Here is a 57,671-nt window from a genome sequence, read left to right as displayed (position 1 = left end):
ATACTAAAGACCCCTGTTTATTACTTTATCCATTGCCTGAATGGGAAGAGGTTGCGGAGCAATTGCAACGTTTATCCAACCAGAATCCACAAGAATTACGCTTTAAACGCTTATTGATAGGCCATGCGTCAGATTGTGATATGGATAAAAGCGGCCGCATTTTATTGCCTGCGCCACTCAGAAGCCATGCCAGCCTGACAAAAAACATCCGCTTAGTCGGACAACTTAATAAATTTGAGATCTGGGACGAAGACACCTGGAATAAGCGTGTTGCTGAAGATATGGCAATTGAACGCGATATGGCCGTCGACGCTGAGATCTCTGAACGGCTGCAGGATTTTGTACTCTAATGGATCAAAGCGCCCATATCTCCGTACTATTGGCTGAAACCATAGACGGATTAGCCATCAAACCCGACGGGATTTATCTCGACGGTACCTTTGGCCGCGGTGGCCACAGTAGAGTGATCCTGTCTAAACTAGGCGAACAAGGCCGTTTATACGGTATTGATCGCGACCCGGCAGCTATTGCCGCGGCAGAGCCTTTGTTGGCCGACCCACGTTTTTCTATTACCCACAGTCCTTTTGCCGCTTTAGCTCAAATCGCTGAAGACCACGGCATTACCGGAAAAGTCGACGGTATATTGCTGGATTTAGGTGTGTCCTCGCCGCAACTTGATGACGCAGAACGTGGTTTTAGCTTTATGCGTGATGGCCCGCTGGATATGCGGATGGACCCAACATCAGGTATTTCCGCTGCCGACTGGCTGGCTAAAGCCGATGTCGAAGACATTACTTTTGTGTTACGTGAATACGGCGAAGAAAAATCGGCATGGCGTATAGCCAATGCCATAGTTGATAGTCGCAGTGAGCAACCACTGACCCGCACTGCTCAACTGGCTAGTTTAATCAGCACTGTAGTACCAAAAAGTCATAAAGAGAAAAAACATCCTGCAACTCGTAGCTTCCAGGGTATCCGTATTTATATCAACAGCGAACTGGATCAGATTAAAACTGCGCTGGACGCTGCTGTGCATGTGTTAAAACCTGGTGGTCGTTTAACTGTGATCAGTTTCCATTCGTTGGAAGACCGTATGGTGAAACAGTTTATGCGGTTAAAAAGCAAAGGTGCAGCTATTCCTAAAGGTTTACCTCTGACACAAGACCAGCTGAACCTGTACACCCCATTAAAACTGATTGGCAAAGCTATTATGCCGTCTGATGCTGAACTGGAAAACAACGTCCGTGCCCGCAGCGCTGTGTTACGTATAGCTGAGAAAACCGCATGAGCGCGATTAGACTGAACCGACTGATCATAAGCGATATCTGGCAACATAAGTTTTTGCTGGTGCTGATGTTGTGCTGCTTAGGTTCAGCTTTGGCCGTGGTCGAGTTCACTCATATGAACCGCCAGTTGACGATGTACGAAGACAGAATACTGCAGCATCGTGACACCCTTGAGATGGAGTGGCGCAACTTGTTGCTGGAGCAGAGGGCCTTGTCGGAACATAGCAGGGTAGAAGAGTTAGCCGCAACCAAACTCAATATGATCAGGCCCAGCGGTCCGCAAGATGTGGTGGTGCAGGAACCATGATAAAAAAACCAGCAGCACCTAAAAAGCAGGCGAAAAAGAATCAACAGCCGACTGTTATCAGTTGGCGTTTTGCTTTTGTGATTCTGTCATTATTTGCTGTATTTAGCGCGCTGATAATCCGTGCTGCTTATTTGCAGGTACTCGAGCCTGAAATGCTGCTGGAACAAGGTGATATGCGTACCCTGAGGGTGAAATCTGATGCTGCCATGCGTGGCATGATTTTAGACCGAAATGGCGAAGAGCTGGCGGTCAGCGTACCTGTTCAATCCATTTGGGCTGATCCACAGCTGGTACTGCGCAGCAGACATAAAATTGATGAGCGTCGCTGGCATGCGCTGGCTGATATGCTGCAAATCAGTCCTCAGCAATTGTCTGACAAGATAGGCGCAGACGATACCAAGCGTTTTGTGTATTTACAGCGCCAGGCCAGCCCTGCCACTGTGGATTACATCAAACAGTTAAAAATTCCGGGTATTGCTTTTCAGCAGGAATCCCGTCGTTATTATCCGGCTGGTGAGGTTACGGCGCACTTATTGGGTTTTACCAATGTAGACGACCAGGGCATGGAAGGCATTGAACGTCAGTTTAACGACCAGTTAACTGGCAAGCCCGCATTAAAGACCATCCGCAAAGATGCCAAAGGCCGCGAGGTTGAGGTTTTGTCACAAACCGATGGCCAGGCCTCAAATAATATCCAATTGAGTATCGACCAGCGCATTCAGGCTGTGGCATATCGTGAGCTGAAGAAAGCTGTAATGCAATTTGGTGCTACTTCGGGTTCTGTCGTGGTGGTGGACGTACATAACGGGGAGGTACTGGCGCTGGCCAATGCTCCTTCGTATAACCCAAACAACAGGAAGAATACCGACAGCAACAGATACCGTAATCGTGCTATTACAGATACTTTTGAACCGGGTTCCACCATTAAACCTTTGCCTGTTTTAGCTGCATTGGAAAATGGCACTGCCACTATGGAAACAGTGATTTCGACAGGTTATGGTCCTGTGCGTATTGGTGGCCGTTTAGTGCGGGATATTAATGGTTATGGTGATCTGGACCTGACTGGCATAATGCGCAAGTCCAGTAACATAGGCGTTACCCGTTTAGCTTTAGGTATGCCTACCGACAAATTTCTTGATATGTATTACAAAATGGGTGTGGGCTCTGAAACAGGTTTAGGCCTGACGGGCGAAACCCCAGGGGTTTTACGTGAACAACGTCGTTGGGGCGAGCATGCGCTGGCCACCGTCTCCTTTGGTTACAGCTTTACTGTAAACGCAGTACAACTGGCCCGTATTTACGCCACTATCGGCAATGGCGGAGTGTCTTATCCTTTGTCTATTTTCAAAAGCAGCAATAAACCTCAAGGTGAACGAGTGGTCAGCGAAGAGCATGCCGATAATATGGTTGCCATGTTAGAAGCAGTGGTTGGCCCTGGTGGCAGCGCGAAAAAAGCCGCAGTACCTGGTTATCGTGTAGGTGGTAAAACCGGTACAGCGAAAAAGGCCGGTATCCGTGGTTACAGCGATGATTACATTGGCTCTTTTGCCGGTATAGCCCCAATTTCAAACCCTCGTATTGCTGTGGTGGTTATTATCAACGAACCAAGCGGCGATTATTACTACGGTGGTGAAGTAGCAGCTCCAGTGTTCTCTGCGGTATCGGGTGCTGCAATGCAGTTATTAAATATTGCGCCTGATGCTACCGACAGCCGTATTACCAAAGTCAGTGAGGTGCCCAATGCAGGCTAACTCACTCCAGCTCTGGCTTACTCCTTTTGCAATCCAGCTGCCAACTTCTGTGGCAGCTTTGCCATTGAAGAATCTGCGTATCAATAGCTCAGAAGTGCAAAGCGGTGATGTGTTTCTGGCTTTGCCAGGTACTAAAACTCATGGCAATCAGTTTATTGAAAAAGCCTTAGCAGCTGGTGCTGTGTTGGTACTGACTGATACTCAGAGTTCGCTGCATGATGAACCTATTGTGGTGGTTAGCAATCTGGTTGAACAACTGAGCGATTTAGCTGCCGCTTTTTATCCGCATCAGGCGCTGCAACTTGTGGGTATTACCGGCACCAACGGCAAATCCAGCACTGCAATTTTTGTCAATCAATTAGCTGTACTGCTAGAGCAACAAGCCGCTGTGATTGGCACTTTGGGTTATGGCGATTACCGTAATCTGACGCCATTAAATAACACTACGCCTCATCTGGTGGATATTCACCGCATTCTGTCGGCTGAAGCCGCTAAAGGCGCAGAGTTGGTGGCGATGGAAGTATCCTCTCATGCCTTGGTGCAACAGCGTGTGGCTGGTTTGCAGTTTGAGGTGGCTGTGTTTAGCAATTTAACCCGCGATCACCTGGATTATCACGGCACTATGCAAGCGTATGGCGAAGCCAAGGCTTTGTTGTTTAAAGCGGATTTAGCCAAAAAAGCTGTGATTAATGTCTCTGACGACTTTGGTCGCCAGTTAGCTGCGGACTGCACTTTGCCAGTGCTGGCTTATGGCAAGCTTGAAGATTGTGTGGGCTATAGCGAATATTTAGCTTACGACCAGCTGGAAATCACTCCACTGGGTTATCAGTTCCGCTTAAGCAGTCATTTAGGTCAACAGCAGCTGCAACTTAAAGTGCTGGGTGAATTTAACATTCAAAACGTATTGGCAGCGTTCGGCGCCATGTTGCAGCTGGGCCACAGTTTTGACGCTTTGGTGGCCGCAGTGCAGCAGCTTTGCAGCGTGCCAGGCCGTATCGAGCAGTTTTATCAACCAAGCCGCAAGGTGATGGCTGTGGTGGATTACGCCCATACGCCTGATGCGCTGGAGCAAACCTTAATTGCAGTGCGCAATCATTGTCAGGGCAAGCTTTGGGCTGTGTTTGGTTGTGGCGGCGACCGCGATAAAGGCAAACGGCCTTTAATGGGCGCTATTGCTGAGCGCTTAGCCGATCAGTTGATTATTACCGCAGACAATCCCCGTACTGAAGATGTGATGGCAATTTGTCTGGATATAGCTGCAGGTTGCACACAACAGCAGTATCAGCTGATCACCGATCGTAAAACGGCGATACGCACAGCATTAGAACAAGCCAAAGCTGGTGACCTGGTACTGATCGCTGGTAAGGGGCACGAAGATTATCAAATCATTGGCCATGAAGTTTTACCCTACGACGAACGTGCCTTTGTCCTACAACTGGTGACGGAGACTGCTTTATGATCCCTCTACAAACAAGAGAAATAGCACAGTTAGTGCAGGGACAACTGGTTGGCGCTGATATTCAAATTCAGAGTGTCAGCACAGACAGCCGCAATATCAACCAAGGCGATTTGTTTATTGCCTTAAAAGGCCCGAACTTTGATGGTCACCAGTTCGCTGCTGATGTGATTGCCAAAGGCGCTGTAGCTTTGATTGTTGATCAGCAGCTCGATGTAGCAGTGCCGCAAATTATTGTTGCTGACACCCGCTTGGCTTTAGGTGCTTTAGGTGCTGGTGTAAAACAAAAGGTCAATCCTAAGTCTGTGGCTGTGACTGGCAGTGTAGGTAAAACCACAGTCAAAGAAATGATGGCGGCCATTTTGGACCGCATTGGCAATGTGCTCGCGACAGCAGGCAACTTTAATAACGATATTGGAGCACCTTTAACCTTATTAAGGTTAACGGAGCAACATCAGTATGCAGTGATGGAGCTGGGCGCCAATCATTTAGGCGAAATTGCTTATACCTCGTCTTTAGTAAAACCTGAGGTTTCCGTGATCACCAATGTGGCGGCAGCCCATCTGGAAGGTTTTGGTGACTTGTTTGGTGTAGCTCGTGCCAAAGGTGAAATTTATGGCTCTTTAGGCGCTGATGGCGTGGCTATAGTGCCGCTGGATAGCGAGTTTTCCGAGTATTGGTTAAAGCGTTTACAGGATAAAAAGGTACTGACTTTTAGCAGTACTCAAGCCGCTGATTTCAGTGCCGAACATATAGTGCTGAATGAACAGGGTTGTGCCAGTTTTGATCTGATCTGCCCACAAGGCCGCATCTTTGTGCAGTTGGTGCTACCAGGCAAGCATAATGTGGCCAATGCGTTGGCGGCAGCCGCTGCGACTTTGGCTTTGGGGGCCAGTCTGATAGATGTGCAGTTAGGTTTGGCTGCGATGAAGCCGGTCAAAGGCCGTATCAACGTGACGCAAGCCAGTGACAAATTACGTCTGATTGACGATACCTATAACGCGAATTCTGAATCTACTAAAGCGGCTATCGATTTACTAGCGACTTATCCGGGATTCAGAGTTTTGGTTTTTGGTGATATGGGAGAGTTGGGTGCGGACGCCCGTTTGTACCATGAGGAAGTAGGTTTATACGCCAAACAGAAGGGAATTAATCTGTTATTCACCCTGGGTGTGTTATCACAGAGCGCCAGTGATTTGTTTAACGGCCAAGGGGCCCATTTTAGTTCCCGTCAGCAACTGATCCAGAAGTTAAGCCCGATCCTTGATGAGCAGTCTAACGCGACTGTACTGGTCAAAGGTTCGCGCAGCGCCAAAATGGAATTGGTAGTGCAGGACTTGCTAGAAAGATGTCAGCAGGAGATCAGTTCATGTTAGTGTGGTTAGCCGAGTATTTAACTCAATATATCAATGCTTTTAACGTATTCAGTTACCTGACCTTCAGGTCTATTCTGGGTATTTTGACAGCCTTAATGCTCAGCCTGTATTTCGGCCCTAAACTGATCTCCAAGTTACAGCAACTGCAAATTGGTCAAACAGTTCGTGACGATGGTCCACAAAGCCACTTCTCTAAAAAAGGCACTCCTACCATGGGAGGTTTGCTGATTTTAGGTTCAGTGCTGACCAGTATTGTGTTATGGGCTGATCTCACCAATAAATACGTTTGGGTCGTTATTTTTACGCTGATAAGCTTTGGCTGGATTGGCTTTATTGACGATTACCGCAAGGTTGTGCGTAAAGATCCAAAAGGCTTGATCGCCAAGTGGAAATATTTCTGGCAGTCCTTATTTGCTGTTGCCATCGCCTTTTTCCTCTATGCGACAGCGGAACGTCCGGCAGAAACCAGTTTAGTACTGCCCTTTATAAAAGATGTGTTGCCGCAGCTTGGCTTTATCTTTATTGCTTTGTGTTACTTCGTCATTGTGGGTACCAGCAACGCCGTGAATTTAACCGATGGTTTGGACGGTTTAGCTATAGTTCCAACCATTATGGTGGCCTTTGCTTTCGCGATCATTGCTTATGCCAGCGGCAACGTGAATTTTGCCAGTTACCTGAATATTCCTTACCTGCCTCACGCCAGTGAACTGGTAGTAGTCTGTGCAGCTTTGGTCGGCGCAGGTCTTGGTTTCCTTTGGTTTAACACCTATCCAGCTCAGGTCTTTATGGGCGATGTAGGCTCTTTAGCTTTAGGCGCAGTGCTTGGGGTGATCGCCATTTTAGTCCGTCAGGAAATAGTGCTCTTTATCATGGGTGGCGTTTTTGTGATGGAAACTGTGTCGGTAATTTTGCAGGTTGGTTCCTACAAACTTCGTGGCCAGCGTATTTTCCGTATGGCACCTATTCATCATCACTACGAATTAAAAGGTTGGCCTGAACCTCGCGTTATTGTCCGGTTCTGGATTTTGTCAGTTATTTTTGTGCTGATTGGTTTGGCTACTTTAAAACTGAGATAAAAATGAACGCTAAGTTGTTTCAGGGAAAACGTGTTGCTGTGATAGGACTAGGCCTTTCAGGTCTGGCTACAGTGCGCTTTTTGCTGAAACAAGGCGTCAAACCTGTGCTGATGGACACTCGAGCCAAAGTCTCAGGGCTGGAGCAGATCCCCGCAGACAAGGTGGACGGGATTTATTTAGGTGAGCTGGACGCTAACCGTCTGGCTCAAATGGATGTGTTGGTGGTCAGCCCAGGCTTAGACCCTAAACATCCAGCGATACGTTTTGCCTTAGCGCAAGGCGCACACTTGATTGGTGATGTGGAGTTATTTGCACTGCAAAACCAGAAGCCTGTGTTAGCCATTACAGGTTCGAATGGCAAATCAACTGTGACTAGTTTAACTGCTTTTATGCTGCAATGTTCAGGCATAAAAGCCATAGCAGCAGGCAATATTGGTTTACCTATTCTCGATGCGTTGCAAAGCGACGCTGATGTCTTTGTACTGGAGTTATCGAGCTTCCAACTGGATACGACTCATTCCCTGCAGAGCAAAGCGGCCTGTATTCTGAATGTAACTGAAGACCATATGGATAGATACGGCACCATGGCTGCCTATGCTGCCTCTAAACAGAGAGTGTACAAGGGCACACAACTGGCTATTTACAATAAAGCTGATGCCTTGACTACTCCAAAAGCTTCAGTGGCTTCTCTGGCGTTGGACCTGACAGGTGCAGACTACGGCGTGGTACAGCTGCAAAACGATAGCTGGCTGCTGGTGTCAGGTGAAGCGCTAATGCCCATACGCGATATGGCCATTGTAGGTTTACATAACCAGTTTAATGCGTTAGTCAGTTGTGCTTTGGCTCTTGCCGCAGGTGCCAGCCGTTCTGCGTTGATTCAGGCGTTAAAAACTTTTGTGTCTTTACCTCACCGTTGCCAACTGGTCGCGAATCACAAAGCAGTGCGTTGGGTGAATGATTCCAAAGCCACCAATGTCGGCGCTACTTTGGCGGCTATTGCAGGTTTACGACCTGAGGTTGCTGGTAAGTTGATTTTAATTGCAGGTGGTGATGGCAAAGGTGCGGATTTTAGCGAACTTGCCGGGGTGTTAAATAGTGATGTTGATCACTTAATTACTTTAGGGCAGGACGGTCCTGCGATAGCTGCGCTAAAAGCTGGCAGCTTTGAAGTCAAAGATTTAATGGCTGCAGTGAAAACTGCAGCTCAGCTCGCCACTGCGGATGATTTGGTGTTGTTATCGCCTGCCTGTGCCAGTCTTGATATGTTTAAAAATTATGAAGACCGTGGCCAGCAGTTTGCCGCAGCGGTCCAGAAGGTATGGTTATGAAGCAAATGCTACTGAACCTGATCCCTTCCCCCATCGAAGCCATAGTTTTGTGGTGGCAGCGTGACGAAAGTAACAGCTACGACAAGCTGTTTTTAGTCTTGCTGGCATTAGTGGTTGGCGTTGGTATTATTATGGTGACCAGTGCCTCAGTGCCTGTGGCAGAGCGTTTACATGGCAACCCTATGCATTTTACCATTCGTCATCTGGTCTATTTGGTCATCGGCTTAGGTGCTTCTTATCTGGTGCTCAATGTGCCTGTGTCCTGGTGGCATAACACCAATATTTTATTACTGATGTTGGCTTTGGTGCTGTTGATCGCCGTGTTGTTATTTGGTCGAAATGTCAATGGTTCAACGCGCTGGCTGGCACTTGGGCCCATTAATATTCAAGCGGCTGAACCTGCTAAACTGTTCTTCTTCGTTTATCTGGCCAGTTACCTGGTGCGTCGGCATGAAGAAGTTCGTGAAAACTTAAAAGGCTTTATTAAGCCTCTGATCATTTTGTTTATTCTGGCTGTGCTATTGCTGATGCAACCAGATCTTGGAACTGTCATTGTCATGTTTGCTACCTCTGTGGTGCTGCTGTTTTTGGCAGGTGCTAAGTTGTGGCAGTTTTTCTGTTTAATTTTCACAGGCCTTGCCGCTATTGGCGTATTAATAGTCTATAGCGAATACCGTTGGCGTCGTGTGACTTCCTTTCTAGATCCATGGGCCGATCCTTTTGGTAACGGCTACCAGTTAACCCAATCGCTGATGGCTTTTGGCCGTGGTAGCTGGTTTGGTCAGGGATTAGGCAACAGTGTGCAAAAGCTGGAGTACTTACCGGAAGCTCATACCGACTTTATTTTCGCTGTTATTGCGGAAGAAACCGGCTTGGTAGGAGTTTTCGTGGTCTTGAGTCTGCTGTTTTTACTGGTCAGCCGCGCTTTATGGATTGGTAACAAGGCCTTGTTTAAAGGCATGAGTTTTCATGGTTTTTTAGCTTATGCACTGGCAATTTGGATAGGTTTTCAAACCTGCGTCAACGTAGGTGTTGCCAGCGGTGTTTTGCCTACCAAAGGTTTAACTTTACCTTTTATCAGCTCTGGCGGTAGTAGTTTAATTATCATGTTAGTCGCTGCAGCCTTGTTAATACGCATCGATTTTGAAGTACGACTCAAAGGTCGTCATGCCATCAGTGGAGGTCCTCATGCCTGAGCTGATGCAAACTGCCGGTAAGAAAAAAACCGCGCTGATTATGGCAGGTGGCACAGGTGGTCATATTTTTCCTGCCAAAGCTGTAGCAGAGCTTTTGCAGCAACAAGGCTGGGCCATTCACTGGCTTGGTACAGCGGACCGGATGGAAGCGACTTTAGTGCCGCAGTTTGGTTTCCCGTTTCATAGCATTGCTGTAGCAGGTTTACGTGGTAAAGGTTTCAAGAGCTTAGTGAAAGCACCTCTGATGTTATGGCGCTCTATCAGTCAGGCCCGTGCTTTAGTGAAGCAACTGGATCCGGAACTGGTTGTTGGTTTTGGTGGTTATGCCAGTGGTCCAGGTGGATTAGCTGCCTGGTTAGCGGGTAAACCTTTAATAGTACATGAGCAAAATGCCGTTGCGGGTACGACCAATAGAGTGTTAGCCAGCATTGCAAAGAGAGTATTAGTGGCTTTTCCACAAGCCTTTGCTGACCGTACAGACCGCCTGGTCGTTGGCAACCCGGTGCGTGCTGAAGTACTGGCTGTGTCTGCACAAAAACAACTACAGGCGCCAACATCAAGTTTAAAAGTATTAGTCGTAGGGGGCAGTTTAGGCGCGCAAGTCTTTAACCAGCAATTGCCAGCTCTGTTTGCACAAGCTGCTCACTCTGGTGCGCTGGAAATACGCCATCAGACCGGTAAGGCGATGGAGCAGCAGGTACAGCAGGCGTATGCGGCTTTGCCTGAATTAAAAGTCAGCGCCAGTGCTTTTATTGAAGATATGGCTGCTGCATACACTTGGGCCGATCTGGTGATTTGCCGTGCCGGCGCTTTGACTGTGTCTGAAGTGGCCTGTGCCGGTGTGGCTGCAGTTTTTGTGCCTTTGCCATCCGCTATTGATGATCACCAGACGGCTAACGCCAGTTGGTTAGTACAAAAACAAGGGGCAGTACTACTGCCACAAAGCGAATTTAGTAAAGGTGCTTTGTTGCCTTTGCTTCAGTCCTGGTTGCAGGACAAAAGTGCACTGCGTCATTTGGCAAATAATGCCCGCAGAACAGCAATAGATGATGCCGCAGAACAGGTTGTAAGAGTCTGTGGTGAAGTAACAGGTATGACTAAATGAGTAGCAATACAAAACAACAAAATAAAAATGCTATGCGCAGAGTAGATCGGATCCACTTCGTGGGGATCGGTGGCGCTGGTATGGGTGGTATTGCCGAAGTATTAGTCAATGAAGGTTATAAAGTTTCGGGCTCAGATATAGCGCCAAACCCTGTGGTAGACCGTTTAGCTTCGTTAGGTGCCTGCATTGTGATAGGCCACAAAGCTGAAAACATTGAAGGTGCCAGCGTAGTTGTGGTGTCCAGCGCTATTAAAACCGATAACCCGGAAGTAGCTGCTGCTATAGAACATCGTATTCCGGTGGTGCGCCGCGCTGAAATGCTGGCTGAATTAATGCGTTTCCGCCATGGCATTGCTATTGCCGGTACTCACGGTAAAACCACCACCACCAGCTTAATCGCTTCTATTTTTGCAGAAGCGGGCACTGATCCTACTTTTGTTATTGGCGGCTTACTGAATTCTGCAGGCACCAATGCGCGTTTAGGTGCTGGTCGCTATTTAATTGCCGAAGCGGATGAGAGTGATGCCTCTTTTCTGCATTTGCAGCCTATGGCCTCTGTGATCACTAATATCGAACCTGATCACATGGAAACTTATCAGGGTGACTTTGAAAAAATGAAAGCCACCTATCTGGAGTTTTGCCATAACCTGCCCTTTTATGGCGTCGCTGTGATGTGTATCGACGATGCTGTAGTGCGTGAGCTGATCCCACAACTTGGCCGTTTTGTCATTACCTATGGTTTTAGCGAAGATGCGGATTATGTCATTAGCAACTTCGGTCAGACGGGTACCCAAAGCCACTTTGTTGTTACTGATAAGGAAGGCGTAGCCAGCCAGATTGAGCTGAATTTAGCAGGCCGTCACAATGCATTAAACGCGACCGCAGCTTTTGCTGTCGCCAAAGACGAAGGCATAGCCACGGATTCCATTTTAGCTGCACTGAAAAAATTTGAAGGTATAGGTCGTCGCTTTGAACAGTACGGCGAGTTTGATACAGGTCGTGGCAAAGTGCTGTTGGTCGATGATTATGGTCACCATCCAAGCGAAGTGGCTGCCACTTTAGCGGCAGCGCGCAACGCCTGGCCAGAGCGCCGTATTGTGATGGCTTATCAGCCACACCGTTACACCAGAACCCGTGATTTATACGAAGATTTCGCCAAAGTACTGTCGTCTGTCGATTTATTGTTATTGCTTGAAGTCTATGCCGCAGGCGAAGCCGCTATTCCAGGCGCAGACAGTCGCAGTTTATGCCGCTCTATCCGTGCCCGTGGTCAGTTAGACCCTATCTATGTGGCGACGCCCTCTGACTTAGCTGCAGCTTTGGCTGATGTATTACAGGACGGAGATGTGTTGCTGACGCAAGGGGCGGGCAACATAGGGGCGCTGGCCAAACAACTGGCTGCTGCTAAATTAGCAATTTCTGCATTAAAACCAAACGAGGGAGCTTGAAGTATGAGCAGCAAATTTGGCAAAGTGGCCGTCATGTTTGGTGGAACCTCGGCAGAACGAGAAGTATCGTTACGTTCGGGAGCTGCTGTGCTGGCTGCCTTGCAAAAACAAGGGGTCGACGCTCATGCTTTTGATCCCAAAGATCAGCCATTAAGTGCTTTAACTTCGGCTGGATTTGATCGCGTATTTATCGTACTGCATGGCCGTGGTGGTGAAGACGGTACTATGCAAGGTGCCTTGCAGCTGATGGGCTTGCCTTACACAGGTAGCCGCGTCTTAGGTTCAGCCTTGGCGATGGATAAAATCCGTTGCAAATGGCTGTTTCAGGCACAAGGTTTACCTACAGCAAAATTTTTAGTGGCTGAAGCTGGAAAACAGTTGAATTATCAGGATATTTTGCAGCAATTAGCTGGTAAAGTGATGGTAAAACCAGCGAATGAAGGCTCCAGTATCGGCATGAGTGCAGCAAGCAGTGCACAAGAGCTGGAACAGGCCTTAGCTGTGGCATGTAAATACGATTCTGATGTACTGGTTGAACAGTGGATCCAGGGTCGCGAATTTACCGTGACTGTATTAAACGGTAAGGCATTGCCCATAGTTGAAATGCGAACACCCCGCTCTTTTTATGACTATGAAGCCAAGTATCAGTCCACTAGCACTGAGTACCTTTGTCCTGCGCCTTTAACTGCTGATCAGACTGCCTTTTTGCAACAGATTGCAGCTGCTGCCTTCACCGCTGTGGGCGCTTCAGGTTGGGGGCGTGTCGATGCCATGCTGGACGAGCAGGGCAATTTTTACTTGCTGGAAGTGAATACTGTGCCAGGTATGACAGAGAAGTCTTTAGTGCCTATGGCGGCAAAAGCTGCGGGTTTAAGTTTTGAACAGTTAGTTTTACAGATTTTAGAACAAACCTTATGACCAAAAACGGCAAGACAGTCAAAGCACCTATCAACAAAGCCTTTTGGGCTGGTGTGGCCTTTTTCTGTTTTTCCGTCTGGTTTGTATGCTGGTTAGGCTATCAGATCTGGCTCTGGAGTCAGGATCAACAGAGTGCCCCTATCCAGCAAGTAAAGGTTTATGGCGATTTTTCTCAGATTGAAGCTGCAGGTTTAAACCAAAAGCTGCAACAACAGTATCTGGGTAACTTTTTTAATTTGAACGTGGATCAGGTGCAGCTGTTTCTGCAGCAACAACCCTGGGTCGCTCAGGCAGCCGTGCGCAAACAATGGCCTGATACGCTCGTGGTGGTGGTGACTGAACATAAGCCAGTCGCGGTATGGAATGACCACTATTTACTCAATCAACAAGGTCAGATCTTTGTCGCTCCTGTCGCTGAACTAAAGCAGCCATTGCCAAAGTTACAAGGTCCGGACGGGGCCGAGCAGGATGCACTGACCATGTTCAATCAATTGAATCAAATGCTGACCGTCCATCAGCATGCGGCAACAGGACTCACAGTGTCAGCCCGTCAGGCCTGGCAACTGAATTTAGCAGAGGGCATTCAATTGACTCTGGGCCGGGAAGATACGGCAAAGCGGGTGCAGCGGTTTATCGATTTGTACCCTGTGATTAGTAAACATAAAACTCAGGCAGTTGCCGAAGTTGATTTGCGTTATGACACAGGCGTCGCTGTACGTTGGGTCGAAGCGCCAGAACAAAGAGAACAAGATGACAAAGTCGACAGAACGTGATCTTATCGTTGGCTTAGATATAGGCACAGCACAGGTAAAAGCCTTAGTGGGCGAAATTACCGCTGACAATCAGTTAAGTATTGTTGGTGTGGGCACTCATGTAGCCCGTGGTATGGACAAAGGTGGTGTCAACGATCTGAACCTGGTGGTGCAGTCTGTGCGCCGCGCCGTGGAAGAAGCCGAACTGATGGCCGATTGCCGCGTATCTTCTGTGTATTTAGGTATTACCGGCAAACACATTCGTTGTCAGAACGAAAGTGGCATGGTGCCTATTAATGACGCAGAGGTCACAGCTGAAGATGTGATCAATGTGATTCATGCGGCCAAGTCAGTACCTATTTCGGCTGAGCGTCGCATGCTGCATGTGCTGCCACAAGAGTTTTCAGTCGACATGCAGGAAGGCATTAAAAGCCCAATCGGCATGTCAGGGGTGCGGATGGAAGCCAAAGCGCACATCATCACCTGTGCCAATGATATGGCAAAAAATATCGAAAAATGTGCCGAGCGCTGCGAGCTACATGTCGACCAACTGATATTTTCTTCCTTGGCATCAAGCTATGCAGTGCTGACGGATGATGAAAAAGAGCTGGGTGTTTGCGTCGTCGATATGGGCGGCGGCACTATAGATATCTCGGTCTTTACCAATGGTGCTCTGCGCCATACCGCAGTGATCCCTGTGGCCGGTAATCAGGTCACCAGCGATATTGCCAAAATTTTCCGCACGCCTTTAGGCCATGCTGAAGACATTAAAGTGCAATACGCTTGTGCTCTGCGCAGCATGGTAGGTAAAGAAGAAAACATTGAAGTGCCAAGCGTGGGCGGTCGTCCGGCCCGCAGTATGTCACGCCATACCCTGGCTGAGGTGGTAGAGCCACGTTATCAGGAATTATTTGAACTGGTGCTGGAGGAAATCCGCAGCTCTGGTCTTGAAGAACAAATCGCTGCCGGCATAGTGCTGACCGGTGGTACGGCCAAAATGGAAGGCGCTATCGAGTTTGCTGAAGATATCTTTCAGATGCCGGTGCGGTTGGGATATCCGATTGGTATTACAGGTTTACGTGAATACGTACAAGACCCAGCCTACGCCAGCGTAGTGGGTTTACTGATTTATGGAAAAGACATGCGGACCCAGCAGAAAAAAGCTGTTGCAGCCCGCGAGTCGGTCGGCGGCATGGTGAAACGACTCACCAGCTGGTTTAAGGGTGAATTTTAACTTTGTGAGTAAGCGTACTAAAACGGAGAGAGAGCTATGTTTGAGTTAATGGAAAACCACAGCGAAGAAGCTGTCATTAAAGTCATAGGTGTAGGTGGCGGCGGCGGTAACGCAGTAGAGTATATGGTTGCAAGCAACATCGAAGGTGTTGAATTTATTGCGGCTAATACTGATGCGCAGGCGCTGCGTAATTCGTCTGCCCATATGACATTGCAACTGGGTGCTGGCGTGACTAAAGGTTTAGGTGCTGGTGCTAACCCTGAAGTAGGCCGTCGTTCTGCCGAAGAAGATCGTGAAACTATTAAGAAAACGCTGCAAGGCGCGGACATGATCTTTATCGCTGCCGGTATGGGTGGTGGTACAGGTACTGGTGCTGCTCCAATAGTGGCAGAAGTGGCACGTGAAATGGGGATCCTGACTGTAGCTGTGGTCACTAAACCATTCCCGTTCGAAGGCAAAAAACGCTCTGCTTATGCCGATGAAGGTATTGCTGAGCTGGCAAAACATGTCGACTCATTAATCACCATCCCTAACGACAAGTTATTAAAAGTCTTAGGTAAAGGCACAAGTTTGCTGGATGCATTCAAAGCGGCGAACAACGTATTGTTAGGTGCAGTGCAAGGTATTGCTGAGCTGATTACTCGTCCAGGTCTGATTAACGTTGACTTCGCCGACGTGCGTACAGTGATGTCAGAAATGGGTACTGCCATGATGGGTACAGGCCGTGCTTCAGGTCCGGACCGTGCGGAAGAAGCAGCTGAACAAGCTATTTCCAGCCCGTTGCTGGAAGATATCGATTTATCAGGCGCCAAGGGTATTCTGGTCAATATCACGGCAGGTCTGGATATCAGCATCGAAGAGTTTGAAACCGTGGGTAATGCGGTGAAAGCTTTTGCTTCAGAAAATGCGACTGTGGTCGTAGGTGCTGTGATTGATCCTGATATGTCTGATGAACTTCGTGTCACTGTCGTTGCCACAGGTATAGGTGCAGAGCGTAAGCCTGATATCAGCCTGGTGCCAAATCATCGCCACGAACCAGTTCGTTCAGCGCACGTTTATGGTAATGCTGGTACAAGCTATGCTCACCATCAGGGTAACACTGCCCGTGACATGTCACAGGCTCCGTTAGAAGTCCCGAGTGTGCAAAATAAGCCTTTAGCGGAAAAGCAAGCGAACATCGATATTTTCGATATTCCGGCGTTTTTACGCAAACAAGCTGACTAGTTTTTAGTCTGCTTACAGAAGGCCCAAAGGTTGGCATAGCTGGTCAGCTATGTTATGCTTCGCCGCCATTTTGGATTTGTTCAATATTTGAACAGGAAAAAATATGATTAAACAACGTACCATTGCAAAATCAATCAGCTCGATCGGGGTAGGTTTACACAAGGGAGAAAAGGTTACGCTTACTCTCCGGCCTGCTCCTGATAATACCGGTATCGTCTTCCGGCGTGTCGATCTGAACCCGATCGTTGATTTTAAAGTCAGCCCTGAATTAGTGGGCGACACTGTAATGTGTACTTGTTTGATCAACAATGACGGCGTGCGCCTGTCCACCACTGAGCATTTAATGGCTGCTGTGGCTGGTTTAGGCATCGATAACCTGTTTATCGAAGTGGACTCTGCTGAAATTCCAATTATGGACGGCAGTGCCAACCCTTTTGTTTACCTGTTACTGGAAGCCGGTGTCAGCGAGCAGAAGAAAGCCAAAAAATTCATTCGTATTAAGCAAAAAGTACGGGTTGAAGACGGTGATAAGTGGGCTGAGTTTGTGCCACACCACGGCTTCCGTATGGATTTTGCCATCGACTTTGATCACCCCGTGATTTCAGAAACCAAACAGCGTATGAAGCTCGACTTCTCTGCTGCGTCTTTTATCAAAGAGATCAGCCGTGCCCGTACTTTTGGATTTTTGCAGGACATTGAATACTTACGCGCCAATAATCTGGCGTTAGGTGGCAGTTTTGATAATGCCGTAGTGCTGGACGAGTTCCGTGTATTGAACCAGGACGGTCTGCGTTACGAAGACGAATTTATTAAACACAAAATTCTCGATGCGGTCGGTGATTTATATATGGCCGGTTACAGCATTCTGGGCGAGTTCCGTTGTTACAAAACGGGACATGCTTTAAATAACCAGTTATTGTCTGCAGTACTTGCTGATCAGGCTAACTGGGAATTTGTTAGCTTCGACAAAGAAGCTCAGATGCCAATATCATATTTGGCACCTCAACTTGCCTAAACCCGTCTTACCTGAAGCTGCAGCTTTGTTAACTGCGTCTTCATGTCAACGGCATTGGTTTGAGATTTTAGACGGGCAGGGACAAGCCCAGCCCCTACTGGGGGGGTGTGGGCTTTTTTGCTAACCCTGCCAGCCTTTGCAGTTTTTGTTTTAACTCACCTTCACTGTTTTGCGCCAAAGCCAGTAAATAGACCGCTGCCTGTTCAGAAATTTTCGGCCCTTCAGTTTTGATTTCTTCCGCTTTGACATACTGCAACTGGGTATTGGGTGACACTTCGATATCAATACCTGCTAAATCTGGCAAGATTTTCTGGCGAAAATTGTCTAGAATGGCGTCTCTTTGCATTTTCAGCCGGGTCGCCCAAGCGGGTGATTGACATAAAATAACTAAGCGGCCCGCGTTTATGGTACTAATTTTGCAAAAACCTGATGGATCCAGTTGCAGAAACTGCGCTAATTCGGTATTAAGTTGGCGCAACAGATTGGCTTGCTGCATAGTGGACAACAAAGAGCTTTGCTGCAGCAACTGACTAAGATCCATTGGTTTCTGAGAGTAGCGTGCCATCTTAACTTATGAATTTAAACTGAGGTTACATGAGTGTAACAGTTTTCTATCGTGGCCGACATCGCCACTTCAGCTTTGGTAGTACTCCGTGGCAATTGACTGTCACTGCAGTCCTACTGTTTTGTATTGCTTCTGGGGCGGGCGCCGCTTTTGCGAATCTGTATCAGAAAGGCAATGCTGAACTTGAAAAAGCCCAGTTCAGTCGTGCCGCTGAAACTGAAGAAATAGCAGATATCCGCCGCCGAGCAGAAAATCAGTTAGCCGCCTTAACGTCTAAAGTAGCAACTCTGCAGGCTCAGGTAAACCGGCTTAACATGGTCGGTGAACGTTTAATTGACGCAGCCAATTTATCGACCGAAGAGTTTAACCTGCATCAGGATCCTGCAATGGGAGGCCCTGCACAAACCTCCACTGAAATCAGTCTGGCTGAATTGAATGCTGTATTGTTGCAACTTAATGAGTTGGAGCAAAACCTGCAATCCGAACAAACCCGATTTGCAATGCTTGAATCTCTGGATTTGAATCACCATATAGGAAAAAGCGTACAGTTATCCGGCCGCCCTGTATTAAGTGGTTATTTGTCTTCGAGTTTTGGGGTTCGTAGCGATCCCTTTAGTGGAGAGCCCGCGGTGCACCGTGGGGTAGATTTTGCCGGTAGGGAAGGCGATTCTATTTTTGCAACAGCAGGGGGCATAGTGACCTGGGCCGGCGAACGTTTTGGTTACGGCAAGATGGTTGAAATTGAGCATAGTGACGGTTATCGTACCCGTTATGCTCATGCCAAAGATGTGACAGTTCAGGTCGGCCAGATGGTAAGCAAAGGTCAGGAAGTTGCCATTATGGGCAGCACTGGTCGTTCGACAGGCCCACATGTGCATTACGAAGTGTTAAAAAATGGTCAGCAAATTGACCCTATGATGTTTGTCAACCGTCGTATCCAATGATATAGACCCGCTAACCAAAACCTCTGGTTAGCAGGGTAAAAATAAGGCTCAGGCCGGGCTCGGATTGAGTCTCAACCAAGAAGTGGTATTTATAAAATGTTTGGAAAATTTTTCGCCAAATTAATTGGTAGTCGTAATGATCGTTATTTAAAAAAACTGAAAAAAACGGTTGAACTGATTAATAGCCTTGAACCTTCTTTTGTTGCCCTGACCGACGAACAACTCAAATTAAAAACCGCTGAATTTAAACAGCGTGTTGCAGACGGCGCAACTTTAGATGACTTACTGCCAGAGGCTTTTGCCACTGTGCGTGAAGCCAGTAAACGTATCTTTAAAATGCGCCATTTTGATGTGCAGCTGATTGGCGGTATAGTGCTGCATCAGGGCAAAATATCTGAAATGCGTACAGGTGAAGGCAAGACCTTAACTGCAACTTTACCTGCTTACTTAAATGCGTTAAGCGGTCAGTCTGTGCATGTAATTACAGTCAACGATTACCTGGCTCGTCGGGATGCTGAAACCAACGCTCCTTTATTTGATTTCTTGGGTTTAACTGTTGGTGTAAACGTTCCTGGTATGGGGCATACCGATAAGCAAGCCGCTTACAATGCGGATATCACTTACGGTACCAATAATGAGTTTGGTTTTGACTACCTGCGCGACAATATGGCTTTTTCTGCTGTAGAGCGTGTTCAGCGTCGCTTGGCTTATGCCATTATCGATGAAGTGGATTCTATTTTAATAGATGAAGCCCGTACTCCACTGATTATTTCTGGTCAGGCGGAAGACAGCTCAGAGCTGTACCGTGTCATTAATACTGTGGTTCCTCAGCTTGTTAAGCAGGAAAAAGAAGACGAAGAAGGCGCTATGGGTGATGGTCACTTCACCATAGACGAAAAAGCCAAACAAATTTATCTGACTGAACTGGGTCAAATTCGTGTGGAAGAAATTCTGCAGGAATTGGGATTAATTCAGCCGGGTGATTCCTTATTCTCTGCTGCCAACATCACCTTGTTGCACCACACTTATGCTGCCTTGCGTGCACACAATCTGTTTAAGAAAGACGTGGACTATGTGATCAAGGATAACGAAATTGTTATCGTCGATGAACATACTGGTCGTACTATGGAAGGCCGTCGTTGGTCTGAAGGTTTACACCAGGCCATCGAAGCCAAAGAAGGGGTTCGTATTAATCACGAAAACCAAACCTTAGCTTCCATCACCTTCCAGAACTTATTCCGTTTGTATGACAAACTTGCTGGCATGACAGGTACTGCGGACACTGAAGCTTTTGAATTCCAGTCTATTTATGGCCTTGAAACTATTGTAGTTCCAACCAACAGACCTATGGTGCGTAAAGATATGCCTGATTTGGTGTATCTGACGGTAGAGGAAAAGTATCAGGCCATTATTAAAGATATCGAAGAGAACCGGGCGCTGAAGCGACCAATTCTGGTCGGTACTGCTTCTATCGAAAGTTCTGAATACCTATCGAAATTGTTACATGCTGCCAAAATACCGCATCAGGTATTAAACGCCAAGTTTCACGCCAACGAAGCTCAGATCATTGCTCAGGCTGGTCAGCCGGGGACTGTCACTATCGCCACCAACATGGCTGGTCGCGGCACGGACATTGTATTAGGCGGTAACTTACAGGCTGAACTGGCTGCGTTAGGTGAGGCCAGCGCTGAGCAGGTTGAACAGGTCCGGCAGGAATGGCAAAAACGCCATGATGCTGTGATTGAGTCTGGTGGTTTGCATATCATTGGTACTGAACGCCATGAATCACGTCGTATCGACAACCAGCTACGGGGTCGTTCAGGTCGTCAGGGCGATCCGGGTTCTTCACGTTTTTACCTGTCGTTAGATGATGCGTTGATGCGTATTTTTGCTTCAGACCGTATGGCTGGCATGATGCGTAAGCTCGGTATGGAACCAGGCGAAGCTATTGAGCACCCATGGGTGAGTCGCGCTATCGAAAACGCTCAACGTAAAGTTGAAGCCCGTAACTTTGATATCCGTAAGCAATTACTGGAATTTGATGACGTAGCGAACGATCAACGTAAAGTGGTGTACGAGCAACGTAATGAGCTGATGGACGCCTCTGACATCTCAGAAACTATCAAGGCGATTCGTCACGATGTGGTGGCCTCTGTACTGGACCAATACATTCCACCTCAGTCCCTGGACGAGATGTGGGATATTCCAGGCTTGGAAGCCCGTTTCCGCTCTGATTTCGCTATCGATATGCCAATCGCCAAATGGTTAGCCGACGATAAGAAACTGTTTGAAGAGAAACTACGTGAGCAAATCCATGAAGTAGTAGATAAATCCTACGAGCTGAAAGAGCATATGGTTGGTCCTTCAGTGCTGCGCCAGTTTGAAAAATCAGTAATGCTGCAAAGCTTAGATACGCACTGGAAAGAGCATTTAGCCGCAATGGATCATTTACGTCAGGGGATTAACCTGCGCGGTTATGCACAGAAAAACCCGAAGCAGGAATATAAGCGTGAAGCTTTTGAGCTGTTCTCTACCATGCTGGACAACTTGAAGCTAGACGTCGTTGGTGTGTTATCCAGAGTACAAATTCGCGCTGCTGAAGATGTAGATGCGGTAGAGGAACAACGTCGTAAAGCAGAAAGTACCGCTATGCAATTCCAGCACGAGGAAATGGAACAAGTAGCGACTGATGTGCCGCAAACCAGCCCATCTCCAGTGTTTCGTGATGCTGAAAAAGTAGGTCGTAACGATCCATGTCCTTGTGGCTCTGGTAAAAAATATAAACAGTGTCACGGTAAGCTGGTTTAAACCATGACGCTTAAAGTGGTTCATGTCGCTGTAGGTGTAATTTTAAAGCAGCAGCAGGTTTTACTGGCGTTGCGTCCTGACAAATTGCACCAAGGCGGCCGCTGGGAGTTTCCTGGCGGCAAAGTAGAAGCAGGTGAAACTACAGCTGAAGCTTTAGCCCGTGAATTAAAAGAAGAAGTCGACCTGGATATTGCAGGTTCAAACCCTTGGTTAGAACTACGGTATGCCTACCCTGAAAAGACAGTGTTACTGGATATTCATCTGGTACAGGACTTTGCAGGAGAGGCTAAAGGTCTGGAAGGCCAGCCCGTGCGCTGGGTGCCTTTGTCGGAACTCAATCAGTATCAGTTCCCTGATGCCAATCAGCCGATTCTGGATAAGCTTCTGAAAGAATTCGGTGCTATGTAGGGGTAGGGCTTGTCCCTACCCGTCTATCTGTACCGCGGTGTCTATGGACGGGCGACCATAAAGGTCGCCTCTACAGTACGCAATTTATTTAAAGAACTCGTTATCCTGCTCAAGTAACTCATTTTCTAGCTGTTCTAATTGCTGCTCTGAAAGAGGCAAATCTGCCCGGCCTTTATCCGGTATTTTGTGTTCTTCATTGGCCCAGGCGCCTAAATCTATTAAACGGCAACGGTCAGAACAAAAAGGCCTGAAAGCAGATTCTGGACCCCAGACGACTTCTTTCTGGCAGGTCGGGCATTTGACGTTAGTGGCCATAAGGCGGACTCCGGAAGCAAATTCAAAAGTGCGCTAGTGTACCGCAGACTGTGGATTTCAGGCGAGCTTAAATAGTAGGGGCGGTGGTTTATCCCCGCCCGTTCGGAATTCCAATTAAATCTAAGATTGGTTTACCCCGCCCGTCTCGAATGATAAGTCATATGCTGATTGGCTTAACAACAAGCCAATTTGAAAGGAATAGCTTTATCTATGGTCGTACGGCCTAAGCTGTCGCAAAGCTGCATAAAACGTATGGCATAACGGTATCTGTTGCCGCTGATGGTGGGGTAGCTCTGGTATTCCATTGAGTACTCAATACGAAGCAATTCAAATTGCTCAGTGTTGCTCTGGAAAAAGCCATTCTCTGCAGTCAATGGCTGAAACTGGCCGCGCTCACGGATAAAGGTCAGCACATAAGAAATAGCGTTTTCCACCAAAGACAATTGGTCCAACCAATCCTGTGCTAATTTTTTACGCTGGCTTAACGGCTGGGAGAACCAGTATTGCAGCTGAGGTAAATCAAAATAACAGGTGCCCCCCGGTATAAAAAATCGTTGACGCAGTGGAGCCAAAAATTTGTCTTCTTTTAAGCTGGCGGCAAATTTCCCGCAACGTAATAATTCACTTTGTAGCCGTACCGCTTTTTGCAGCATAGTATGTAGCATATCATCCGAAATAGATGGATGACGCGACCAGTTGACTAATGCTGACTCGCAACGTTCCACATCTTTAATAAGATCCGGTCTTACATCATTGCGTTCTAATACCTCTATTAACGAAAACAACGAATTGAAAAAGCCCTGTTGTTGCCACTCTGTTTCCAAAGGCAGCAACTTTGTGACTTGCTGAAATAGATACTCCACCCTTAAATAAGTGCGTACTTTTTCGTTCAGCGGATGTTCGTAGAGAATTGAGGTCATAACTGAAACATTTGTTAACAATGTTCGTTACCTTAAACCTAAGTTGAGCTTTTTGCTAGTTTTTCCTTGGCGAACTGCTGATAACGCCGATGCAGTTGCTGGACTTGCGGTTGGAGCTGTGAAACTGGCACTGTATTGAGCAGAACATCGTCGGCAAGGTGCAACCTTTCCGGCCTGGAGATTTGGCTGCTGAGGATATTCTGCACTTGCTCTGCCGATACCCCATCTCTTTGAATGGTGCGACTGAGTTGTAATTCTGCGGGCACATCCACTATCAACACACGGTCTGTATACGTATTCAGTTTATTCTCCAGCAGTAATGGCGCTATGAGTAAAGCATACTCCGAAGTACAGCCAGCTAGCTTCTCCAGCATTCGCTGACGGATCAGTGGATGTAACAGTTGGTTTAGCCAGTGCTTTTCTGCAGCATCCACAAAAATTTTGGCCCTCAACGCAGCGCGATCCAACTGGCCATCTTGTTGCAGAATACTCTGGCCAAAATGCGCAGTGATAGCCATCAAAGCAGGTTCTCCCGGCATAACCACTTCGCGGGCGACCAGATCGGCATCGACGCTTTGTATATCTAAATCATGAAATAGGTTAGCTACCGTAGTTTTACCGCTGCCTATACCTCCAGTCAGACCCACCACATATCCTGCCATGGTCAAAGCCCCATAGTGCTGAGGTACCAAGCTGTAATCTCTCTGCCCCAGAGCATGGCGATCCAGCCTGCGGCCGCTATATAAGGGCCAAATGGGATAGGAGTGGCTTTGCCTTTACCCTGCATCAGCAGCATAAGCGAACCCAAGACCGCACCTACTACAGAGGACAATAAAATAATCAAAGGTAATAACTGCCAGCCAAGCAAAGCGCCAAAAATCGCCAGCAGCTTAAAGTCACCATAGCCCATTCCTTCTTTACCTGTCACTAGTTTGAACAACCAGAATACAGACCATAAACTCAGATATCCTATCGCCGCGCCTATTAGTGAGTCTGTTGGGGACACTGTATAACCTGAGATACTTAGTAAAAGGGCAAACCAAAGCAAAGGCTGAGTGATCTGATCCGGCAGCAACATCTTGTCTATATCAATAAAAGACAAAGCAACAAGGCTCCAGGTCACCAAGAGGTAAATAAGGGTCTGTTCTGTGACACCAAAGTGCACAGCGACCAGCAGAGACAACAAAGCCGTAAAAATTTCAATAGCGGGATAACGCGCGCTGATAGGCGCTTTACAATAGCGACACTTAGTGCCAAGGAGTAGCCAGCTCAGCACCGGGATATTATCCAGAGCTGATAGCCGATGCATACACTTAGGACAATGTGAATGCGGTAAAGCAAGATTAAATCTGGTTTTTGTCTGTTCAGCCTCTTGGTTAAAATACTGTTGATAGTCTTGCTGCCAAGCGAGCTCCATCATTTTGGGTAACCGGTAAATGACCACATTTAAAAAACTGCCAACGGCTAAACCAAGGACAGTGACTACACCATAGAATGTCAATACAGAGTGCTGAAATACCTGCATCAAAGGAGAAAGAAAATCCATTACACAATACTGCCCAGTTGAAAGATCGGAAGATACATAGCGATAATAAGTCCGCCTATTAAGACACCTAATACCGCCATAATCAAGGGCTCAAGTAAGGCAGTGAGGCCATCCACTGCATCATCCACTTCTTGTTCATAAATAGTGGCGACTTTTGCCAGCATGCTGTCAAGTGCTCCTGACTCTTCACCTATAGCTACCATCTGGTTCACCATTTCAGGAAAGACCTCAGTATTTTTCATAGCAGCATGCATTTGATTGCCGGCCGCAACTTCTTGGCGCACGAAAAAAATGGCAGCTTTGTATTTTTCATTACCTGCAGCCCCTGCTGCGGACTCTAAAGCCTCGATCAATGGGACACCAGCAGCGAAGGTGGTAGATAAGGTTCGGGCGCAGCGGGCAATGGCAGCCTTACTTAAAATCATCCCGATAACAGGCAGTTTCAAAATACCATGATCAGCTGCAATTTTGACATTTGGGTTGTTCTGGTAGCATTTAGATAAAGCGACCCAACCGAGGAACAAAGCTGCTAACATCAGATACCAGTTTGCCTGCATAAACTTCGATATTTCAAGTACTAATGAGGTAAATGCTGGCATTTCGGCGCCCATAGTGCTAAAAGTTTCGGCAAATTGTGGCACAACAAAGATCAGTAAGATTGAAGTCACTATGCATGCTACCAGGATAACGGCAATAGGATAAAACATAGCTTTTTTGATTTTAGATTTGAGCGCTTCCGCTTTTTCTTTATAAACAGCAATACGGTCAAATATCCTGTCTAACGCGCCGGATTGTTCTCCGGACTTAACCAAATCACAATAAAGCCCATCAAAAAAATCGCTGTGTTCTCTTAAGACTTCAGACAAAGGGATACCCCCTTGAACTTGGATGGAGATGTTTTCCATCAGTTGGCGCAAGGTGTCGTTACTGGCGCCACTGGCAATTAAATTAATACTTTGAACTAAAGGTACGCCAGCACCGAGCATAGTGGCTATTTGTCTGGTGACGACAGAGATATCGGAGGATGTGATCTTTGGTCGGGTAAAAACCAGAGCTTTACTTTTTTTCTTCACTAAAGAGGGGGTAATCCCCTGTTGGCGCAGCAGAGCTTTGGCCTCCACCAATGAATGAGCTTTGATTTCGCCATGGTCTGTTTTGCCTGTTCGACTGATACCTTTCCAGAGGAAGATATCCTGCAGTTTAACCTTCACATCAGCCATGACACTAAGCCTTGTCCGCGCTATGGTCGCCGGCTTTTGTTATCCTGTTCACTTCAGCCAGACTAGTCAGGCCTGCTAAAGCTTTTTTAAGCGCAGATTGGCGTAAGTTTTGAAAACCTTCCCTCTGTGCCTGAACTGCAATATCCAATGAATAGGCACCTTGCATAATACTGGCTGCAATTTGCCCGGTGATCGGCATGACTTCGTAAATCCCCAAACGACCTTTATAGCCGTCTGTGCAGTGGTCACAACCGACGGCTTTAAATAGTTTTAAGTGAGGCAGTTGCGCTGCTGTGAAACCTTGTTTTAACGCCTCCTGTTCAGGAATTTGTTCTGTGGTTTTGCAGTGATTGCATAAACGCCGAGCTAGCCGCTGCGCGATAATTAACGTGACAGAGCTGGCCAGATTATAAGCTGGAACCCCCATGTTTAGCAGCCGTGTTAAAGTTTCAGCAGCTGAGTTTGTATGTAAGGTGCTCAATACCAAATGGCCAGTTTGAGCCGCTTTAATGGCAATTTCTGCCGTTTCCAAATCACGGATTTCACCCACCATAATGACATCCGGGTCTTGTCGTAAAAAGGCTTTGAGTGCTGAAGGGAAGGTCAGTCCGGCCCTTGGATTCACTTGCACCTGATTGATACCGGGCAAGTTGATTTCGACCGGATCCTCAGCGGTTGAAATATTAGTTTCTTCGGTATTGAGAATAGTCAGGCCTGTATACAAAGAAACTGTTTTTCCTGAGCCCGTAGGGCCAGTGACTAAAATCATACCTTGAGGTTGCGACAATGCATTTAGATAGAGCTGTTTTTGTTCGGCCTCGTAGCCGAGCATATCTATACCTAACATGGCGCTGTCGGAGTTTAGGATGCGCATTACAACTTTTTCACCCCACAAGGTAGGCAAAGTGCTGACGCGAAAGTCGACCGATTTTTTTTGTGATAACTTGAGTTTGATCCGGCCATCCTGTGGCACACGTTTTTCAGCTATGTCTAATCTGGACATAACTTTTAGGCGGGCAGACAAACGCGTGGACAGCGCTACAGGCGGTGATGCAGCTTCATGTAAAATACCGTCGATACGAAAACGGATGCGGTAGCTAGTTTCATAAGGTTCAAAATGCAGGTCGGAAGCGCCTTTACGAATCGCGTCGTGCAACATTTTATTGATAAACGAAATTATGGGCTGATCTTCACTTTGCGAGCCAGATATTTTTGTTTCTTCTTCGTCACTGCAAGCGAGCCCCATTTTGGCTAAATCCCATTGGGTCTCAGTGAAGCTATCTGTGACTTTGGTATCAAACAACTTATCTATGGCCTTGTGCAGCTTATCAAACTCGACCACTACCATTTCTGCGTTAAGGCCGGTATTAAACTCAAAGTCTTCTAATGACGTCATATCCGTTGGGTCTATTACAGCCAAAAATAATGTTTTGTATCTTTTACTTAGGGGGAGGATATGATGCTTACGAATGAGTTTTTCATTGCGCAATTGTTCCGGAATGGTCTCGATCTCAAAAAAATCTAAATCCATTGAACTCAGGAGGGTAAAAGAAGCGGCAGCGTCCGCCAGAGCTTGAGGCTGGATCAGTTGTTCGCTAATAAGGAAGTCTGCAATAGTCTGATATTGTTGACTTTTCTCCAGCAGTAATTTGGAGCTCTGCTGAAAGTCGATTAAATGCGCTTGCTGCAAGCGTTTTAATAGTATCGAGTTTGTGTTTAATGCCATACAGATTCCCAGTGCTGAAACTTGACCTGTCTGGTATTTCTATTCTGAGAAAAACGGCCCTGGTCGGACCGTTTTTCGTGCATAGAATTTAACTATCAGATACCACAACCTTTAATAGGGACTGCGCCATCGCCAGATAAAGCACATGCCCAACTGAGATTCTGTCCTGCTGCAGCTGGCAGGTTTGGGGTCAAGGTGGCACTAATGCCATCATAAGTCAGTGACAGCACGCCGGCTTCTGTACAATTAGGGATAGCTCTGTTCGAGGAGTCAGTACAACCTAAAGTGCCGCTGGTGGCATAGGCTTCAGCGACTCTGGTTTTTTGACCAGCTAATGACGCAACAGCATTTGAACCGCGGGCTTTTGCTGTGTAATCCTGATAAGCAGGGAAAGCAATAGTCGCCAGAATACCTATGATGGCAACTACTATCATTAATTCAATAAGGGTAAAACCTTGTTTAGTTTTCATAGAATATCTCCTGATTGGTTAGCTCATGACCGGGGTTACTTCATTCTGGTTCTTATTTATTATTAATCATTTTTTACTGCTTACTTGAATTTTATTTTCAAAATTGTTAAATTTAAGTTAAGTTTTTAATCTGAAACAGGTTTTTTTTCTTATGTAGTAGGCTGAACCTGTGAGTCAGAATCATAAAACCTTGTGCTGAAATCTGCTTCTGAGTCGTGCATATGCCAAAGAGGTGTGGATTAAACAAAGGTCCATCAAGTAGCAAATGAGGCTAACCCTGCTTGCATTCTCTCCAGCTAAATAGTCCGGTGGTCCGCTTTGTGGCTGTTGTTTGTCAACCTGGCAGAGACAACAGCTTAACAAAGGCCTTCCTGGATAAAACAGGCATGTTGCAAAAGTAAGATGATTGTTCAGTAATGATAAAGACAATTCAGAAAACAAGATATGACGGAAATAGCCTACCAGGTCTGGGACCTGAGCAAAATCAAGAGTGCTCTGATGATTAGCATTGCCGCTGGTTCTGATCATAAGTTTCTGAGTTGCTACAAAGGGCGGAGTCTGGACCTTAAGGCTATTATGGTTATCCAAGGGGAATTGCAAGTCATGCTGAGCTGCTTGTGATGACTTATACTGTTGGGCCATTTTAAAATCGCCGGTACTCAAAAACTGCTGCTCGGCAGACTCTATAGCAAGAAAACCCCAACCTTTGTTTTTCAGACAATAACAGCTGTTGCCTGGTAAAACAGGACTAAAGCTCATTACCCTTACCGCGTCATAAGAACACTGTTGAGAAAGCATCAACTTTAGCTTTTTGCCGGGTGCTAATGCTTGGAGCAAGCTATCAAAGCTAGCCCCAAGCGGCGGTTTAAATACTGCGTAAACGCATTGATAAATCAATCGCCTGTATATTTTTTGTTAAAGCTCCGCTGGAGATGTAATCTACCCCAGTGCTACTTAAAGCCCGTAACGCCTCTGCAGTCACATTGCCCGAAACCTCCAGTTTGGCTTGACCATTATTCAGAGCAACTGCTTGCTGGATATCGGCAATATGGAAGTTGTCTAGCATAATAATGTCCGCACCTGCTTTGAGTGCCTGTTCGAATTCAATCAGATCTTCTACTTCTACTTCGACTGGTTTTCCCGGAAAGTTTTGCCGGGCTATGCTAACTGCATTATCTATTGAACCGGCGGCAGCAATGTGATTTTCTTTAATTAAAAAAGCATCGTACAAACCCAGTCGATGGTTTTTACCACCGCCACAAGCCACAGCATACTTTTGGGCTAAACGCATACCGGGTAAAGTTTTACGGGTATCGAGTAAACGTGTGGAGCTACCTTCGAGCAAAGCTACATAGGACGCTGTGGTTGTAGCTGTACCGCTTAAACTCTGGATAAAGTTTAAAGCTGTCCGCTCACCTGTTAGTAAAATACGGGCAGGGCCTGTCAGTTCGCAGAGTACAGAGTTCGCTGTTACTTTGTCACCGTCTGAGACAAACCAGTCGACCTGTACTTCGGCGGATAATTGACGAAAGACTTCAGCCAGCCAGGCGCTACCACAAAACACACAGTTTTCACGGCTGATAATGGTGGCTCTTGCTTGTTGGGCTTCAGGGATCAAAGAGGCCGTAATATCGCCTTGGTCCATGGGTAAATGGCCTAAATCTTCGGCCAGAGCCTGACGAACGGTCAGTTCAATATCCCGTTGTAAATCAGTAAGGTAAGGGACGTTAATCATCTGTATTTATAATTCCAATAAAAATCAGGCTCTACAGCCTGGTCATAGCCCAGTAAAAAGTTAACGTTGAATAAGCTTCAGCTCGTCCTGTTGTTGGCTGAATTCTAATTGTTTTAACGCACTCATGCCTAACAAAATATCCTTGCCTTGCAAGCCCGGAGTAATACTGGCGCGTATTTCTGTCAGCACAATATCACCCAGTTGCAGGCTATTCAGTCTGCTGTCGTAGGCTGCAGCAAGCCCATTGGCTGTGCTGACCTGATAACGCTGGCCTTTAGGCATGCCTAGTTGGAGTGCTGCCTGCTCTGACACTGCGACTACAGTGGCGCCTGTATCAAGCATAAACTCCATCGGGACACCGTTAAATAAGGCGGTGCCTACATAATGACCTGCCTTGTTGCGTTTTAAGACGGTAACTTTTTCACCACCAGTACCAATTTGACTTTGCAGCTGCTGATTTGGATTTATTTGCAGCGAAATCTGGTCTTCAAAAAACCAGTACAGTAAGGCCAATAAAAGCAGCCAACTGATCCAGCTAAAGAACCGGCCTAATTTAGTTGTACTGTCAGGTGCTTGCATTCCAAAGTCTCAGGGTTGACAATAAAGGCTCCAGCTTAACCGAGCATGAAGCGCATTTGCAAAATGGGATTGACACTGTGGGGTTAAATCAACTGCAAGCTCAGCTTGAACTTGAACAGCGTGCCAGTCCGCATTGGAACAGACGACCACAAGACTGTGATATCAGCTTGTTGGTGATCCATTGCATTAGCTTACCTGCTGGTCAGTTTGGTAACAGCTATATTGACGACTTGTTTATGGGTATTTTGGATCTTGCTGCCGATCAGAGTTTTGCTGATTTAGCTGGTGTGCGTGTATCTGCCCATTGTGTTATCTTTAGGGACGGATCCATCCGGCAGTATGTGCCGTTTCAATACAGAGCATGGCACGCTGGAGTCTCGGAGTTTGCAGGACGACAAAACTGTAATGATTTTTCGATAGGAATAGAGTTAGAAGGGACTGAGTATCAGGCTTATACCGATGTTCAGTACCAAAGCCTGGTGCTGTTAACCAGGCAACTGATGCAAGACTTTCCAGCTATTACACTGGATCGTATTGTGGGACATCAGCAGATTGCACCGGAACGGAAAACCGATCCTGGGCCGTCATTTGACTGGAATCGTTTTCAATCTGCGCTAAAGGAGAATGGATAAATGACCTTGATCAGTATGCTTATCGCCTTAATTATTGAACGCCTGGCGGTTCGCAGTGAGGCCTGGCAATTTTCGTTTTACGCCAAAAAGTATTTGTCTCTGAGCCATGGCTCGATGTTATCTAAGCTGTTGAGTGACAGTAAAGGCCAATACTTGTGGTTAGTTTTACCCGGTATTTTGTATGCGCTGTTATTGTGGCTTCTTGGTAGTAGTCTGGTTACTTTGGTGTTAAACACCGTTGTACTTTTGGTTTGTATCGGGTGTTGGCATTATCGGCAGTTGTACAAACACTATTTAAATGCCAGTGAAAGGGCTGATAATGAAGCAGCTTTTCTCACGATGAAACAACTGAGTTGCGATGCAGGTTTAACAGATGCTGACCTGAGTTATGGCCAGCGTTTGGTGTGGCTGAACTTCCGGTATTATGCCGCTGTTTTATTCTGGTTCGCCCTTTTAGGTGGAGCTGGTGCTATTACCTATGCTTTATTGCGTCAACTGAATGAGCCTGCCAGCTGGGACAAGCCAGTGAAACTGGCAGAAACCGAAGATGCAGAAACAGCTGAATTGATTGAAATTATCCCTGATATTCCTGCCGCATTCCAGCAAGTGATGTTCTGGGCCGACTGGATCCCAGCCCGTTTATTTGGCGTAGGTTTGGCTTTGGTAGGGCATTTTTCCCGCGCTTCCGCTGCGCTGCTGGCGTATTTGGGTGACTTCAGCACGCCATCCACTACTGTGATTACCAGTGTGGCTAAAGCGGCCGAGCCTTTGCCTGATGAGGCATATAATTGTGCTGAAGAAACGGCATGTATGGTGCAGTTAGCCAAACGTAATGTGCTGTTTTTTCTTGCTTTGGTTGCAGTGCTGACTTTGTCTGGCTGGCTGGGTTAATATCCTCAGGGTCAGGCCTTGCATTTTGCATCTAATACGCAAAATGCAAGGCCTGACCCTGAGGGATCCCCAAGGCCTGACCCTGAGGGATCCCTCAAATGCTTCTGCCCCCATTTGATGAAGCAGTTTAATTTTATTCAGCCCCAAAAATCTCTCAATGGTCTGACCAATTTTCTTGTCGTATTTTGCCACCCTTATTTCTGAGTTTTTACTCTAACTATTTTCTCGCGTTGGTCGCATAATTCAGCAGTTTAATTTACAGTTTGATTCCTTTCTGCTAAGTTATGCCGCATTAAATTGAATTGGTAAGACCAATTTACAATGGTTAAGCTTGGGGCAACCACAACATTAACCAGAGACTTAACATCAAGGTAGCAATGTCTAGTCTGAGAATTAAACCAGCCAAACTGTCCGACCAAATAGTCCAGCAATTGGAACATATGCTGCTGGAGGGTACTTTTACGCCCGGACAAAAGTTACCGCCTGAGCGTGAACTGGCATTGCAATTCGATGTCTCACGTCCATCTTTACGTGAAGCTATTCAGAAACTTGAAGCCAAAGGTTTAGTCAATCGCCGTCAGGGTGGTGGTACTTATGTCTGCGAAAATCTGGCCGTGGGTTTAACCGATCCGCTATTTGCTTTGATTGGTCGTCATCCAGAATCACAATTTGATTTACTGGAGTTTCGTCACGCTTTGGAAGGCATTTGTGCGTATTACGCAGCGCTGCGTGGTACGCAAGCTGACTATGATTTGATTAAACAACGTTATGAAGAAATTTGCGCTGCTCAGCAGCAGCAGGATTTAGACGCTGAAGCGCGGTCGGTTGGCCAGTTTTATTCGGCGGTTGCAGAAGCATCGCATAATGTGGTGCTTTTGCATTTGGTGCGCGGCTTAACGCCGCTGGTAGAGCAAAACATCAAGTTAAACCTTGAAGTTTTGCGGGAAAAAGAAGGCATAGTGAGCCAGCTGAATTCGCACAGGCATCGCCTGATGCAAGCGGTGATCAATGGCGAGCCGGAGCAAGCCCGGCAAGCCAGCAACAGCCATTTAGCCTTTATCGAAGAGGCATTGCTGGAAGCTGACCGGGAGCGCTCACGCATTGAACGCTCGCTCAGACGTTCACAACAGAGCGAATGAGCGTAAGCATACTTTTTAACTGTTAATGTTCCGCTCTCTGGCGTGGAACTGATTAAGGAAACTTTGATATGTCTGACGTCAATAAGACTGACATCGACGCGCTCGAAACCAAAGAATGGTTAGAGGCTCTTGAATCTGTAGTTCGCACCGAAGGTGTAGAGCGCGCTCAGTTCCTGTTAGAACAAGTGCTGGAACAGGCTCGTCTGGAAGGCGTGGATATGCCAACAGGCATCACCACCAATTACATCAATACTATTCCGCCACAGCAGGAGCCTGCTTATCCTGGTGATGTAAATCTGGAAAAACGTATTCGTTCCGTGATCCGCTGGAACGCTATAATGATCGTTTTACGCGCTTCGAAAAAAGAGCTGGATTTAGGTGGCCATATGGCATCTTACCAGTCTTCTGCTGCGTTTTATGAAACCTGCTTTAACCACTTTTTCCGTGCGCCTAATGAAAAAGATGGTGGCGATTTGGTGTATTACCAGGGCCATATTTCTCCGGGTATCTACGCCCGTGCTTTTGTTGAAGGCCGTTTAACAGCTGATCAGCTGGATAACTTCCGTCAGGAAGTTGGTGGTGAAGGTTTATCCTCTTACCCACACCCTAAATTAATGCCTGAATTCTGGCAGTTCCCTACAGTTTCTATGGGCTTAGGTCCTATCACTTCTATTTATCAGGCCCGTTTCCTGAAGTATTTAGATGGTCGTGGTTTAAAAGACACCAGTGCGCAACGTGTTTATGCCTTCTTAGGTGACGGCGAGATGGATGAGCCGGAAAGCCGCGGTTCTTTATCTTTTGCTGCCCGTGAAAAGCTGGATAACCTGTGTTTCCTAGTGAACTGTAACCTGCAACGTTTAGACGGTCCTGTGATGGGCAACGGTAAAATCATCCAGGAACTGGAAGGTTTATTCCGTGGCGCCGGCTGGAACGTGATTAAAGTGGTATGGGGCAGTGGCTGGGATAAGCTGCTGGCCAAAGACACTACAGGCAAGTTACTGCAGTTAATGAACGAAACGGTAGACGGTGATTACCAAACCTACAAAGCCAAAGACGGTGCTTATGTGCGTCAGCATTTCTTCGGACGTTACCCGGAAACTGCAGCTTTAGTGGCTGATATGACAGATGAAGAAATCTTCGCGTTAAAACGTGGTGGTCATGAGCCATCCAAGTTATACGCCGCCTTTAAATCTGCGCAGGAAACCAAAGGTCGCCCCACAGTGATCCTGGCCAAAACCATTAAAGGTTATGGCATGGGTGAAGCGGCTGAAGGCAAAAACATTGCGCACCAGGTCAAGAAAATGGATATGACTCATGTGCTGCAAATTCGTAAGCGCCTGAATCTGGAAGACTACATCAGCGAAGAGGATGTAGCCTCTTTACCTTACATTCAGCTGCCTGAAGGTTCACCCGAGCATGCTTACCTGCACGCCCGTCGTAATGCGTTAAATGGCTATACGCCAGTGCGTTTACCAAATTTCACTAAGGCGTTAACTCTGCCAGAGCTGAACCTGTTTGAGCCGCTTTTAGAAGAGCAAAAACGTGAAATTTCTACCACTATGGCTTTTGTGCGTTCATTAAACGTGCTTTTGAAAGATCCTAATATCGGCCAACAAATTGTGCCTATCATTGCTGACGAAGCCCGTACTTTTGGTATGGAAGGTTTATTCCGTCAGATTGGTATTTATAACCCTCGTGGCCAGACCTATACGCCGGAAGACCGCGCTGTGGTGTCTTACTACAAAGAAGAAACCTCAGGTCAGGTATTGCAGGAAGGCATTAACGAGCTGGGCGCTATGGCATCATGGGTAGCCGCTGCTACTTCATACAGCACTAACGATCTGCCGATGATCCCATTCTATATTTACTACTCCATGTTTGGTTTCCAACGTGTTGGTGATATGGCCTGGTTAGCTGGTGATCAGCAAGCCCGTGGTTTCCTGTTAGGAGCTACTGCTGGCCGTACTACCTTAAACGGCGAAGGCTTGCAGCACGAAGATGGTCACAGCCATATTCTGGCAGGCACGGTACCTAACTGTATTTCGTATGACCCGACTTACTCTTATGAGCTGGCTGTGATCATTCAGGATGGTATCCGTCGTATGTACGGTGCTGAACAGGAAAATATTTACTACTACATTACAGTGATGAACGAAAACTACCATCACCCTGCTATGCCAGCAGGTGCTGAAGAAGGTATTCGTCGTGGTATCTATAAACTGGAAAGTCATGTTGGCGAAAAAGCCAAGGTCCAGCTGTTAGGCAGCGGCACTATCATGAATGAAGTGCGTAAAGCGGCTGAAATCTTAAGTGAAGATTATGGTGTAGGCTCAGACGTGTTCTCTGTCACGTCATTTAACGAGCTGGCACGTGATGGTCAGGATTGTGAACGCTTTAACATGCTGCACCCTATGGCAGAAGAAAAAGTGCCATATATTGCCACAGTGTTAGGCACAGCTCCTGCTATTGCTGCCACCGACTATATTAAAAACTATGCCGATCAGGTGCGTTCTTTTGTACCTGCGGTGTCTTATAAAGTTCTGGGTACAGATGGTTTTGGCCGTTCTGACAGCCGTGAAAATCTGCGTCGTCACTTCGAAGTGAACGCAGGTTACATAGTTCTGGCGTCGTTACGTGAACTGGCTAAACGCGGTGAAATCGACAAGCAGTTAGTGGCAGACGCCATTGCCCGTTTTGGCATAGACACCAATAAAACTAACCCACTGTACGCATAAGAGGATTTGTCATGACGATTGAAATTCATGTGCCGGACATAGGTGCTGATGAAGTTGAAGTCACCGAAGTACTGGTGAAAGTGGGCGACAAAGTCACGCTGGATCAGTCTTTGTTATCGGTAGAAGGCGACAAGGCTTCAATGGAAGTACCAGCTGCACAAGCCGGTACTGTCAAAGAAATTAAAGTCAAAGCTGGCGATAAAGTAAAAACCGGCTCGCTGATTATGGTATTCGAAGCTGAAGGTGCTGCTGTTGCAGCGCCAGCAGCAGCTGCTGCTGCGCCAGTGACTGCACCAGCTCCGGTTGCCGCGGCTCCTGCTGCTCCTGCAGCTGCAGAGTTAAAAGAAGTTCAGGTGCCTGATATTGGTGGCGACGCCGTTGAAGTAACGGAAGTGATGGTGAAAGTTGGTGACTCTGTTGCTGCTGATCAGTCGCTGTTGTCTGTTGAAGGTGATAAAGCTTCAATGGAAGTACCAGCGCCATTTGCCGGTACTGTGAAAGAAATCAAAGTGAAAGTAGGCGACAAAGTACAAACAGGCTCTGCAGTCTTTGTATTTGAAGTGGCAGGCAGTGCTCCTGTCGCAACTGCTCCAGCAGTAGCCGCTCCGGCTGCTGTTGCTGCGCCAGCTCCGGTAGCAGCTCCTGCACCTGTTGCATCAGCTGTGGCTGCAGCACCATCTGCTCCTGCAAACGAATTCACTGAAAATCAGGCCTATGCTCATGCATCTCCTGTGGTGCGTCGTTTGGCCCGTGAGTTTGGTGTAGATTTAAGCAAAGTCACAGGTACAGCGCGTAAAGGCCGTGTCCAGCGCGAAGACGTACAAAATTATGTGAAAAACATTATTGCGCAAGTAGCATCAGGCAAAGGCAACGTTACCAGCAGTAGCAACAGTGTGGGTTTTGATTTAATCCCTTGGCCAAAAGTGGATTTCAGTAAGTTTGGTGCTGTGGAAGAAAAACCACTGTCACGTATCCAGAAATTATCTGGCGCGAACTTACACCGTAACTGGGTACGTATTCCGCATGTGACTCAGTTTGATGAAGCTGATATCACTGGCCTGGAAGAATTCCGCAAAGAGCAAAACGCACTGGCTGACAAAAAGAAAATGGGTGTGAAGTACACCCCATTAGTCTTTATTATGAAGGCTGTTGCCAAAGCTCTGGAAGAGTTCCCAACCTTTAACAGCTCGTTATCGGAAGATGGCGGCAGCCTTATTCTGAAAAAATACGTGCACTTAGGTATAGCAGTCGACACACCAAATGGTTTAGTGGTACCAGTGGTGCGTGATGTGAATAAAAAAGGCATTATCGAATTATCCCGCGAACTGCAGGATATTTCGTTAAAAGCCCGTGAAGGTAAACTGACTGCTGCAGATATGCAGGGTGGCTGTTTCACCATCTCCAGCTTAGGTGGTATTGGTGGTACGGCCTTTACGCCTATAGTCAATGCGCCTGAAGTGGCTATTTTGGGTGTGTCAAAATCAGATATCAAACCTAAGTGGAATGGTAAAGAGTTTGAACCACGCCTGATGGTGCCGTTGTCTGTCTCTTATGACCACAGAGTGATTGATGGTGCTTTAGCTGCGCGTTTCACTGCGACTCTGGCATCCTATTTAGCGGATATCCGCCAAATCATTATGTAAGACGAAACACGACTGAAAGTTGTGCTGTGCTCTGAAAAGATACGGGACATCTTTCAGGTAGGGTGATAAAATTCCGTCACTTTATTTCCTGGCCGCCTATTTTTGTGGCGGCTATCTTAGCAAAAGATAAAAAGGTAAAACGATGAGCAACGAAATCAAAACTCAAGTTGTGGTGTTAGGCGCCGGCCCTGGTGGATATTCTGCAGCATTCCGCGCTGCTGACTTAGGTCTGGAAGTGACTTTAGTTGAAGCCCGCAGCACACTTGGTGGTGTTTGTTTAAATGTTGGCTGTATCCCATCTAAAGCTTTATTACATGTAGCAAAAGTGATCGACGATGCCAAAGATATGGCATCACACGGTGTGACTTTTGGTGTGCCACAAATCGATTTAGACAAAATCCGCGAATGGAAAGATAAAGTAATTGGTCAACTGACCAACGGCTTAGCTGGCATGTCTAAAATGCGTAAAGTCAAAGTAGTAAATGGTTACGGTAAATTCACTGGCCCAAATACGCTGGTTGTCGGTGATACCACTATTACTTTTGACAGCGCTATTATTGCAGCCGGTTCTGAGCCTGTAGCTCTGCCATTTATTCCAAAAGATGACCCACGTGTGATTGATTCCACTGGCGCTTTGGAATTAAAAGACATTCCAGGCGAAATGCTGGTATTAGGTGGCGGTATCATTGGTTTAGAGATGGGTACTGTGTACCGTGCTTTAGGCTCTAAAGTTTCTGTCGTTGAATTTGCTGATCAGCTGGTTCCTGCCGCAGATGCTGATTTAGTCAAAGCCTATGCTAAATACAACAAAGACAAATTCAACATCATGCTGTCGACTAAAGTAACAGCTGTTGAAGCCAAAGCTGACGGTTTGTATGTGACTTTCGAAGGCAAAAATGCACCTGCGACACCAGTTCGTTACGACAAAATTTTAGTCGCTGTTGGCCGTCGTCCAAACGGTTCTCTGTTAGATGCAGCTAAAGCTGGTGTCAACGTGGATGAGCGTGGTTTTATCAATGTGGATAAACAACTGCGTACTAACGTACCTCATATTTATGCGATTGGTGACGTGATTGGTCAGCCTATGTTAGCGCATAAAGCTGTACATGAAGGCCATGTAGCTGCTGAAGTTATTTCTGGTCTGAAGCACTTCTTCGACCCACGCTGCATCCCTTCTGTGGCTTACACAGATCCGGAAATGGCATGGGTTGGTATCACTGAAAAAGAAGCCAAAGAAAAAGGCATAGCTATTGAAACAGCTACTTTCCCTTGGGCGGCTTCTGGCCGTGCTATCGCCTCAGCCCGTACTGAAGGCTTCACTAAGTTAATTTTCGACAAAGAAACACACCGTATTTTAGGTGGCGCTATTGTCGGTATTAACGCTGGCGAAATGTTAGGTGAAATCTGCTTAGCAGTAGAAATGGGCGCAGACGCTGAAGACATAGCTCTGACCATCCATGCTCACCCAACCTTAAACGAATCTATTGGTTTAGCAGCTGAGATGTACGAAGGTTCTATCACTGACCTGCCAAATCCAAAAGCCAAGAAAAAATAAGCTTTACTCTGTTATAAGAGATTAAGCACTAAAACCGGCAACTGCTTCGCATTGCCGGTTTTTTCATATTTTGTTACAACTTCCATTAACACTAATAATCAGCCAAGCGTAGTATAGTTCGGTTAGTTAACCCATTTTGGCAGGAACCCTTCGGATGAAAAAAATTACCTTAACTGCGCTGAGCGTTGCTATAGCGCTTGGTCTGGCGGCTTGTGGCAAAGCCCCGGAAACCACCACAACTGAAACCGCAAAACCAACAGCAGAACAACAAACAACAGCAGCGGTAGCCGCTTTAGTTTCTGGTGTGGATAAAGAAAACTTTGATTCGACAGTGCGTTTTCAGGACGACTTCTTCTTAGCTGTGAATGGTGGTTGGCTGAAGAAAACAGAAATTCCGGCAGATAAATCTTCCTACGGTTCTTTCCATATACTGGCAGATAACTCTCAGTTAGCTGTGAAAGCTATTATTGATGAAGTGGCCAGCCGTACTGACTTAGCGCCTGGTTCAGATGGTCATAAGTTAGGTAGCTTCTACAACAGCTATATGAACGAAGCCAAACTGGAAGAATTAGGCTTAACGGCATTACAGCCTCAGTTAGAATTGATCCAGGGCTTAAAAGATAAAAAACAACTTGCCAGCACTTTTGCCTCATTGCAACGCGATGGCGTGACTATTCCACTGAGCTGGTATGTCAATAACGACGCGAAAAAATCCACTGAATATGCTGTGTATTTTGATCAAAGTGGTTTAGGTTTACCAGACCGCGACTATTACACCAAAGAAGACGAAGCCTCGAAAAAAATTCAGGCTGATTATCAGACCTACCTGCTGGATTTATTTACTTTAGCTAAGCATGCCGACCCTGCAGCTGCAGCCAAACGTGTCTATGCGCTTGAAACTGAACTGGCTAAAAACCAGTGGACTCGTGTTGAAAACCGTGACGCAGACAAAACCTATAACAAGGTATCTAATGCTGATTTGAGCAAAACTCTGGGTGACTTTAGCTGGAGTGACTTTGCCGCTGCTTCTAAACTGAGCAACGTGAATGAAGTCATTATCGGTCAGCCAAGCTACTTCGAAGCTTTAGGCAAACTTGTGGCAACCACAGATATGCAAAGCTGGCAGGACTACCTGACCTTCCATACCATTAATGCCTTTGCTGACAAGCTGAATAAAGCCTTTGAAGACCGTCAGTTCCAGTTTTATTCAGCCAGTTTACGTGGCATTAAAGAGCAAAAACCACGCTGGAAAAAAGCTGTGGATGCCAGTGATGCTGTATTAGGCGAGTTAACCGGCAAGCTGTATGTAGAGCGTCATTTCAAACCTGAAGCCAAACAACGTATGGAGTTGCTGGTCGCCAATTTGATCAGTGCTTATGAGCAGTCGATTAAAGAGCTGGAATGGATGTCGGAAGACACCAAAAAGGCTGCTTTGGTGAAGTTAAGTACTTTTGTGCCAAAAATTGGTTACCCGAATAAATGGAAAGATTACTCCAATCTGGAGATTAAAGCCGATGACTTAGTTGGTAACTTTGTCCGTTCTACCCACTGGGGTTATGATCAGATGCTGGCCAAATTAGGCAAGCCAATCGACAAAGACGAATGGTACATGACACCTCAAACTGTGAATGCCTACTACAACCCAGTGAACAATGAAATCGTGTTCCCGGCTGCTATTTTACAACCGCCGTTTTTTAATATGGCCGCAGAAGATGCAGTCAACTATGGCGGCATAGGTGCAGTGATTGGTCATGAAATTGGCCATGGTTTTGACGATCAAGGCGCTAAATACGACGGCGACGGTAACTTACGCAACTGGTGGACAGAGCAGGACGAAACTAAGTTCCAGGCTTTAGGCAAAGCCTTAAGCGCTCAGTACAGCAAGTTTGAGCCTGTGACTGGTCACTTTGTGAATGGTGATTTGACCTTAGGTGAAAATATCGGCGACTTAGGTGGTTTAACTGTTGCACTGAAGGCTTATCATTTGTCGCTGCAAGGTAAAGAAGCACCAGTGATGGATGGTTTCACCGGTGAGCAGCGTGTGCTATTAAGCTGGGCTCAGGTATGGCGTTCGCAATACCGTGAAGAAATGATGAAACAACAGCTGGCAACAGGACCTCATTCACCACCACATTACCGTGTTAACGGCATAGTTTCTAACTTGCCAGTGTTCTACACGGCTTTTGATGTGAAAGAAGGTGACAAGTTGTATGTGGCGCCGGAAAACCGTGTGAAGATTTGGTAATTCGTTATTCTTATCGATAACAAATGGTCGCTTATGCGGCCATTTGGTTTTCTGCACGACCAGTTTTAGCATTATTTTTGAGAATGATTCTCAACTAGCCAAGGTATTCACAAAAGTTATAGCCACTATAAGCTTGCTTGCTTATACTCAGGTGTCAATTCAGGCGATTTTTTCTTATAATCCAGCCTGTTCGAGATTCCTGTCTATCGCTGCGGTACTGACACAGTGCTCTGTAGCGACCTAACCAGAGGACATTACTGTGCTTCAACAATACCGTGAACATGTAGCCGAACGTGCGGCTCAAGGCATTCCTCCGTTACCACTGAATGCGCAACAAGTGGCGTCGTTAACTGAATTGCTGAAAAACCCTCCAGCGGGTGAAGGCGAATTCTTAGTTGATTTGTTAGAAAACCGTATTCCTCCAGGTGTGGATGAGGCTGCTTATGTCAAAGCTGGCTTTTTAACTGCTGTCGCTAAAGGCGAAGTGGTAAGCCCGTTAGTGACTCCAGAGCGTGCTACTGAATTATTAGGCACCATGTTTGGTGGCTACAATATCCAGCCAATGATCGACTTGCTGGATAACCCAAAATTAGCGGCTTTAGCAGCTAAAGGTTTATCGCACACCCTGCTGATGTTTGATTCTTTCCACGATGTGAAAGAAAAAGCAGACGCAGGCAATGCGCACGCCAAAGCTGTATTACAAAGCTGGGCTGATGCCGAGTGGTATACCAGCAAGCCTGCTATCCCTGAAAAAATCACTGTGACTGTGTTTAAAGTGACAGGTGAAACCAACACGGACGATTTATCACCAGCTCCTGATGCCTGGTCACGCCCTGATATTCCTCTGCACGCTTTAGCTATGCTGAAAAACGTGCGTGATGGTATCGAGCCTGATGCACCTGGTTTTAAAGGCCCGGTGAAACAAATCGAAGCGTTAATAGCTAAAGGTTTCCCACTGGCTTATGTAGGTGACGTGGTAGGTACAGGTTCAAGCCGTAAATCAGCCACTAACTCAGTGCTGTGGTTTATGGGTGAAGACATTCCATTCGTACCAAACAAGCGCACTGGCGGTGTTTGTTTAGGTAGCAAAATTGCACCTATTTTCTTCAATACTATGGAAGACTCAGGTTCATTACCTATCGAATTAGACGTGTCTAACATGAACATGGGTGATGTGATCGACATTTTCCCACATCAGGGTGTGGTAAAACGCCATGGCACTGATGAAGTGATTTCTACTTTTGAACTGCGCTCTAACGTGCTGCTCGACGAAGTACGTGCCGGTGGCCGTATTCCTCTGATCATAGGTCGTGGTTTAACAGACAAAGCCCGTGAAGCTTTAGGTTTAGCTCACTCTACAGTGTTTGAACGTCCTGCAGTAACTGAAGTGACTAACAAAGGTTTCACTTTAGCTCAGAAGCTGGTTGGTAAAGCCTGTGGTGTCAAAGGTATTCGCCCTGGCCAATACTGTGAACCAAAAATGACCACTGTAGGTTCTCAGGATACGACAGGTCCTATGACTCGTGATGAGTTAAAAGACTTAGCTTGTTTAGGTTTCTCTGCTGACTTGGTGATGCAGTCTTTCTGTCACACTGCGGCATATCCTAAGCCAGTTGACGTGAACACACACCACACACTGCCTGATTTCATTATGAACCGTGGTGGTATCTCCTTACGTCCTGGTGATGGTGTAATCCACAGCTGGTTAAACCGCATGCTGTTACCAGACACTGTAGGTACTGGTGGTGACTCTCACACCCGTTTTCCTATAGGTATTTCTTTCCCTGCTGGTTCTGGCTTAGTAGCTTTTGCTGCTGCGACTGGTGTAATGCCACTGGATATGCCTGAGTCTGTGTTGGTACGTTTTAAAGGTGAAATGCAGCCTGGTATCACTTTACGTGATTTAGTGCACGCAATCCCTTACTACGCTATCCAGCAAGGCTTACTGACAGTTGAGAAGAAAGGCAAGGTCAATATTTTCTCTGGCCGTGTGTTAGAAATTGAAGGTCTGGAGCATTTAACGGCTGAACAGGCATTTGAATTGTCTGACGCTTCAGCTGAGCGTTCAGCTGCAGGTTGTACTATCACCTTGTCTGAAGCTTCAGTGGCTGAATACTTAGAATCCAACATTGTGATGTTAAAGTGGATGCTGAGCGAAGGCTACGGCGATGTGCGTACTATCGAGCGTCGTATTCAGGCGATGCAAGCCTGGTTAGCCGATCCAAAACTGGAACGTGCTGACGCTGATGCTGAATATGCTGCAGTGATCGAAATCGATCTGGCTGACATCAAAGAGCCAATCCTGTGTGCACCAAACGACCCGGATGACGCGCGTTTATTGTCTGCAGTGGAAGGCGATAAGATTGATGAAGTCTTTATCGGTTCTTGTATGACCAACATCGGTCACTTCCGTGCTGCCGGTAAATTGTTAGACAAGTTCAAAGGCCAGATCCCAACCCGTCTGTGGATAGCTCCACCAACCAAGATGGATAAAGATCAGCTGACCGAAGAAGGTTATTACGGTATCTACGGCCGCGTTGGCGCCCGTATTGAGATCCCGGGTTGTTCATTATGTATGGGTAACCAGGCTCGCGTAGGTGACAATACTACAGTGGTCTCTACTTCTACCCGTAACTTCCCGAACCGTTTGGGTCAGGGTGCTAACGTGTATCTGGCTTCTGCTGAATTAGCTGCTGTGTCTGCTATTATCGGCCGTCTGCCAACGGTGCCTGAATACCTGGAGTACGCGAAACAGATTGAAACCACAGCAGCGGATACTTACCGCTACCTGAATTTCCATCAGATGAGCCAGTACACCAGCAAAGCGGCTAATGTGATTATCCAGCAAGCTGTATAATTTACAGGCAATAGTGTTTTAGCTAAAAGGCCCGCACTTAGCGGGTCTTTTGCTTTTCAGGAATCATGGCATGGAATTCGATTTTATTTATAACTCTGATGCGAAGCGCTACAGCCTGAAGTTAAGTTCTGAGCAGTTGGCTTTGCAGTGTTTTTTAATGGATGAGTTTGAGCGACGTGCCAGTGCTTATCAAAGCCTGCTGGAGCAGCTACAGCGCCTTAATGCGCAGAGTCAGTATCAATGGGATGGTAAAGAGTATCGCCTGACAGTACAGGCCTCTGAAGTGGTGATTTGTCATTTCTCATTGTTGCAGGAAGGAAGCTCAAGCATTGAGTTGGATCCAGAGCAGGATTTGGAGCTGGATCAGAGCCAGCTTTATGCCGAATGTGGGCTGGAAGATCTGCTGCATTTGGTGCAGCAATGGCAGCAATTTTTACCCGCCTAATTTGGTTTTTTCATCTAGCCGCTGCACTCTGGCAGTGAATAAATGCACCTTCGTGGTGCATTTTTTTTGAGCATTTTAGAATTATTTTCATAACTAATTGAAAAATAACAATTAAAAATCTTGGCACAAGGTTTTCTTGTCTTATTGGCAAATGCAACAAGACACCATAAGGATAATAACCATGAAACTCGTATGTGCCATCATCAAGCCATTCAAGCTTGACGATGTCCGTGAAGCCATAGCGGACATCGGTATTGAAGGCCTTACTGTCACTGAAGTCAAAGGCTTCGGTCGTCAGAAAGGTCATACAGAACTCTATAGGGGAGCAGAATACCAGGTCGACTTTTTACCTAAGGTAAAACTTGAGATCGCGGTATTGGATGAAAACGTCGAGCGTTTGTTGGAGGTCATCCAAAAAGCTGCCCACACAGGTCGTATCGGCGACGGAAAAATCTTCGTCTACGATCTTGAACAAGTCGTGCGTATCCGCACTGGTGAAATGGACTCAGAAGCCATCTAAGGGGTAAATCATGCAGGAACAAATTTATCATTTACAGTTTGCAATGGACACCTTCTACTTTTTGGTGTGCGGCGCTTTAGTGATGTGGATGGCGGCTGGCTTTTCTATGCTGGAGGCTGGTTTAGTCAGAGCAAAAAATACCACTGAAATTTTGACCAAAAACGTGGTGTTGTATTCAGTGTCATGTGTGATGTATCTGGTTTGTGGTTACCAGCTGATGTACGGTGGTGGCTACTTCTTATCAGGTATAGGTGAAGTGGATGTGGCTCAGACCTTAACCAGCTTCGCTGAACGTGAAAACGGTTTTGAAGGGAAAGCCATCTATTCTAAAGCCTCGGATTTCTTCTTCCAGGTTGTGTTTGTTGCAACAGCAATGTCTATCGTATCGGGCGCTGTAGCTGAACGTATGAAGCTATGGGCATTCCTGACTTTTGCTGTGGTGATGACAGGTGTGATTTACCCAATGGAAGGTTCTTGGACTTGGGGTGGTCAGTCTGTATTTGGCTTATACAGCTTGGGTGACTTAGGCTTCTCTGATTTCGCAGGTTCAGGCATAGTGCATTTAGCTGGTGCTGCTGCGGCCTTGGCTGGTGTGTTACTGCTGGGTGCCCGTAAAGGCAAATATGCGAAAGATGGTAAAGCCCATGCATTCCCGGGTTCTAACATGCCATTAGCGGCTTTAGGTACCTTGATTCTGTGGTTAGGTTGGTTTGGCTTTAACGGTGGCTCAGTGCTGAAGCTAGGTGATATTGCCAATGCCAATGCGGTAGCTGTGGTGTTCTTAAATACCAATGCTGCTGCTGCTGCAGGAACTATTGCTGCCATTGGCTTGTCTATGCTGTTGTTCAAAAAAGCTGATTTAACTATGGCGTTGAACGGCGCTTTAGCGGGGCTGGTAGCTATCACCGCAGAACCTTCAACACCAACCCCATTAGAAGCTTCTATTTTCGGTGCTATTGCGGGTGTGTTAGTAGTTGGGTCAATCCTGGCTTTAGACAAGTTAAAAATTGATGACCCTGTAGGTGCTATTTCTGTGCACGGTACAGTAGGTTTGTTTGGATTGTTGATTGTTCCTCTGACCAAAGAGTCGGCCACTTTAGTAGGTCAACTGGCTGGTGCCGCTACTATTTTTGTCTGGGTCTTCGTTGCCAGCTCTGTAGTGTGGTTTGCTTTGAAAATGACTATGGGTATCCGTGTCACAGAGCAGGAAGAATATGAAGGTGTGGATCGTTCAGAGTGCGGTGTAGAAGCCTATCCTGAATTTGTATCTACAGTAAAGTAGGCAGCCTGGGGAGAGCCGGTGGGGCTTCTCAGGAGCTGGTTGCCAAGCCAGTCGCTACGCAAGTAGCAATTGGTCTTGGCAACTAAACCCGTACCACCAATTCGTCTATCCTTGTCCTTTGTCTTTATCAGACAACCTCGGTGGCGTGAGCTTCCGGGGTTTTTTCTTGTGGTCTTAGCCACGGATCTGTGAGCTGTTTTAGTGCAGTCGCCAAATCATTTTGCAAAGAACGCAGGTAATCTAACAGCTGTTTTCAAACAGGAAAAGAGGGGAGATGAAAAAAACAACATTATTGTTAGTGCAGAAACTCTAAATTGCATCAGAGTAGCGCAAGAAATGCGTTGAGATGGTGCATCTGTGAGAGGGGAAGGCAGCAAGTAAATAAAAGCGGTTGCTCTGAAAACAAGACGGGCCGCGAACTTCGCGGCCCTTAAAACTTGGTGGCGTCCTTCCAACCACTATCCCTGATGGATCATCCCTGTGTTCATCCTGAACAATCCGACTGCATCCCCGCAGCATCCTTCTCCATCTCACTCTCATCCTGAGAGTACCTTCTGCCTCCGGCAGAGTCCTTTTCCTTGTATCTTCATCCTGAAGATGTATGCTCAATCCGGAGCCTGTCCTGTTCATCCCTGTGCTACCCAGCACAATCCTTTGGTATCCAAGCATCCTGCTGCTACATCTTGTAGCTTTTCCTGCTAAACATCTTGTTTAACTGCCGCATCCAACGACGAGATAATTATCGTACATCTATCCTCTTAAAAGGACCTTGCATGTTAAATCCTTGTATTGAAATATTATTGCAATCTAGGTTGGTGTTAGATAAAGTCATTTGTAATCAATGTCTTATTTGTTTTTGTTGTGGCTTGGCTTGCAGCAAAAGCTGCCTTGGCTTACTCATTTGTGAGATATATCTCACAAATTTTTAGGGCAATTGTCTACAGTGTCCGAACTGGTGTGAAAACTACTGACCAATATCTGCCAAATTGGTATGATCATGCTCTGTTGATTCTAGTGAGATGACTATGGCCCGTGAACAATCAGGTATTTGCGCTGAAGCAAATTTGCATTGTTGTTATGTTTTGCTCAATGCCCTAGACGGACACGAGCCGCACGTACGCTTGCAATTGGCTAAAGTTCCAATGCTAGTAGAGCGTTTATCTGATCAATTCTCTGAGGCCATGCTCAATGTGGTAGTGGCCATAGGTCAAAACTACTGGCCGCATTTGTATCCTATGCACCAGCCGCAGCCATGGCCAGCTTTTACTAATAACCTTGCTGGTTTACCTGTAGTCGCTCCTGATTTGTTGATTCAAATTCGTGCTGACCGCTTTGATGTAATCCATATTGCCACTCAACAGATTTATCATTTATTGCAGCCACATGTTGATTTATATGAGCAAGTGCATGCATTTCGGTATTTAGACGGACGAAATCTGACTGGATTTCACGATACGCCTGATAACCCTAAAGGCAAGCAACGCCGTTTATGTGCACTGATAAGCAATGATCCTAAAAATCCTATGAACGCTGGCAGCTATGTCTACATGCTGAGATATCAGTATGATCTGCAACGCTGGCAACAACTAAGTATGTCAGAGCAGGAAGCGGTAATGGGAAGGAACAAGTTAGATAGTCAATTGTTACCATCTGCCCAACGACAGTCGAATTCGCATGCCGATAAAGCGGCGCTAGAGACAGAAACTGGTCGTAAACAGATCCTCTGGCAAAATATGCCTGTGGCTGATATCCGCTCTCAAGGCATGATTTCGATAGGTTTTTCAGCCAATGCTATGGATGTTCCTTTGTGGTTAGTGACCAGGCTAGGCCATCACTCAGCTGCGGCTGATTTACTGCTGGATTATTGCCAAGTTGAAGCAGGGGCTGCTTTTTTCGCCCCCTCGATCAATTTTCTGGAAGAGCAGGCCGGTTCAGACCTTTTCAAATAGCTCAGTCACCTTGTTTAAGGTGAAGTTGATATTTTTAACACTGGTAGGTGCGATAAAAATGGTGTCATCACCAGCTATCGTGCCCAACACGCCTTCGGCTTTACCAACAGAATCCAGTAAGCGGGCTATCAGCTGAGCTGCGCCAGGGCTGGTGCGGATAATAATCATCACATCGTTGTGCTCAATATCCAACACTAATTGGCGTAATGGGCTTTTTGTTGTGGGAACACCGAGTTCGGGTGGTAAACAGTACACCATCTCCTGCTTCGCATTACGCGTTCGGACAGCACCGTATTTGCTTAACATGCGTGACACTTTCGATTGGCTGATGTTGTCAAATCCTTCAGCCTTGAGCGCATCAACAATGTCGCTTTGTGAGCCAAAACGTTCTTCTTTCAGCAAGGATTTAAAGGCCTGGATCAGTGCTTCTTGTTTGGATTGTTTAGTCATCATTTTTAATTAAACTTTTGGTTTTTGCGGCCGTCTTGACCGAACTTGGACTAATACTGTGGTTCAGCAAGTAAATTACACCAAAATCAGATAAAATGCTTAGACTTTAGGCGTAAGTGATTTGTATTTTGTGCCACATTTCAGTATTGTTGGCGCGTTTCTTATGAACCGTAAATTGGGAGAATAGCATGAAAGTTGCCGTATTAGGTGCTGCTGGTGGTATAGGTCAGGCGCTGTCTTTATTACTCAAGTTAAACTTACCAGCAGGTACTGATTTAGCTCTGTATGATTTAGCTCCGGTCACACCAGGTGTAGCTGTTGATTTAAGTCATATCCCTACAGCGGTGAAGATTTCAGGTTTTGGTAAAGAAGACCTGGACAAAGCCCTGATTGGTGCAGATATCGTGATGATCCCGGCTGGTATGCCACGTAAACCAGGTATGGACCGTTCTGATTTATTCAACATCAACGCTGGTGTAGTAAAAACTTTGGCGGAAGCCATTGTTGTAAATTGCCCTAAAGCTTTAGTAGGTGTAATCACGAACCCTGTGAATACCACTGTAGCTATCGCTGCTGAAGTATTCAAAAAAGCAGGTACCTACGATCCTAAGCGTTTATTCGGTGTCACTACACTGGACGTGATCCGTGCTGAGACTTTTGTTGCTGAATTAAAGGATAAAAACCCAGCTGAAATCATAGTTCCAGTGATCGGTGGTCACAGTGGCACTACTATTCTGCCTTTATTGTCTCAAGTGAAAGACGTAACCTTCACAGATGAAGAAGTATCTTCATTAACTTACCGTATTCAGAACGCTGGTACTGAAGTTGTTGAAGCTAAAGCCGGTGGCGGATCTGCAACTCTGTCTATGGGGCAGGCTGCAGCACGTTTCTGTGTGTCTTTAGTCAAAGGCTTACAAGGCGAAAAAGTAACTGAGTACGCTTATGTTGAAGGTCAAGGCGAACACGCTCGTTTCTTCGCTCAACCTATCGTATTAGGCAAAAACGGTGTTGAAGCCCTGTTACCTATCGGTGAGTTAAGCGCCTATGAGCAAAAAGCCATGAATGACATGTTAGGCACTTTAAAAGCTGACATTACTTTAGGCGAAGAGTTTGTTGCTAACGCAAACTAAGATTGTTCTGAGAATAAAAAAGCCAGCTTAAGCTGGCTTTTGCTTTTAAGGCAGATTGTTTTAGTGATTGCGTTGCACAGCGATATCGGCCAAGGTCAACAAAGCGTCTTTGTAACCAGATTCTGGTAAAAATGCTATAGCCTGGCGAGCTTTTTCAGCTTCCTGGTCTGCCATGGCTCTAGTGTAATCAAAAGCTTTGGTGCGTTCCAGTATGGCCATTATGCGTTCCAGATGTTGCATACCGTTGGCATGTTCTATGGCATCTTTCAGTAGCTGATGCTCTTCACCACTAGTATGACGTAGCGCATAAATCAATGGCAGGGTAGGTTTACCTTCAGCTAAATCGTCGCCGATGTTTTTACCCAGTTCATCCGCATCAGCCTGATAATCCAGTACATCGTCAATTAACTGGAATGCGGTACCTAAATGCATACCGTAGAGCTTCATAGCGTTCACCACAGCTTCGGGCTGATTTGCCAAAATAGCAGCAAGCTGGGTAGCAGCTTCAAATAATTTAGCTGTTTTGCAGTAAATCACCTGCATATAATTCTGTTCGGATGTTTCCGGGTCGTTGACATTCATCAACTGCAATACTTCGCCTTCAGCGATGATATTGGTGGCATCAGCGAGGATTTGCATGATTTGCATTTTATCCAGCGACACCATCAGCTGGAAGGCTCTGGTATAAAGGAAGTCACCAACTAACACACTGGCTTGATTACCAAAGACCGCATTAGCCGTCTCTTTGCCACGGCGCAGCATGGATTCATCCACAACGTCATCGTGCAGCAAAGTGGCGGTATGAATGAATTCGACTATAGTGGCGAGGGTAATATGTTGTTGGCCCTGATAACCCAGCGCGCGGGCAGCCAATACAGCTAACAGTGGGCGCAGGCGTTTGCCACCACTATTGACTATATAAATACCGAGCTGATTAATCAGCGCCACCTCAGAGCTAAGCTGAGAGAATATATGTTGGTTAACGGCCGTCATGTCATCAAGACTGAGCAGGCGGATCTCTTCGAGCGTCATCTGGTAAAACAACTGCTTAGGTATACAATGACGCTGATTCTACACCATTGCAGCTGATCAGCTAAAGTAAAACCCGATCCTTTTTACTGCTCACTGATCTTTTTAATAATTGTGCTTGCGAGGGTAGGGGAAATTGCGTACAATTCGCGCCCTGTGATTATAATTAACACGCCCTTAAAAGTCGGCGTGATTTGTACGGAGTTAACTATGTACGCGGTTTTCCAAAGTGGTGGTAAACAGCACCGTGTAACGGAAGGGCAAACCCTTCGTCTAGAAAAACTAGACTTAGAAACCGGCGCAACTATTGAATTTTCAGCTCTGATGATCGCTAACGGCGAAGACATCAAGATCGGTACTCCTTTAGTTGAAGGCAGTAAAGTAACAGCGGAAGTGGTCAACCATGGCCGTGGCGATAAAGTTAAAATCGTCAAATTCCGTCGTCGTAAGCACTACCGTAAACAAGCTGGTCACCGCCAGTGGTTTACAGAAGTGAAAATTACCGGCATCAGCGCGTAATCGAAGGAGTAACTACTCATGGCAAGTAAAAAAGGTGTAGGTAGCACTCGTAACGGTCGCGATTCAGAAGCGAAACGCTTAGGTGTGAAACGTTTTGGTGGTGAGTCAGTGTTAGCTGGTAACATCATCGTTCGTCAACGTGGTACTAAGTTCCACGCTGGTAGTAATGTTGGTATAGGTAAAGACCACACATTATTCGCCTTAACTGACGGTAAAGTGCAATTCGAAACGAAAGGCGAAAACAATCGCAAGTTCGTAAGCATCGTTAGCGAATAACGACGCATAGATTCGAAAAGCCCCGCCTAGTGCGGGGCTTTTTTATTAAGAATCGATCAAAGTCTGATTATTCAATGTACTGAATATCAGTTTTGTTGCTTTCAATTCATCAGAGCCCAGCTATGTGCATTCATGTGCGGGCAGAATTGATAGTATAATGAGCCATAGTTTTTTTAGATCAGGATAGTCCAGATGAAATTCGTAGATGAAGCAGAAATTCGGGTTGAAGCCGGCGATGGCGGCAACGGTATTGTCAGTTTCCGTCGCGAAAAGTTTGTCGCCAAAGGTGGCCCAAATGGTGGTGACGGTGGTGATGGTGGCGATGTTTATTTAATGGCTGACACTAACCTGAACACTTTGGTGGACTATCAGTTTGAAAAGTATCACCAGGCAGAACGTGGTCAGAATGGTATGAGTACCAACTGTACCGGTAAACGTGGTGATGACATGATTTTACGTGTGCCGGTAGGGACACGCGCTGTGGATATAGATACCGCAGAAGTGATTGGCGATTTGACCAAAAACGGTCAGAAGCTGATGATAGCTAAAGGTGGCTGGCATGGATTGGGTAACGCCCGCTTTACCAGTAGCACCAACAGAGCGCCGCGCAAGAAAACCAATGGTACGCCAGGGGAAGTTCGTAATATCCGCTTAGAATTGCTGCTGCTCGCTGATGTAGGCTTATTAGGCCTGCCCAATGCTGGTAAATCGACACTTATTCGAGCTGTATCTTCAGCTAAGCCGAAAGTTGCTGATTATCCTTTTACCACGCTGGTGCCCAATCTGGGGGTCGTTCGGGTGGAAAGTCATCGCTCTTTCGTAATAGCTGATATTCCTGGCTTGATTGAAGGTGCAGCTGAGGGGGCAGGCTTAGGTATACAGTTCTTAAAACACTTAGAACGTTGCCGCTTATTATTGCACGTTGTTGATGTACTGCCTGCTGATGGTTCTGATCCTGCTGAAAATGCTGTGACTATTTTAAAAGAATTAGATAAATACAGTGACAAATTGGCCAATAAACCACGTTGGTTAGTCTTTAATAAACTGGATTTAGTGCTGGAAGATGAGCTGGAAGAAGTGATTGAGCGTGTTACTAAAGCCATCAACTGGGAAGGTGAGGTTCATAGAATCGCTGCTGCCAGCCGAACTAACACCGAACGTTTAGCTGCAGATATTCTGAATTACATTGAATTATTACCAGTTGAAAAACCAAGAGAGCAGATTGAAGACGCTGTTAACTTCAAATGGGATGATTATCATCAGGACGTCTTATCAGTAGAGGATGACCTGGATGATGATGATTTCGATGAAGACGATTACGACGTCGAAGTCATTTACAAGCGCTGAGGTGAGAATGCGGATTGCAATGATAGCGGCTATGGCCAATAACAGAGTCATCGGCAAAAACAACCAGATGCCTTGGCATTTACCGGCTGATCTGAAGCATTTTAAAAAAGTGACTTTAGGTAAGCCGGTGATTATGGGCCGTAAAACGTATCAATCTATAGGTAAAGCCTTGCCAGGTCGCCGTAATATTGTGATCAGCAGGCAGAGCGGAGCGCTCAGTACTGATGCAGACTGGGTGCAAAGCATTGAGCAGGCATTTGCTTTGGTGAAGCACGAAGATGAGGTGATGGTTATAGGTGGAGCTGAGATTTATCGTCAGGTACTGCCTTTAGCTGACACTCTGTATATTACCGATATTGATCTTAGCGTTGAAGGCGATGCTTTTTTCCCTGATTATAGTAAAGCTGCGAACTGGCTTGAAGTTGCTTCAGAGTCACATCCACCCGACCCTCAAAATCCCCATTCCTATCATTTCCGTACACTGAACAGAGAATAAACAGGTCTTCATTGCGCCTCTTGCTACATATTGCTACTATGAATTTGTCTGTTTTTTGACTGATTCAGGAGTGATGTATGAAATTGTTGCCAGCAGTGTTCTGTGGTGTAGTGGTGGCCGGTGCAGTATTAGTGGCTCCGGTGGTGCATGCTGACGACCAGTTAGCGGCTTCGATGTGCGATTATGTCAAGGCTGACGATAAGAATAGATTACGCAAAGTGTTAAGTGACTACCGCCTGCGTTTACGTAATATTTATGATGGTGTGACCTGTAACGGTGATAGTCTGGTTCGGTTTGCGATTAAGCATAATGCTGCCGATGTTGGCGAGTTCATTGTTAAACAGCTACCCTCAGCTCATGTTGCAGCTGCAGGAGATGCTGCCTGGGCTGAAGGCAATGGTTTTGCTGCATCACCTTTATTGGCTGTGTTGAAAGAACGAGCTGGTAGTGGCGATTAAACTATTCACACAATTTAAATAAAAAATCCGCCTAAAGGCGGATTTTTTATTTAAGCTAGAGATCAGTTCAAACTTTGAACTGATCTACAGACTGGCGTAATTCTTCTGCTAATCGAGCCACTTCATGACTGGATTGAGAGGTTTGTTCAGCACCTGAAGCTGTTTGTTCAGCAATAGTCACAATAGATTCCAACAGATGGCTTATTTCGTTTGAAACCTGATTTTGTTCTTTGGCAGCATGAGAGATTTGCTCACTCATGTCATGTGCAAGATGAACCGCATTAGTAATAGACTCAAGGGCCTGAGCTGCAACTTCAGTTTGAGTCACACAATTTTCAGCCTGCTTCTTACCTTTGTTCATCGCTTCGACAGCTGCGTGAGCTCCGGTTTGCAGCACCTGAATCATCGCCTGTATTTCCTGAGTCGATGCTTGAGTTTTGCTCGCCAGAGAGCGAACTTCATCTGCTACTACAGCAAAACCACGACCTTGTTCGCCAGCGCGAGCTGCTTCGATAGCAGCGTTTAATGCCAGCAAGTTGGTTTGTTCTGCTATGCCACGGATCACATCAAGGATGCTGCCGATTGAAGCGCTGTCTTTATGCAGTTTATTGATCACAGTGGAAGCCTGATCCACTTCTTTAGACAACTGCAGTATGGTCTGCTTGTTATTTTCAGAAATAACCTTAACCCGTTCAGCTTCACTGTCTGCGTTCTTAATTTCGGCCAAAGCATCATTTGAGCTTTGCATTACACCTTGTGAGGTGCTGCTCATTTCAGTTGTTGCTGTAGCGGCCTGAGTCACTTGTGATTTTTGTTCACGAATGGCAGTAGTGGTCTCTATGGTAATTGCTGAAGTCTGCTCAGATGCTGCAGCAAGCTGAGTGGAGCGTGAGATAATGCCTTGGATCAGCTGTCGTAAGTTAGTAATAACCTGGTTGCAGTTACGCGCCAGATCACCAAATTCATCCTGAGCTTTATCATCCAGGCGTTTAGTTAAGTCACCTGAAGCAACCACACCTAAAATTTCGTTCACTTTAGACAATGGAACTGTGATGCTGCGTACTGTCACCATAGCTATACCTACGGCCAAACCAATAGAGATCAGCACCACAAGGAAGATAGTTGTAATAGCGCTTGATACATCAGATTGAGCTTCAGCCTGAATTTCACCCGCTACAGTTCTGGCACCTGATAACAGTTGGTTCAAACTGTCCAGCGCTGTTTTGTTGTGTGTCTCAGTCTGAGCCAGTAATTTTTGAGCTTCAGCAGAGGCTGCCAACATTTGTGCTTTTAACGTCAGTATGCCTTCATCACCAGCCAATAAATCATTGATAGCGGTGATTTTCTCATCTAAATCGGCAACCATATCTACACCAGCACCAGCTTCAGTCTTAATGGTATTCATCTGCTGAGTCACACCTTCCAATCGTGATTTTACTTCGTTGGCAATTGTGTCTGCTGTAGTAACTGAGGTGGTGCGGGTTAAATCAACGACCACGCTTACGAGCGTATTCAAACCAGTTTCCAATTCAGTTGCTGCTTTACTTGCTTCAGGAAAACGGCGATTTACATCTCTGACATCACTAAAATCGAGCAATAACGAAGCTGAATCGTCTGCGTTAAGTTCTACGTCGGATAATTGACTTGTGATTTGATCACGGAGAGTCAAGCTTTTGCTTAATTCAACAAATAGTTTTTTACTGATGGGACTTAATGCTGCAAAAGCGGCAGAGACCTCTTTAAACGACTTAGCTAGCGTATCCTCGGAGGTGACTACGCCTTCTAGTGCTTTTGCTGCGTTTTCATATAACACATATTCTTTAGCAATCTGTGTTTCCAGCTCTTTTATTTGTTTCACTTCAGTTGCATAAAAAGCCTGCAAACTGATTTTGCTCATTGTCACAAATTCACTTTGTAACACTGCACTGTTTTCAAGTGCTGGTATAGATATTTCGTTTACTTGCGTGGTTGAGGCATTGATACTATTCAAGCTCATGTACGAGGTAATACCGATCACCAGTAGCAGGAGTGAAATGACACCAAAACCACCAATAATCCGAAGTGCTACCGTTAACTTCATAACCTTACTCCCAGTATCCAGGCTAAAAGGGCATTATTGGCCCTGTCACCACACAATAAAAATTCAATGTACAACGTTTTAAATAGCGAAGCATTATAGCTTTATTTTTAGTCACAAACACTATAACGCTGTGTTGTTTCAATACAATAGGCTGTTAAATAATTTCCCCAAACACACCCAGTGTCCAAAGCATAAATGCCATCAACTGGGCTATGCCCCATCAAAGCTGCCCAATGCCCAAAAAAGATCATAGGGTGCGATTTTCGTTCCCAGAACTCATACCATGGACGCAGAGTAGTTACTTTTTCCGGGTGGCGCTTTTCTTTGAGTTCAAGTGCTCCATTTGAAAGACAAAACCTCATTCTGGTACAACTGTTGATGGCGAAACGCCAGCGATCTTCATCAGTTTTCGCATCAGACCAAAGACTAGGGGTGTTACCATACATCACGGCAAACAGCTTTTCCGGCGAGTCTTTTAACAGTTGGCTGACCTCTGCTGTTGTGGTCAGTGCTACAGATAAATCCCAATCCGGAGCTAAACCTGCATGCACAAGTAGCACATTTCGTTCTGCGTCAAAATGCATTAGAGGTTGTTGTTGAAGCCAATTCACAAGCTCAGATAGATCAGGGGCTTTTAGCAACTCATCAAGTTGATCTTTAGGGTCGACTTTGGCAAACCCATAGACACAGGCTAAAAAATGTAAATCATGATTCCCTAGTACTATTTTTGCTTTTGTGCCCAAAGCATGTATAAAACGCAAGGTCGCTAATGAGTCTGGACCCCGTGCCACTAAGTCACCGCAAAACCATAATTCATCCGCTTTTGGATCAAAGTTGATTTTAGCTAACAGAGATTGAAGCTGCTTGAAGCAGCCTTGCACATCCCCTATAACATAACTTGCCATAAGGTTAGTTCAGAATATTAGGCAAAGCTAAACGAAATAACGGAATAGCGGTCTTAAAGCTTACTTGGCTTTGGCTTGTCATTTCATAGTGACCTTGCATGGTACCAACTGGGGTTTCTAAAACAGCGCCACTGGTATAGCTGTAACTTGAACCTGGCGCGAGTTGTGGTTGCTCGCCCACTACGCCGTCACCATGTACTTCAGTTTCTTTACCATTTGCGTCTGTGATAAGCCAATAGCGTTTGAGTAGCTGTACAGTCTCAGAGCTATTGTTTTTGATAGTAATGGTATAAGCAAAAACATACCTGCTTGAAGCAGCATCCGATTGAGCTGCCACATAAAAAGTCTCAACTGAGACAGGTATTTCAAAACTCAGGGTC

53 protein-coding genes (3 of these 53 running past the window's edge) are annotated in these 57,671 nt (G+C 46.3%); 37 read left to right on the top strand and 16 right to left on the bottom strand.

Going from position 1 to position 57,671, the window contains the following annotated elements:
- The 16 genes from mraZ to lpxC all read left to right on the top strand — a co-directional run.
- Positions 1 to 350, top strand: partial view of a division/cell wall cluster transcriptional repressor MraZ gene (gene mraZ / locus EMM73_RS12420; protein ID WP_127686753.1) — the 3' portion only. Its footprint begins 115 nt before the window's first position; 350 of the gene's 465 nt are visible here — the last part of the coding sequence; its start codon lies off the left edge, out of view; the stop codon is at positions 348 to 350.
- Complete coding sequence (gene rsmH, locus EMM73_RS12415; RefSeq protein ID WP_127686752.1) at positions 350 to 1,288, top strand: 16S rRNA (cytosine(1402)-N(4))-methyltransferase RsmH; 939 nt, start codon at positions 350 to 352, stop codon at positions 1,286 to 1,288. The genes mraZ and rsmH overlap by 1 nt, the downstream gene beginning before the upstream one ends.
- Complete coding sequence (gene ftsL, locus EMM73_RS12410) at positions 1,285 to 1,593, top strand: cell division protein FtsL (protein ID WP_127686751.1); 309 nt, start codon at positions 1,285 to 1,287, stop codon at positions 1,591 to 1,593. The genes rsmH and ftsL overlap by 4 nt, the downstream gene beginning before the upstream one ends.
- Positions 1,590 to 3,344 (top strand): penicillin-binding transpeptidase domain-containing protein, encoded by a 1,755-nt coding sequence (locus EMM73_RS12405; RefSeq protein ID WP_186435207.1) that lies wholly within the window; start codon positions 1,590 to 1,592, stop codon positions 3,342 to 3,344. The genes ftsL and EMM73_RS12405 overlap by 4 nt, the downstream gene beginning before the upstream one ends.
- A complete protein-coding gene (locus EMM73_RS12400; protein ID WP_127686750.1) occupies positions 3,334 to 4,803 on the top strand; it encodes a UDP-N-acetylmuramoyl-L-alanyl-D-glutamate--2,6-diaminopimelate ligase in 1,470 nt (489 codons plus the stop codon). The genes EMM73_RS12405 and EMM73_RS12400 overlap by 11 nt, the downstream gene beginning before the upstream one ends.
- Positions 4,800 to 6,176, top strand: a complete 1,377-nt coding sequence (locus EMM73_RS12395) for a UDP-N-acetylmuramoyl-tripeptide--D-alanyl-D-alanine ligase (protein WP_127686749.1) — start codon at positions 4,800 to 4,802, stop codon at positions 6,174 to 6,176. Before EMM73_RS12400 ends, EMM73_RS12395 begins: the two co-directional genes overlap by 4 nt.
- Positions 6,170 to 7,252 (top strand): phospho-N-acetylmuramoyl-pentapeptide-transferase, encoded by a 1,083-nt coding sequence (gene mraY, locus EMM73_RS12390; protein ID WP_127686748.1) that lies wholly within the window; start codon positions 6,170 to 6,172, stop codon positions 7,250 to 7,252. Before EMM73_RS12395 ends, mraY begins: the two co-directional genes overlap by 7 nt.
- Before the next feature lie 2 nt (positions 7,253 to 7,254).
- Positions 7,255 to 8,580 carry a UDP-N-acetylmuramoyl-L-alanine--D-glutamate ligase gene (murD, locus tag EMM73_RS12385; protein ID WP_127686747.1) on the top strand — a complete coding sequence of 442 codons (1,326 nt, stop codon included), beginning with the start codon at positions 7,255 to 7,257 and terminating at the stop codon, positions 8,578 to 8,580.
- On the top strand, positions 8,577 to 9,776 hold the full coding sequence (gene ftsW / locus EMM73_RS12380; protein ID WP_127686746.1) for a putative lipid II flippase FtsW: 1,200 nt from the start codon (positions 8,577 to 8,579) through the stop codon (positions 9,774 to 9,776). Before murD ends, ftsW begins: the two co-directional genes overlap by 4 nt.
- On the top strand, positions 9,769 to 10,881 hold the full coding sequence (gene murG, locus EMM73_RS12375) for an undecaprenyldiphospho-muramoylpentapeptide beta-N-acetylglucosaminyltransferase (protein WP_127686745.1): 1,113 nt from the start codon (positions 9,769 to 9,771) through the stop codon (positions 10,879 to 10,881). The genes ftsW and murG overlap by 8 nt, the downstream gene beginning before the upstream one ends.
- Entirely contained in the window at positions 10,878 to 12,329 is a 1,452-nt protein-coding gene (gene murC, locus EMM73_RS12370) for a UDP-N-acetylmuramate--L-alanine ligase (protein ID WP_127686744.1), read from the top strand. Before murG ends, murC begins: the two co-directional genes overlap by 4 nt.
- Before the next feature lie 3 nt (positions 12,330 to 12,332).
- Positions 12,333 to 13,247, top strand: coding sequence for a D-alanine--D-alanine ligase (locus EMM73_RS12365; RefSeq protein ID WP_127686743.1), 915 nt, complete (start codon positions 12,333 to 12,335; stop codon positions 13,245 to 13,247).
- The gene (locus EMM73_RS12360) at positions 13,244 to 14,020 is read left to right on the top strand and encodes a cell division protein FtsQ/DivIB (protein ID WP_127686742.1); all 777 of its coding nucleotides are present in this window, start codon (positions 13,244 to 13,246) and stop codon (positions 14,018 to 14,020) included. Before EMM73_RS12365 ends, EMM73_RS12360 begins: the two co-directional genes overlap by 4 nt.
- Positions 13,998 to 15,233, top strand: a complete 1,236-nt coding sequence (ftsA, locus tag EMM73_RS12355; RefSeq protein ID WP_046519051.1) for a cell division protein FtsA — start codon at positions 13,998 to 14,000, stop codon at positions 15,231 to 15,233. Before EMM73_RS12360 ends, ftsA begins: the two co-directional genes overlap by 23 nt.
- Before the next feature lie 36 nt (positions 15,234 to 15,269).
- Entirely contained in the window at positions 15,270 to 16,457 is a 1,188-nt protein-coding gene (gene ftsZ / locus EMM73_RS12350) for a cell division protein FtsZ (RefSeq protein ID WP_127686741.1), read from the top strand.
- A gap of 103 nt (positions 16,458 to 16,560) precedes the next feature.
- Positions 16,561 to 17,472: a UDP-3-O-acyl-N-acetylglucosamine deacetylase gene (gene lpxC, locus EMM73_RS12345; RefSeq protein ID WP_127686740.1), complete on the top strand. Its 912-nt coding sequence runs from the start codon at positions 16,561 to 16,563 to the stop codon at positions 17,470 to 17,472.
- Positions 17,473 to 17,566: 94 nt separating this feature from the next.
- On the opposite strand, the gene EMM73_RS12340 is transcribed toward lpxC, so the two are convergent.
- The gene (locus tag EMM73_RS12340) at positions 17,567 to 18,013 is read right to left on the bottom strand and encodes a DUF721 domain-containing protein (RefSeq protein ID WP_261373396.1); all 447 of its coding nucleotides are present in this window, start codon (positions 18,011 to 18,013) and stop codon (positions 17,567 to 17,569) included.
- A gap of 53 nt (positions 18,014 to 18,066) precedes the next feature.
- On the opposite strand from EMM73_RS12340, the gene EMM73_RS12335 reads away from it, so the two are divergent.
- The 3 genes from EMM73_RS12335 (at position 18,067) to mutT (ending at position 22,197) form a co-directional block, all read left to right on the top strand.
- Positions 18,067 to 18,981, top strand: a complete 915-nt coding sequence (locus EMM73_RS12335; protein ID WP_127686738.1) for a M23 family metallopeptidase — start codon at positions 18,067 to 18,069, stop codon at positions 18,979 to 18,981.
- A gap of 96 nt (positions 18,982 to 19,077) precedes the next feature.
- Positions 19,078 to 21,789 (top strand): preprotein translocase subunit SecA, encoded by a 2,712-nt coding sequence (gene secA / locus EMM73_RS12330; protein WP_127686737.1) that lies wholly within the window; start codon positions 19,078 to 19,080, stop codon positions 21,787 to 21,789.
- 3 nt (positions 21,790 to 21,792) lie between these two features.
- Complete coding sequence (gene mutT / locus EMM73_RS12325) at positions 21,793 to 22,197, top strand: 8-oxo-dGTP diphosphatase MutT (protein WP_127686736.1); 405 nt, start codon at positions 21,793 to 21,795, stop codon at positions 22,195 to 22,197.
- Positions 22,198 to 22,281: 84 nt separating this feature from the next.
- Here the strand turns inward: mutT and yacG are convergent, their stop codons facing one another.
- The 9 genes from yacG to EMM73_RS12280 all read right to left on the bottom strand — a co-directional run bounded on the left by yacG (position 22,282) and on the right by EMM73_RS12280 (position 30,708).
- On the bottom strand, positions 22,282 to 22,512 hold the full coding sequence (gene yacG, locus EMM73_RS12320; protein ID WP_127686735.1) for a DNA gyrase inhibitor YacG: 231 nt from the start codon (positions 22,510 to 22,512) through the stop codon (positions 22,282 to 22,284).
- A gap of 173 nt (positions 22,513 to 22,685) precedes the next feature.
- On the bottom strand, positions 22,686 to 23,432 hold the full coding sequence (gene zapD, locus EMM73_RS12315) for a cell division protein ZapD (protein ID WP_127686734.1): 747 nt from the start codon (positions 23,430 to 23,432) through the stop codon (positions 22,686 to 22,688).
- A 38-nt stretch (positions 23,433 to 23,470) separates the two neighbouring features.
- Complete coding sequence (gene coaE, locus EMM73_RS12310; protein ID WP_127686733.1) at positions 23,471 to 24,094, bottom strand: dephospho-CoA kinase; 624 nt, start codon at positions 24,092 to 24,094, stop codon at positions 23,471 to 23,473.
- A 2-nt stretch (positions 24,095 to 24,096) separates the two neighbouring features.
- The gene (locus EMM73_RS12305; protein WP_127686732.1) at positions 24,097 to 24,978 is read right to left on the bottom strand and encodes a prepilin peptidase; all 882 of its coding nucleotides are present in this window, start codon (positions 24,976 to 24,978) and stop codon (positions 24,097 to 24,099) included.
- On the bottom strand, positions 24,978 to 26,198 hold the full coding sequence (locus EMM73_RS12300) for a type II secretion system F family protein (RefSeq protein WP_127686731.1): 1,221 nt from the start codon (positions 26,196 to 26,198) through the stop codon (positions 24,978 to 24,980). The genes EMM73_RS12305 and EMM73_RS12300 overlap by 1 nt, the downstream gene beginning before the upstream one ends.
- A gap of 4 nt (positions 26,199 to 26,202) precedes the next feature.
- Positions 26,203 to 27,924, bottom strand: a complete 1,722-nt coding sequence (gene pilB / locus EMM73_RS12295) for a type IV-A pilus assembly ATPase PilB (protein ID WP_127686730.1) — start codon at positions 27,922 to 27,924, stop codon at positions 26,203 to 26,205.
- 95 nt (positions 27,925 to 28,019) lie between these two features.
- Positions 28,020 to 28,394: a pilin gene (locus EMM73_RS12290; RefSeq protein WP_127686729.1), complete on the bottom strand. Its 375-nt coding sequence runs from the start codon at positions 28,392 to 28,394 to the stop codon at positions 28,020 to 28,022.
- Between the two features lie 865 nt (positions 28,395 to 29,259).
- Positions 29,260 to 30,129: a carboxylating nicotinate-nucleotide diphosphorylase gene (nadC, locus tag EMM73_RS12285; RefSeq protein WP_127686728.1), complete on the bottom strand. Its 870-nt coding sequence runs from the start codon at positions 30,127 to 30,129 to the stop codon at positions 29,260 to 29,262.
- A gap of 60 nt (positions 30,130 to 30,189) precedes the next feature.
- The gene (locus tag EMM73_RS12280) at positions 30,190 to 30,708 is read right to left on the bottom strand and encodes a retropepsin-like aspartic protease family protein (protein ID WP_127686727.1); all 519 of its coding nucleotides are present in this window, start codon (positions 30,706 to 30,708) and stop codon (positions 30,190 to 30,192) included.
- A gap of 77 nt (positions 30,709 to 30,785) precedes the next feature.
- Between EMM73_RS12280 and ampD the strand changes: the two genes are divergently transcribed.
- From ampD to EMM73_RS12220, 12 genes are all read left to right on the top strand, one after another.
- Entirely contained in the window at positions 30,786 to 31,340 is a 555-nt protein-coding gene (gene ampD / locus EMM73_RS12275; protein ID WP_127686726.1) for a 1,6-anhydro-N-acetylmuramyl-L-alanine amidase AmpD, read from the top strand.
- A complete protein-coding gene (gene ampE / locus EMM73_RS12270) occupies positions 31,341 to 32,231 on the top strand; it encodes a beta-lactamase regulator AmpE (RefSeq protein WP_127686725.1) in 891 nt (296 codons plus the stop codon). It abuts the gene before it with no gap.
- 377 nt (positions 32,232 to 32,608) lie between these two features.
- Positions 32,609 to 33,370 carry a pyruvate dehydrogenase complex transcriptional repressor PdhR gene (gene pdhR / locus EMM73_RS12265; protein WP_127686724.1) on the top strand — a complete coding sequence of 254 codons (762 nt, stop codon included), beginning with the start codon at positions 32,609 to 32,611 and terminating at the stop codon, positions 33,368 to 33,370.
- Between the two features lie 68 nt (positions 33,371 to 33,438).
- Positions 33,439 to 36,105, top strand: coding sequence for a pyruvate dehydrogenase (acetyl-transferring), homodimeric type (gene aceE, locus EMM73_RS12260; RefSeq protein WP_127686723.1), 2,667 nt, complete (start codon positions 33,439 to 33,441; stop codon positions 36,103 to 36,105).
- A gap of 11 nt (positions 36,106 to 36,116) precedes the next feature.
- Positions 36,117 to 37,748, top strand: coding sequence for a pyruvate dehydrogenase complex dihydrolipoyllysine-residue acetyltransferase (aceF, locus tag EMM73_RS12255; protein WP_127686722.1), 1,632 nt, complete (start codon positions 36,117 to 36,119; stop codon positions 37,746 to 37,748).
- Between the two features lie 142 nt (positions 37,749 to 37,890).
- Positions 37,891 to 39,303, top strand: a complete 1,413-nt coding sequence (lpdA, locus tag EMM73_RS12250) for a dihydrolipoyl dehydrogenase (RefSeq protein ID WP_127686721.1) — start codon at positions 37,891 to 37,893, stop codon at positions 39,301 to 39,303.
- A 154-nt stretch (positions 39,304 to 39,457) separates the two neighbouring features.
- Entirely contained in the window at positions 39,458 to 41,548 is a 2,091-nt protein-coding gene (locus EMM73_RS12245) for a M13 family metallopeptidase (protein WP_127686720.1), read from the top strand.
- Between the two features lie 259 nt (positions 41,549 to 41,807).
- Positions 41,808 to 44,405 (top strand): bifunctional aconitate hydratase 2/2-methylisocitrate dehydratase, encoded by a 2,598-nt coding sequence (gene acnB / locus EMM73_RS12240; RefSeq protein ID WP_127686719.1) that lies wholly within the window; start codon positions 41,808 to 41,810, stop codon positions 44,403 to 44,405.
- 70 nt (positions 44,406 to 44,475) lie between these two features.
- Positions 44,476 to 44,850 carry a YacL family protein gene (locus tag EMM73_RS12235; protein WP_127686718.1) on the top strand — a complete coding sequence of 125 codons (375 nt, stop codon included), beginning with the start codon at positions 44,476 to 44,478 and terminating at the stop codon, positions 44,848 to 44,850.
- A gap of 181 nt (positions 44,851 to 45,031) precedes the next feature.
- Positions 45,032 to 45,370 carry a P-II family nitrogen regulator gene (gene glnK, locus EMM73_RS12230; RefSeq protein ID WP_008899672.1) on the top strand — a complete coding sequence of 113 codons (339 nt, stop codon included), beginning with the start codon at positions 45,032 to 45,034 and terminating at the stop codon, positions 45,368 to 45,370.
- 10 nt (positions 45,371 to 45,380) lie between these two features.
- Positions 45,381 to 46,652: an ammonium transporter gene (locus EMM73_RS12225; protein WP_127686717.1), complete on the top strand. Its 1,272-nt coding sequence runs from the start codon at positions 45,381 to 45,383 to the stop codon at positions 46,650 to 46,652.
- A 1,025-nt stretch (positions 46,653 to 47,677) separates the two neighbouring features.
- Positions 47,678 to 48,601 (top strand): Dyp-type peroxidase, encoded by a 924-nt coding sequence (locus EMM73_RS12220; protein ID WP_186435206.1) that lies wholly within the window; start codon positions 47,678 to 47,680, stop codon positions 48,599 to 48,601.
- Here EMM73_RS12220 and argR read toward each other — a convergent pair.
- A complete protein-coding gene (gene argR, locus EMM73_RS12215) occupies positions 48,584 to 49,054 on the bottom strand; it encodes a transcriptional regulator ArgR (protein WP_008899669.1) in 471 nt (156 codons plus the stop codon). The genes EMM73_RS12220 and argR overlap by 18 nt on opposite strands.
- Positions 49,055 to 49,239: 185 nt before the next feature.
- On the opposite strand from argR, the gene mdh reads away from it, so the two are divergent.
- A complete protein-coding gene (gene mdh / locus EMM73_RS12210) occupies positions 49,240 to 50,181 on the top strand; it encodes a malate dehydrogenase (RefSeq protein WP_127686715.1) in 942 nt (313 codons plus the stop codon).
- Positions 50,182 to 50,241: 60 nt separating this feature from the next.
- Here mdh and ispB read toward each other — a convergent pair whose 3' ends face one another.
- On the bottom strand, positions 50,242 to 51,213 hold the full coding sequence (gene ispB / locus EMM73_RS12205; protein ID WP_127686714.1) for an octaprenyl diphosphate synthase: 972 nt from the start codon (positions 51,211 to 51,213) through the stop codon (positions 50,242 to 50,244).
- 207 nt (positions 51,214 to 51,420) lie between these two features.
- On the opposite strand from ispB, the gene rplU reads away from it, so the two are divergent.
- From rplU to EMM73_RS12180, 5 genes are all read left to right on the top strand, one after another.
- A complete protein-coding gene (rplU, locus tag EMM73_RS12200) occupies positions 51,421 to 51,729 on the top strand; it encodes a 50S ribosomal protein L21 (protein ID WP_008899666.1) in 309 nt (102 codons plus the stop codon).
- An 18-nt stretch (positions 51,730 to 51,747) separates the two neighbouring features.
- The gene (rpmA, locus tag EMM73_RS12195) at positions 51,748 to 52,005 is read left to right on the top strand and encodes a 50S ribosomal protein L27 (protein ID WP_127686713.1); all 258 of its coding nucleotides are present in this window, start codon (positions 51,748 to 51,750) and stop codon (positions 52,003 to 52,005) included.
- Between the two features lie 192 nt (positions 52,006 to 52,197).
- Positions 52,198 to 53,352: an Obg family GTPase CgtA gene (cgtA, locus tag EMM73_RS12190; protein WP_127686712.1), complete on the top strand. Its 1,155-nt coding sequence runs from the start codon at positions 52,198 to 52,200 to the stop codon at positions 53,350 to 53,352.
- Positions 53,353 to 53,359: 7 nt separating this feature from the next.
- Complete coding sequence (gene folA, locus EMM73_RS12185; protein ID WP_127686711.1) at positions 53,360 to 53,848, top strand: type 3 dihydrofolate reductase; 489 nt, start codon at positions 53,360 to 53,362, stop codon at positions 53,846 to 53,848.
- 77 nt (positions 53,849 to 53,925) lie between these two features.
- Entirely contained in the window at positions 53,926 to 54,306 is a 381-nt protein-coding gene (locus EMM73_RS12180; protein ID WP_127686710.1) for a DUF3718 domain-containing protein, read from the top strand.
- A gap of 67 nt (positions 54,307 to 54,373) precedes the next feature.
- On the opposite strand, the gene EMM73_RS12175 is transcribed toward EMM73_RS12180, so the two are convergent.
- Positions 54,374 to 56,386, bottom strand: coding sequence for a HAMP domain-containing methyl-accepting chemotaxis protein (locus EMM73_RS12175; protein WP_127686709.1), 2,013 nt, complete (start codon positions 56,384 to 56,386; stop codon positions 54,374 to 54,376).
- Positions 56,387 to 56,493: 107 nt separating this feature from the next.
- Positions 56,494 to 57,291, bottom strand: coding sequence for a symmetrical bis(5'-nucleosyl)-tetraphosphatase (locus EMM73_RS12170; protein ID WP_127686708.1), 798 nt, complete (start codon positions 57,289 to 57,291; stop codon positions 56,494 to 56,496).
- 4 nt (positions 57,292 to 57,295) lie between these two features.
- Positions 57,296 to 57,671: the 3' portion of a Co2+/Mg2+ efflux protein ApaG gene (gene apaG / locus EMM73_RS12165; RefSeq protein ID WP_127686707.1), read on the bottom strand. The gene runs 2 nt beyond the window's last position; only the last 376 of its 378 coding nucleotides appear in the window; its start codon straddles the right edge of the window (only 1 of its three bases is visible, at position 57,671); its stop codon occupies positions 57,296 to 57,298.
- Positions 57,670 to 57,671: a 2-nt sliver of a 16S rRNA (adenine(1518)-N(6)/adenine(1519)-N(6))-dimethyltransferase RsmA gene (rsmA, locus tag EMM73_RS12160; protein ID WP_127686706.1), read on the bottom strand. Its footprint extends 814 nt past the window's final position; only 2 of the gene's 816 nt are visible here; its start codon lies beyond the right edge, outside the window; the stop codon is cut by the window's right edge — 2 of its three bases fall inside, at positions 57,670 to 57,671. The genes apaG and rsmA overlap by 4 nt, the downstream gene beginning before the upstream one ends.

Source organism: Rheinheimera sediminis (genome assembly GCF_004005375.1).
In the GTDB taxonomy this organism is placed as follows: Bacteria; Pseudomonadota; Gammaproteobacteria; order Enterobacterales; family Alteromonadaceae; genus Pararheinheimera.
This window is presented reverse-complemented; position numbering and strand designations above follow the sequence as displayed.

Bases quoted from the DNA above. Each gene is read 5' to 3' on its own strand.
- EMM73_RS12400 (WP_127686750.1), top strand. From the start codon at position 3,334: ATGCAGGCTAACTCACTCCAGCTCTGGCTTACTCCTTTTGCAATCCAG.
- EMM73_RS12170 (WP_127686708.1), bottom strand. From the start codon at position 57,291: ATGGCAAGTTATGTTATAGGGGATGTGCAAGGCTGCTTCAAGCAGCTT.
- pilB (WP_127686730.1), bottom strand. From the start codon at position 27,924: ATGGCATTAAACACAAACTCGATACTATTAAAACGCTTGCAGCAAGCG.
- EMM73_RS12300 (WP_127686731.1), bottom strand. From the start codon at position 26,198: ATGGCTGATGTGAAGGTTAAACTGCAGGATATCTTCCTCTGGAAAGGT.
- EMM73_RS12335 (WP_127686738.1), top strand. From the start codon at position 18,067: ATGAGTGTAACAGTTTTCTATCGTGGCCGACATCGCCACTTCAGCTTT.
- EMM73_RS12340 (WP_261373396.1), bottom strand. From the start codon at position 18,013: ATGGATCTTAGTCAGTTGCTGCAGCAAAGCTCTTTGTTGTCCACTATG.
- ispB (WP_127686714.1), bottom strand. From the start codon at position 51,213: ATGACGCTCGAAGAGATCCGCCTGCTCAGTCTTGATGACATGACGGCC.
- pdhR (WP_127686724.1), top strand. From the start codon at position 32,609: ATGTCTAGTCTGAGAATTAAACCAGCCAAACTGTCCGACCAAATAGTC.
- EMM73_RS12245 (WP_127686720.1), top strand. From the start codon at position 39,458: ATGAAAAAAATTACCTTAACTGCGCTGAGCGTTGCTATAGCGCTTGGT.
- aceF (WP_127686722.1), top strand. From the start codon at position 36,117: ATGACGATTGAAATTCATGTGCCGGACATAGGTGCTGATGAAGTTGAA.
- EMM73_RS12225 (WP_127686717.1), top strand. From the start codon at position 45,381: ATGCAGGAACAAATTTATCATTTACAGTTTGCAATGGACACCTTCTAC.
- EMM73_RS12360 (WP_127686742.1), top strand. From the start codon at position 13,244: ATGACCAAAAACGGCAAGACAGTCAAAGCACCTATCAACAAAGCCTTT.
- glnK (WP_008899672.1), top strand. From the start codon at position 45,032: ATGAAACTCGTATGTGCCATCATCAAGCCATTCAAGCTTGACGATGTC.
- secA (WP_127686737.1), top strand. From the start codon at position 19,078: ATGTTTGGAAAATTTTTCGCCAAATTAATTGGTAGTCGTAATGATCGT.
- EMM73_RS12180 (WP_127686710.1), top strand. From the start codon at position 53,926: ATGAAATTGTTGCCAGCAGTGTTCTGTGGTGTAGTGGTGGCCGGTGCA.
- EMM73_RS12235 (WP_127686718.1), top strand. From the start codon at position 44,476: ATGGAATTCGATTTTATTTATAACTCTGATGCGAAGCGCTACAGCCTG.
- coaE (WP_127686733.1), bottom strand. From the start codon at position 24,094: ATGGCAGGATATGTGGTGGGTCTGACTGGAGGTATAGGCAGCGGTAAA.
- EMM73_RS12290 (WP_127686729.1), bottom strand. From the start codon at position 28,394: ATGAAAACTAAACAAGGTTTTACCCTTATTGAATTAATGATAGTAGTT.
- zapD (WP_127686734.1), bottom strand. From the start codon at position 23,432: ATGACCTCAATTCTCTACGAACATCCGCTGAACGAAAAAGTACGCACT.
- mdh (WP_127686715.1), top strand. From the start codon at position 49,240: ATGAAAGTTGCCGTATTAGGTGCTGCTGGTGGTATAGGTCAGGCGCTG.
- ftsL (WP_127686751.1), top strand. From the start codon at position 1,285: ATGAGCGCGATTAGACTGAACCGACTGATCATAAGCGATATCTGGCAA.
- folA (WP_127686711.1), top strand. From the start codon at position 53,360: ATGCGGATTGCAATGATAGCGGCTATGGCCAATAACAGAGTCATCGGC.
- ampE (WP_127686725.1), top strand. From the start codon at position 31,341: ATGACCTTGATCAGTATGCTTATCGCCTTAATTATTGAACGCCTGGCG.
- argR (WP_008899669.1), bottom strand. From the start codon at position 49,054: ATGATGACTAAACAATCCAAACAAGAAGCACTGATCCAGGCCTTTAAA.
- aceE (WP_127686723.1), top strand. From the start codon at position 33,439: ATGTCTGACGTCAATAAGACTGACATCGACGCGCTCGAAACCAAAGAA.
- EMM73_RS12405 (WP_186435207.1), top strand. From the start codon at position 1,590: ATGATAAAAAAACCAGCAGCACCTAAAAAGCAGGCGAAAAAGAATCAA.
- EMM73_RS12220 (WP_186435206.1), top strand. From the start codon at position 47,678: ATGGCCCGTGAACAATCAGGTATTTGCGCTGAAGCAAATTTGCATTGT.
- EMM73_RS12175 (WP_127686709.1), bottom strand. From the start codon at position 56,386: ATGAAGTTAACGGTAGCACTTCGGATTATTGGTGGTTTTGGTGTCATT.
- yacG (WP_127686735.1), bottom strand. From the start codon at position 22,512: ATGGCCACTAACGTCAAATGCCCGACCTGCCAGAAAGAAGTCGTCTGG.
- nadC (WP_127686728.1), bottom strand. From the start codon at position 30,129: ATGATTAACGTCCCTTACCTTACTGATTTACAACGGGATATTGAACTG.
- lpxC (WP_127686740.1), top strand. From the start codon at position 16,561: ATGATTAAACAACGTACCATTGCAAAATCAATCAGCTCGATCGGGGTA.
- EMM73_RS12305 (WP_127686732.1), bottom strand. From the start codon at position 24,978: ATGGATTTTCTTTCTCCTTTGATGCAGGTATTTCAGCACTCTGTATTG.
- rsmH (WP_127686752.1), top strand. From the start codon at position 350: ATGGATCAAAGCGCCCATATCTCCGTACTATTGGCTGAAACCATAGAC.
- murG (WP_127686745.1), top strand. From the start codon at position 9,769: ATGCCTGAGCTGATGCAAACTGCCGGTAAGAAAAAAACCGCGCTGATT.
- mraY (WP_127686748.1), top strand. From the start codon at position 6,170: ATGTTAGTGTGGTTAGCCGAGTATTTAACTCAATATATCAATGCTTTT.
- mutT (WP_127686736.1), top strand. From the start codon at position 21,793: ATGACGCTTAAAGTGGTTCATGTCGCTGTAGGTGTAATTTTAAAGCAG.
- murC (WP_127686744.1), top strand. From the start codon at position 10,878: ATGAGTAGCAATACAAAACAACAAAATAAAAATGCTATGCGCAGAGTA.
- ftsZ (WP_127686741.1), top strand. From the start codon at position 15,270: ATGTTTGAGTTAATGGAAAACCACAGCGAAGAAGCTGTCATTAAAGTC.
- murD (WP_127686747.1), top strand. From the start codon at position 7,255: ATGAACGCTAAGTTGTTTCAGGGAAAACGTGTTGCTGTGATAGGACTA.
- EMM73_RS12365 (WP_127686743.1), top strand. From the start codon at position 12,333: ATGAGCAGCAAATTTGGCAAAGTGGCCGTCATGTTTGGTGGAACCTCG.
- ftsW (WP_127686746.1), top strand. From the start codon at position 8,577: ATGAAGCAAATGCTACTGAACCTGATCCCTTCCCCCATCGAAGCCATA.
- lpdA (WP_127686721.1), top strand. From the start codon at position 37,891: ATGAGCAACGAAATCAAAACTCAAGTTGTGGTGTTAGGCGCCGGCCCT.
- EMM73_RS12280 (WP_127686727.1), bottom strand. From the start codon at position 30,708: ATGCAAGCACCTGACAGTACAACTAAATTAGGCCGGTTCTTTAGCTGG.
- EMM73_RS12395 (WP_127686749.1), top strand. From the start codon at position 4,800: ATGATCCCTCTACAAACAAGAGAAATAGCACAGTTAGTGCAGGGACAA.
- cgtA (WP_127686712.1), top strand. From the start codon at position 52,198: ATGAAATTCGTAGATGAAGCAGAAATTCGGGTTGAAGCCGGCGATGGC.
- ftsA (WP_046519051.1), top strand. From the start codon at position 13,998: ATGACAAAGTCGACAGAACGTGATCTTATCGTTGGCTTAGATATAGGC.
- rplU (WP_008899666.1), top strand. From the start codon at position 51,421: ATGTACGCGGTTTTCCAAAGTGGTGGTAAACAGCACCGTGTAACGGAA.
- rpmA (WP_127686713.1), top strand. From the start codon at position 51,748: ATGGCAAGTAAAAAAGGTGTAGGTAGCACTCGTAACGGTCGCGATTCA.